Source organism: Ruania rhizosphaerae (assembly GCF_009805705.1).
Lineage (GTDB): Bacteria > Actinomycetota > Actinomycetes > Actinomycetales > Beutenbergiaceae > Ruania > Ruania rhizosphaerae.
Map to the genome: position 1 here is coordinate 170,648 of NZ_VSMB01000007.1, position 43,310 is coordinate 213,957.

36 protein-coding genes and 1 pseudogene (1 of these 37 cut by a window edge) are annotated in these 43,310 nt (G+C 68.7%); 22 read left to right on the forward strand and 15 right to left on the reverse strand.

All coding sequences use genetic code 11. The features are described 5' to 3' along the window. Positions 1 to 480, forward strand: the 3' portion of a protein-coding gene (locus FV560_RS11730) for a family 1 glycosylhydrolase (protein WP_159621712.1). 789 nt of this gene lie to the left of the window's left edge; 480 of the gene's 1,269 nt are visible here — the last part of the coding sequence; its start codon lies off the left edge, out of view; its stop codon occupies positions 478 to 480. Here FV560_RS11730 and FV560_RS11735 read toward each other — a convergent pair. Next, positions 467 to 1,105: a uridine kinase family protein gene (locus FV560_RS11735; RefSeq protein WP_159621713.1), complete on the reverse strand. Its 639-nt coding sequence runs from the start codon at positions 1,103 to 1,105 to the stop codon at positions 467 to 469. The two genes, FV560_RS11730 and FV560_RS11735, sit on opposite strands and share 14 nt — an antisense overlap. Before the next feature lie 188 nt (positions 1,106 to 1,293). Here FV560_RS11735 and FV560_RS11740 point away from each other — a divergent pair, with 188 nt between their 5' ends. Next, a complete protein-coding gene (locus tag FV560_RS11740; protein ID WP_159621714.1) occupies positions 1,294 to 2,550 on the forward strand; it encodes an alpha-hydroxy acid oxidase in 1,257 nt (418 codons plus the stop codon). Between the two features lie 11 nt (positions 2,551 to 2,561). Here the strand turns inward: FV560_RS11740 and FV560_RS11745 are convergent, their stop codons facing one another. Then, positions 2,562 to 4,211: a fucose isomerase gene (locus tag FV560_RS11745; protein ID WP_159621715.1), complete on the reverse strand. Its 1,650-nt coding sequence runs from the start codon at positions 4,209 to 4,211 to the stop codon at positions 2,562 to 2,564. Positions 4,212 to 4,380: 169 nt separating this feature from the next. Next, on the reverse strand, positions 4,381 to 5,400 hold the full coding sequence (locus tag FV560_RS11750) for a LacI family DNA-binding transcriptional regulator (RefSeq protein WP_159621716.1): 1,020 nt from the start codon (positions 5,398 to 5,400) through the stop codon (positions 4,381 to 4,383). A 99-nt stretch (positions 5,401 to 5,499) separates the two neighbouring features. Between FV560_RS11750 and FV560_RS11755 the strand changes: the two genes are divergently transcribed. Continuing rightward, on the forward strand, positions 5,500 to 6,465 hold the full coding sequence (locus FV560_RS11755) for a nucleoside hydrolase (protein WP_159621717.1): 966 nt from the start codon (positions 5,500 to 5,502) through the stop codon (positions 6,463 to 6,465). A 6-nt stretch (positions 6,466 to 6,471) separates the two neighbouring features. Here FV560_RS11755 and FV560_RS11760 read toward each other — a convergent pair whose 3' ends face one another. Further along, positions 6,472 to 7,503 (reverse strand): LacI family DNA-binding transcriptional regulator, encoded by a 1,032-nt coding sequence (locus FV560_RS11760; protein ID WP_159621718.1) that lies wholly within the window; start codon positions 7,501 to 7,503, stop codon positions 6,472 to 6,474. Between the two features lie 89 nt (positions 7,504 to 7,592). On the opposite strand from FV560_RS11760, the gene FV560_RS11765 reads away from it, so the two are divergent. Next, on the forward strand, positions 7,593 to 8,099 hold the full coding sequence (locus tag FV560_RS11765) for a 4'-phosphopantetheinyl transferase superfamily protein (RefSeq protein WP_159621719.1): 507 nt from the start codon (positions 7,593 to 7,595) through the stop codon (positions 8,097 to 8,099). On the opposite strand, the gene FV560_RS11770 is transcribed toward FV560_RS11765, so the two are convergent. Both FV560_RS11770 and FV560_RS11775 read right to left on the reverse strand, forming a co-directional pair. Then, positions 8,091 to 9,428, reverse strand: a complete 1,338-nt coding sequence (locus FV560_RS11770; RefSeq protein ID WP_235020082.1) for a M1 family metallopeptidase — start codon at positions 9,426 to 9,428, stop codon at positions 8,091 to 8,093. The two genes, FV560_RS11765 and FV560_RS11770, sit on opposite strands and share 9 nt — an antisense overlap. Beyond that, entirely contained in the window at positions 9,425 to 13,303 is a 3,879-nt protein-coding gene (locus FV560_RS11775; RefSeq protein ID WP_159621767.1) for a Pls/PosA family non-ribosomal peptide synthetase, read from the reverse strand. The genes FV560_RS11770 and FV560_RS11775 overlap by 4 nt, the downstream gene beginning before the upstream one ends. 244 nt (positions 13,304 to 13,547) lie before the next feature. Here FV560_RS11775 and rhaI point away from each other — a divergent pair, with 244 nt between their 5' ends. From rhaI to FV560_RS11850, 15 genes and pseudogenes are all read left to right on the forward strand, one after another. Further along, on the forward strand, positions 13,548 to 14,726 hold the full coding sequence (gene rhaI, locus FV560_RS11780; protein WP_159621720.1) for an L-rhamnose isomerase: 1,179 nt from the start codon (positions 13,548 to 13,550) through the stop codon (positions 14,724 to 14,726). Positions 14,727 to 14,776: 50 nt separating this feature from the next. Then, positions 14,777 to 16,813 (forward strand): bifunctional aldolase/short-chain dehydrogenase, encoded by a 2,037-nt coding sequence (locus FV560_RS11785; RefSeq protein WP_159621721.1) that lies wholly within the window; start codon positions 14,777 to 14,779, stop codon positions 16,811 to 16,813. After that, positions 16,813 to 18,273: a rhamnulokinase gene (locus tag FV560_RS11790; protein WP_159621722.1), complete on the forward strand. Its 1,461-nt coding sequence runs from the start codon at positions 16,813 to 16,815 to the stop codon at positions 18,271 to 18,273. Before FV560_RS11785 ends, FV560_RS11790 begins: the two co-directional genes overlap by 1 nt. Before the next feature lie 92 nt (positions 18,274 to 18,365). After that, positions 18,366 to 20,042, forward strand: a complete 1,677-nt coding sequence (locus tag FV560_RS11795) for a molybdopterin-dependent oxidoreductase (protein ID WP_159621723.1) — start codon at positions 18,366 to 18,368, stop codon at positions 20,040 to 20,042. A 97-nt stretch (positions 20,043 to 20,139) separates the two neighbouring features. Next, positions 20,140 to 20,778 (forward strand): fasciclin domain-containing protein, encoded by a 639-nt coding sequence (locus tag FV560_RS11800; RefSeq protein WP_159621724.1) that lies wholly within the window; start codon positions 20,140 to 20,142, stop codon positions 20,776 to 20,778. A gap of 32 nt (positions 20,779 to 20,810) precedes the next feature. Next, on the forward strand, positions 20,811 to 21,416 hold the full coding sequence (gene sigK / locus FV560_RS11805) for an ECF RNA polymerase sigma factor SigK (protein ID WP_159621725.1): 606 nt from the start codon (positions 20,811 to 20,813) through the stop codon (positions 21,414 to 21,416). Then, positions 21,413 to 22,261 carry an anti-sigma factor gene (locus FV560_RS11810; protein WP_159621768.1) on the forward strand — a complete coding sequence of 283 codons (849 nt, stop codon included), beginning with the start codon at positions 21,413 to 21,415 and terminating at the stop codon, positions 22,259 to 22,261. Before sigK ends, FV560_RS11810 begins: the two co-directional genes overlap by 4 nt. A gap of 30 nt (positions 22,262 to 22,291) precedes the next feature. Further along, positions 22,292 to 22,523 (forward strand): annotated as a pseudogene (locus FV560_RS20675) (carbohydrate ABC transporter permease); the annotation flags it as partial. Continuing rightward, on the forward strand, positions 22,520 to 23,143 hold the full coding sequence (locus FV560_RS11820; RefSeq protein ID WP_159621727.1) for a hypothetical protein: 624 nt from the start codon (positions 22,520 to 22,522) through the stop codon (positions 23,141 to 23,143). The pseudogene FV560_RS20675 and the gene FV560_RS11820, both read left to right, overlap by 4 nt. A 204-nt stretch (positions 23,144 to 23,347) precedes the next feature. Beyond that, entirely contained in the window at positions 23,348 to 24,673 is a 1,326-nt protein-coding gene (locus FV560_RS11825) for a Gfo/Idh/MocA family protein (protein WP_235020083.1), read from the forward strand. A 7-nt stretch (positions 24,674 to 24,680) separates the two neighbouring features. Beyond that, positions 24,681 to 25,040 (forward strand): L-rhamnose mutarotase, encoded by a 360-nt coding sequence (locus FV560_RS11830; RefSeq protein WP_159621729.1) that lies wholly within the window; start codon positions 24,681 to 24,683, stop codon positions 25,038 to 25,040. A gap of 128 nt (positions 25,041 to 25,168) precedes the next feature. Beyond that, a complete protein-coding gene (locus tag FV560_RS11835) occupies positions 25,169 to 25,939 on the forward strand; it encodes a 3-ketoacyl-ACP reductase (protein WP_159621730.1) in 771 nt (256 codons plus the stop codon). 110 nt (positions 25,940 to 26,049) lie between these two features. Beyond that, a complete protein-coding gene (locus tag FV560_RS11840) occupies positions 26,050 to 28,188 on the forward strand; it encodes an FAD-dependent oxidoreductase (RefSeq protein WP_159621731.1) in 2,139 nt (712 codons plus the stop codon). A 31-nt stretch (positions 28,189 to 28,219) separates the two neighbouring features. Then, complete coding sequence (locus FV560_RS11845) at positions 28,220 to 28,459, forward strand: ribbon-helix-helix protein (RefSeq protein WP_159621732.1); 240 nt, start codon at positions 28,220 to 28,222, stop codon at positions 28,457 to 28,459. Then, complete coding sequence (locus FV560_RS11850; protein WP_159621733.1) at positions 28,423 to 28,803, forward strand: type II toxin-antitoxin system PemK/MazF family toxin; 381 nt, start codon at positions 28,423 to 28,425, stop codon at positions 28,801 to 28,803. Before FV560_RS11845 ends, FV560_RS11850 begins: the two co-directional genes overlap by 37 nt. Before the next feature lie 30 nt (positions 28,804 to 28,833). Here the strand turns inward: FV560_RS11850 and FV560_RS11855 are convergent, their stop codons facing one another. The 5 genes from FV560_RS11855 to FV560_RS11875 all read right to left on the reverse strand — a co-directional run bounded on the left by FV560_RS11855 (position 28,834) and on the right by FV560_RS11875 (position 36,614). Further along, positions 28,834 to 31,005, reverse strand: coding sequence for an ABC transporter ATP-binding protein (locus FV560_RS11855; RefSeq protein ID WP_159621734.1), 2,172 nt, complete (start codon positions 31,003 to 31,005; stop codon positions 28,834 to 28,836). 45 nt (positions 31,006 to 31,050) lie between these two features. Continuing rightward, positions 31,051 to 32,223, reverse strand: coding sequence for an ABC transporter permease (locus FV560_RS11860; protein ID WP_159621735.1), 1,173 nt, complete (start codon positions 32,221 to 32,223; stop codon positions 31,051 to 31,053). Between the two features lie 15 nt (positions 32,224 to 32,238). Then, the gene (locus FV560_RS11865) at positions 32,239 to 33,231 is read right to left on the reverse strand and encodes an ABC transporter permease (RefSeq protein WP_159621736.1); all 993 of its coding nucleotides are present in this window, start codon (positions 33,229 to 33,231) and stop codon (positions 32,239 to 32,241) included. 41 nt (positions 33,232 to 33,272) lie between these two features. Then, entirely contained in the window at positions 33,273 to 35,279 is a 2,007-nt protein-coding gene (locus tag FV560_RS11870; protein WP_159621737.1) for an ABC transporter substrate-binding protein, read from the reverse strand. A 267-nt stretch (positions 35,280 to 35,546) separates the two neighbouring features. Next, on the reverse strand, positions 35,547 to 36,614 hold the full coding sequence (locus FV560_RS11875) for a substrate-binding domain-containing protein (RefSeq protein ID WP_159621738.1): 1,068 nt from the start codon (positions 36,612 to 36,614) through the stop codon (positions 35,547 to 35,549). A 93-nt stretch (positions 36,615 to 36,707) separates the two neighbouring features. Between FV560_RS11875 and FV560_RS11880 the strand changes: the two genes are divergently transcribed. After that, entirely contained in the window at positions 36,708 to 37,742 is a 1,035-nt protein-coding gene (locus tag FV560_RS11880) for a hydroxyacid dehydrogenase (protein ID WP_235020084.1), read from the forward strand. On the opposite strand, the gene FV560_RS11885 is transcribed toward FV560_RS11880, so the two are convergent. Genes FV560_RS11885 through FV560_RS11900 form a run of 4 tightly spaced genes read right to left on the reverse strand, consistent with a single transcriptional unit; the run spans position 37,691 to position 42,715 of the window. Continuing rightward, a complete protein-coding gene (locus FV560_RS11885; RefSeq protein WP_159621739.1) occupies positions 37,691 to 39,070 on the reverse strand; it encodes a hypothetical protein in 1,380 nt (459 codons plus the stop codon). The genes FV560_RS11880 and FV560_RS11885 overlap by 52 nt on opposite strands. Before the next feature lie 8 nt (positions 39,071 to 39,078). Then, positions 39,079 to 40,329 carry a hypothetical protein gene (locus tag FV560_RS11890; protein ID WP_235020085.1) on the reverse strand — a complete coding sequence of 417 codons (1,251 nt, stop codon included), beginning with the start codon at positions 40,327 to 40,329 and terminating at the stop codon, positions 39,079 to 39,081. Continuing rightward, positions 40,314 to 41,492 carry an outer membrane protein assembly factor BamB family protein gene (locus FV560_RS11895; RefSeq protein WP_159621741.1) on the reverse strand — a complete coding sequence of 393 codons (1,179 nt, stop codon included), beginning with the start codon at positions 41,490 to 41,492 and terminating at the stop codon, positions 40,314 to 40,316. The genes FV560_RS11890 and FV560_RS11895 overlap by 16 nt, the downstream gene beginning before the upstream one ends. After that, entirely contained in the window at positions 41,492 to 42,715 is a 1,224-nt protein-coding gene (locus FV560_RS11900; protein WP_159621742.1) for an outer membrane protein assembly factor BamB family protein, read from the reverse strand. The genes FV560_RS11895 and FV560_RS11900 overlap by 1 nt, the downstream gene beginning before the upstream one ends. 173 nt (positions 42,716 to 42,888) lie before the next feature. On the opposite strand from FV560_RS11900, the gene FV560_RS11905 reads away from it, so the two are divergent. Beyond that, on the forward strand, positions 42,889 to 43,026 hold the full coding sequence (locus FV560_RS11905; protein WP_159621743.1) for a hypothetical protein: 138 nt from the start codon (positions 42,889 to 42,891) through the stop codon (positions 43,024 to 43,026). Continuing rightward, the coding region (locus FV560_RS11910) for a hypothetical protein (protein ID WP_159621744.1) at positions 43,023 to 43,310 on the forward strand (288 nt) is incomplete at its 3' end. The genes FV560_RS11905 and FV560_RS11910, both read left to right, overlap by 4 nt.

Consider the following 43,310-nt stretch of genomic DNA (forward strand, 5'->3'; position numbering starts at 1 on the left):
GTGATGGGTGTGAACTACTACCCGCGCCACTCGACCACCCTGGTGCAGGACGGGGTCTGGCACGCGGGTGGGTTCGTGGACCCGGCTCCGCAGATCGACGAGGGCGTGCTCGGCCTGGAAGACGTGCTGCGTAGCTACGCCGATCGCTACGCCGTGCCCGTGGCGCTGACCGAGACCTGCGTGACCGCCTCCGTCGAGGAGCGAGTGGCGTGGCTGGACGACTCGGTCGCGCTCGTGCACCGGCTGCGGGAGGAGGGGGTGCCCATCGTCGGCTACACCTGGTGGCCGCTGTTCGACATGTACGAGTGGACGTACCGCCACGCGGACACACCGCGGGAGGCCTCGCTGCTCACCATGGGCCTGTGGGACCTGGTCGAATCAGACCAGGGGTTGCTGCGCCGTCGGAACCCCGTGGCGGATGCGTTTGCCCGCCATGCTGCCGCTGATCGGGCCGTGGCTCCTTCCTTCACGAGGGGGTGAGGAGGGCGCGCAGATCAGCCTCGGCGGCGGCGACACTCGTGGCACGGCACCCCTGCGCCGTCCAGGCGCGCACCTTCGCCGGCTCGGCGCGATAGTGCGCCAGGCCGCGGCGGATCAGCGTCACCGGAGGCTTGCGTGCCTCGGCCAGATCGCGCAGGAGCCGGAACCAGAACGTCTGCAGCCGGGGCCGGACGAGGCAGATCGCATCGGCGAGCACACCTTCGGATCGCAGGCTCGCCACCAGCTCACCGGCGAAGATCCCCTCGGCCAGGACGATCGGGGACTCCTCGGCCACCACCGTCGTCGTCCCCGTCCGGCGGGAGGTGGGGATGTCGTAGATCGGCACCTGCGCCTCACCGTCGCGGCAGAGCGCTACCAGTGCTGCGGTCGCCGCCGAGGCATTCCAGCTCTGCGGTGCGTCCCAGTCCACGCTCCCGAACCGTTGCGGCAGGCCGGGAGTGCCGAGGTCGTGATAGAAGTCGTCGAGTGCCACCACCGGCAGGCCCAGGCGCCGGCTGAGCGAGCTCTTCCCTGACCCGGACGGTCCGGTCAGCAGGACCACCTGGCGCGGGTACCGGCGGGCGCCGTCGGGAACGGGGAAGAGGGCGGAGTCTGCGGGCGGCACCAGGCGATTATCGCCCGTACGCCACCGTGAGCTGGAGCGCGGGGGTGACAGACATCTCAACGCCACCGGCGCCGTCAGGAATCCGACCTGGCTTGACACGCGGAGGTGACCTCGGAAGACTCCACTGAATCGTTCCATTCTTGCCGGCGGTGGCACTCGCCACGTCCGGAGTGCGGGAGTATTGAGGCATGGTTCAGCGTCGAGTACCCAAGGTGCGCGATCTCGCGCCTCTTTTGCAGTTCAAGCGTCCGGAGCTCGATGGGCGCAAGCGCCGCCTCGATGCGGCCTTGACGGTGGCCGATCTGCGCCACATCGCCCAGCGGCGCACACCCAAGGCCGCCTTCGACTACACCGAGGGTGCCGCCGAGCAGGAGCTTTCACTGGCCCGTGCCCGTCAGGCGTTCGAGGACATCGAGTTCCATCCCGCGATCCTGCGGGACGTCTCCCGCGTGGACACCGGCGTGGACATCCTCGGTGGACGGTCCGAGCTGCCGTTCGGGATCGCGCCCACGGGCTTCACCCGCATGATGCAGACCGAGGGCGAGATCGCCGGTGCCGGTGCCGCCGCCGCAGCCGGCATCCCGTTCTCCCTCTCGACCATGGGCACCTCCTCCATTGAGGACGTCGCCGCCGCCAACCCCGCGGGGCGCAACTGGTTCCAGCTGTACATGTGGAAGGACCGGGACCGCTCGATGGCGCTGGTGAACCGCGCCGCCGCAGCGGGCTTCGACACTCTGCTGGTGACTGTCGACGTGCCGGTGGCGGGCGCGCGTCTGCGGGACAAGCGCAACGGGATGACGATCCCGCCTTCGCTCAGCCTCAAGACCGTGATCAACGCGATCCCGCGGCCCGCGTGGTGGATTGACTTCCTCACCACCGAACCGCTCGCCTTCGCCTCCCTGGACCGCTGGTCCGGCACCGTGGCGGAGTTGCTGGACACGATGTTCGACCCGACTGTGGACTTCGACGACCTCGCCTGGATCAGCAAGCAGTGGCCCGGCAAGGTCGTGGTCAAGGGCATCCAGACCCTCGAGGACGCCCGCCGTGTGGCCGAGCTCGGGGTGGACGGCATCGTGCTCTCCAACCACGGCGGCCGCCAGCTCGACCGCGCCCCCATCCCGTTCCACCTGCTGCCCGAGGTGGCCACCGAGCTCGGCGACCAGCTGGAGATCATCCTCGACACCGGCATCATGAGCGGCGCGGACATCGTCGCCTCGCTCGCGCTCGGTGCCGACTTCACGCTTGTGGGTCGCGCCTACCTCTACGGCTTGATGGCCGGGGGCCGCGAGGGCGTGGACCGGATGATCGAGATCCTTGGCTCCGAGGTTGAGCGCACGATGAAACTGCTCGGTGTCTCCTCCGTGGCCGAGCTCGAGTCCGAGCACGTGACGCAGCTGCGCCGGCTGCTGCCGGTCGAGCACGGGGTTCCCGCCCGCACCCGCTGAGGCGTTCGCCGTCAGCGGGTGAGCGAAGTGTCCCCGCACAGGTGCACCGGCACGCCCAGGGCGTCGAAGAGCGCGGCCTTCGCCGTGAGTGCGCGGTCGGCGGTCTCGGCGTCGGGTGCGTAGACGACGTTCAGGTGGTTGGCCTTGTGCCGCGCCATGAACTGGTCCCGGCTGACCCCGTGCAGCACCGCGTGCATGATCGGCCACTCCGGGTTGGTGGCCTCCTTGCGGCGCCGGGTCTCCTCCTCGGGGAGCGCGACCACCGAGGCCCGGCCCATGTCCACCTGGAGCTTGCCCTCGGCGATGTAGACCCGCGACCAGACGATCTCGCCGGGCTTGGAGATCCCGTTGATCGTGGAGCCGCCGGCGGGGAAGAACACGGGTCCCTGCCGCCAGCCCTCGGCGTCGGCGTAGCCGTTCTCGAAGTGCGACGGCGGCACCGAACCGGAGATCTCGAAGACCCAGACGAACTGGCCGTCGTACTCCTCCCCCCAGCGCACGTCGTGCAGCGTGGTGGCCGGGTCCAGGCCCATCGCGGTCCAGATCCGGTTCGTCACCAGCGCGTCAACGGCCACGCCCTCGTCCGCCTCGTTGAAGTGCGGCAGCGCCTTGCCCTCCCAGAGCACGCGTTCGCCGTCGCGGGAGCGCACCGGCGGGCGGGAGACGTTGTTCAGCAACCCCTCGGGCAGGTCGGAGGCGGGGGAGAGGTCCTTCAGCCCTTGCTGGTACTGGATACCGACCGCGTCCAGTCCGAAGTCATCGGCGATCCGCAGTGCCGCGATATACATCTTGTGCTGCCAGCGCAACTGCTCCATCGTCAGCTCGGTGGCGTCGTCGGTGCCGAGTCGGAAGGTCATCCCGGCCTCCTCGAGCCACGCCTGTACCTCGTCCGCCTCTCTATCGGGCACCCGCTGCATCTCCGCCCACAGCGCGGACTGGGAGAGCCGCTCCTTGTAGATGCCGAGCCCGTTCAGCAGCTCGTCGTCGAAGATCGCGTTGTACATGCCCATGCAGCCCTCGTCGAAGACACCGATGATCGCCTTCTCGCGCTGCAGCTGAGCGGCGAGCGCCCTGCCCAGCTCGGTCTCGGCGCTGTCCGGCAGCGCGGGGAGCGGGTGCACGTGCGAGGCGTCGTGGGCGATAGTCCCGGTGGTGACCCACGAGCGGATCGCGTTCTGGAACCACTCGTCCGTGCCGTCCACGGTCCACACGGTGGAGTACGCCTTGTCCATCTTGGTCATCCCGGCGTTGATCCCGAGCAGCCCCACCAGTCCCGGCCATTCACCGGCGAAGTTCGCGGCGGTGAGGATCGGGCCGCGGTGGGTGCGCAGGCCGGCGAGGATGTGGTGGCTGTACTGCCACACCGCCTCGGCCACGATCAGCGGAGCGTCCGGGGGAATGGTCCGGAACACCTCCAGTCCCATCCGCTGGCTGGAGATGAAGCCGTGCCCGGTGGCCGGGTCCACGTTGTTCGCGCGGATCACCTGCCAGCCGTTCGCGGCGAAGGCGTCGGTGATGATGCGCTCGAGCTCGACCTGGGTGGGCCAGCCGGCGCTGTTGGCGGACTCGCGCAGGTCACCGGAGGCCACCAGGTAGGCAGTCTTCTCCGGGGCGGCTGCGGGTTCGGTGAGGGTGGGGAGAGTGTAGGGCGATGTCGTCATGTCCCCATCGTGCCAGGTAATCGATTACTAGGCTAGGTGTAGACGTGTGCGTGACCCAAGTGACCGGCACGCGACGAACGCCGCACGATCATGCGCAGGCCGACGCATACGTGTCGAGCCGGTCAGGCCGGGTGCTGGATGAGCCACGGGCGGGCCCAGTGCCTAGGGCCTAGTGCCGGGCGCCCACGGGAGCGACGGTCTGCACGATCGAACGCACCGGCGAACCTGGATCGGTGAGGCGCTCCAGCAACAGTTGCGCCGCCGTCGTCCCCAGGGCACGTGGATTCAATGGCACCAGGTGCACATCTGTGGTGCGGGACGTGGCGAACGGCAGGTCGCCGATGATCCCCACACCGACCGCGCCGCCGGGAACGGGTGCGCCGGCAGAGTCCCCCCGACCGTGGCCGGTCAGTGCCACATGCGAGTCCGCCAGCGCGCGCAGCACCCCGACCCCCACCAGGTTGTTCGTTGCCAGCACGGCATCGGGAGGCTCGGGCAGGTCGAGCAGATGGGCCAATGCTTCATATCCGCCGTCCACACGGAAGTTGGCGTGGACGAGTAGGTCCTCCGGTGCGTCCACACCGACGGCCCCGAGTGCGCGCGACCACCCGGAGGCACGTTCGATCGCCGTCCGGGTGCCGACAGGCCCGGTGATGCATGCGATCCGGTGGAACCCGCTCGCCAGTAGTTCGCGGGCGCAGCGTTCACCCAGGGCCTGGTTGTCGAACGCCACCTGATCGACCGGCCGTTCCACCTGCCGGTCCAGCACCACCACCGCCCGGCCACGGTCCAGGAGGGCGTCCAGCTGGGGTTGTCCGCTCGCCGGAGCGATGAGTACCCCTGCCATGTTCTCGTGCTCGGCCACGCCGAGGTACCGGCCCTCCTTGCCGGGATCATCGTCGGTGTTGCACAGCACCACCGAGTAGCCCGCGCCATGCAGCACGTCCTCCACTCCGCGCGCCACGGCCGTGAAGAACGGGTTCTCGATGTCCGGGAGCACCAGGGCCACCACGTCACTCGCTCCCCGTCGCAGCGACCGAGCCGTGCGATCCGGGATGTACCCGAGGTTCTCGACGGCGGATCGCACCTTCGCCGCCAGCTCCCGGTTGACGTCCTTGCCGTTGAGCACCCGCGAGACGGTGGCCGTGGACACACCGGCCTCACGGGCCACATCCACGATCCGCGCCATGTCTCCTCCTTGTCGTCCGCCACATCGTACGGAGGATGTCGATTCCTGCCGGCAGGACGGGCGGAACGTCGTCCTGCACACGACTGGCAGACTGGGCACATGACTGGTGCTACCCCGCTCTACCTCGACTGTGACACCGGAATCGACGACGCGCTCGCCCTCGCCTACCTCCTCGCCTCTCCGGAAGTGCACGTGGCCGGGATCGGCACGGTCAGCGGGAATGTCTCGGCTGGCGTGGCCGCCGAGAACACGCTGGCCCTGCTGGCCCTGGCGGGCCGGGAGGAGATCCCGGTGTCCGTCGGATCCACCGACCCGCTGCGCGGGACCTTCGCCGGTGGATCGCCGGACGTCCACGGCCAGAACGGTCTCGGTGGGGTGAGCCTCGAACCGGCGACGGCCCGGCCGGACCCGCGGGACGCCGTCGACCTCCTCATCGACTTGGCTCGCCACTACCCCGGCGAGCTGCGGATCCTGGCCATCGGCCCGCTGACCAATCTCGCTCAGGCGCTTGAACGTGAGCCGGAGCTGCCGGCACTGGTGCGGGACGTCGTCGTGATGGGGGGCGCAGTCCTGGCCCCGGGGAACGTGAGCGCAGTGGCGGAGGCGAACATCGCCAACGACCCCGAGGCGGCTGCGGCGGTGATGAGTGCCGACTGGGACGTCATGCTCGTGCCGCTCGACGTCACGATGGAGCACACGCTCGACGAGCTCGGCCGTCGTCGGCTGCTGGAGGCGCCGGAGGCGATCTCACGCGCGGTCGGTGAGTCGCTGGAGGCCTACCTCGACCGCTATCTGCAGGTCTACGGCTACCGCGCCTGCGCCCTGCACGATCCGCTCGCCGCCGCGCTGGTGGTGGGGACAGTACAGGCCACGCGCGCGCCCCGGGTTCCGGTGGTGGTCGACCACAGCGACGGACCGGGCCGGGGCCAGACGATCGCCGATATGCGTGAGCAGCGGCGAGGTCCCGTGGACGTACCGGGTGCACGGTGCCAGGTCGTCCTCGAGACCGACCTGCAGGTCGGACCGGTACTGCTCGATCGGTTGGCCGGGCCGCCGGTCGCGTGAGCCGGATCAGATAGCCGAGCCGCTGGAGGCGCGCACGACCAGCTCCGGTTCGAACTCCACCTGCCGTGAGCGCCCGGGCTCGCTCTCGCGCAGCAGCATGTCGGCCGCGGTCCAGCCGAGGGTATGCATCGGCTGGCGGACCGAGGTCAACGGCGTGGTGAGCATCGAGGCGAAGATGACGTCGTCATAGCCGACGACGGCCATGTCCCCCGGAATGGAGACGCCGCAGTCGCGTAGGGCTCGCAAGGCGCCCAGGGCGGTGAAGTCGTTCGCGCAGAACATGGCCGTCGGGCGTTCGGTCGTCTCGGCCAGCAACCGGTGGACGGCGGCGTCGGCGGCGTCGGCATTGAGCGCATCGAGGTTCACCTCGACCAGGGCCTCGGCCGGGTCGAAGCCGCGGGAGGTCAGGGTGGCGATGACGCCGTCACGCCGGTCCACGCACTGGCGGAGTGTGAGCGGGCCGTTGAGGAACACGAACCTCGTGTGCCCCAGATCGAGCAGGTGGTTCATCGCCAGCGATGCTCCGCCGACGTCATCAACGGCCACCGACCCGATCTCCGGAACCGGGGAGGTGTGGTCGAGCAGCACCACGTCGGTGCCGCGTTCACGCAGCGCCAGCAGCCCGTCCAAGCTGCCGTGAGAGGGGGTGGCGATGACACCCCGCACCCCGCGCTCCTCGAACAGGCGCAGGAATCTGGCCTCACGCTCGGGATCCTCATCGGAGCTGCACAGCATGAGCGTGTGGTCGTCCTGAGCGAGCCGGTCCTCGATCCCGCGCGCCATCTCGGTGAAGAACGGGTTCGCGATGTCGAGCACCACGGCACCGACGGTGGTGATCTCGCCACTACGGAGCTGGCGGGCGGAGGCGTTCCGGACGAAGCGGAGCTCCCCGATGGCCTCCTCCACCTTGGCCCGGGTGGCGGGAGAGACGGAGTCGGGCCGGTTGAGGACGTTGGAGACCGTGCCGACAGAGACGCCTGCCTGCTTCGCCACATCGGTGACGCTCGGGCGTCTCGGGCCGCCGTTCCGCCTGGGCATGGTGCTCCTCGTCTGTACCGGGTCTGCGCCGATCGGGTGAGTGTATCGTTTCACCATTGGATGAGGGCGCATCTGCGACAATGACGGCGATGGCCGCCCCCGTGCCGACCGGCATACCCATCAGTGTTCAGTGGCATCGTGCCGACCTCGGCACTGATGAGGCCCTGCGCCGCCACCTCGCCGACGACCTGATGCCCATGCCGGGAGCGGATCTGCGGATCGGTCACCTGTGCCCGCGATGCGGCGGCGCCGACCACGGCCGCCCGTGGGCGCGTGCCCGCGAGCGCACCATCGCCGTCTCGGCCGCGCGTGCCGGGGGGCACCTGGTGACCGCCGCTGGCCTCCCGCCCGTTCACCGGATCGGGGTCGATATCGAATGCGCTGACGCGGTACCCATCGACCCCACGCTCGTCCTGCACCGGGACGAGTCCGGTCAGGACGTCCTGCAGGTCTGGGTTGCGAAGGAGGCGATCCTGAAGATGCTCGGGGTGGGGCTCAGCGTGTCGATGCCCTCGATCCGGGTGGCCGACTTCTCGGTGCACGATCTGCCCGCACCCGCGGGCCTTCTTGCGCGGGTGTGCGTGAACTCACCGTGACGCGGGCAGTGTGACCTCGTGGAGCCAGGCGTCGAAGAAGGCGCGCAGCGACCGTCCGCTGACCTCCTCGGCCAACGCGAGGAAGTCCTCGGTGCAGACGACCCCACCGCGGTGCTGCGCGACCCAGCGGCGCAGCAGCTGCCCGAAGTCCTCGGCACCGATCAGGTCCCGCAGGGCCGCCAGCGTCAGCGCCCCGCGCTTGTAGACGCGATCGTCGAACATGTCCGCCGCACCCGGATCGCTGAGCCGCAGATCCTGGGGCAGCGCGCTGAGCCGAGCGTGCTCGCGGGCCGCATGCTCGGCGATCCCCGGACCACCGGAGTGCTCGGACCACACCCATTCGCTGAAGCAGGCGAACCCTTCGTGCAGCCAGATGTCCTGCCAGGAGCTCGCCGTGACGGCGTTGCCGAACCACTGGTGGGACAGCTCGTGCGCGATGAGCCGGACGGCGTCCCAGTCCGCCGAGCAGTGGTTGCGTCCGAAGGTCGAGAGGGCCTGTGACTCGAGCGGGATCTCCAACGGGTCGTCGGTGATCACACACGAGTAGGAGTCGAAGGGGTAGGGCCCGAACGCGTCCTCGAAGCACGTCAGCATCTCGCGCTGCCGGCCGAAGGACGCCGCGAAAGCGTCCGTGGGCAGTCCCTCCGGCCGGAGGATCCGGATCGGTACGCCGGGTCCGTCCAGCGACTGCTCGCGGTACTTCCCTATCTGCACCGAGGCCAGGTACGGAGCCATCGGGTGGCGCTGCTGGAACGTCCATGTCCGCCGTGAGCCACGGCGTCTCACCTCCCGCGTCTCACCGCTGAAGGCCACGGTGTAGTCGGCGGGCAGGGTGAGGTGCACGTCGTAGCTGGCCTTGTCCCGCGCCTGGTCGTTGCACGGGAACCACGACGGCGACCCGTGCGGCTGCGAGGCCACGATCACCCCGTCGGTCAGCTCCTCCCAGCCTGCCTCGCCCAGGGTGGCCGAGCGCACCGGCCTGGGGTTGCCCCCGTACTCGATGCGGACGACGAGCTCCGACCCGGCGGGTGCGGGCTTCTTCAGGGTGACGGTGAGCCGCTTCGGCTTGCGGGTGTACTTGCCGAGCGTGGCGCCCGTCACGGACACCTTCGTCACGCGCAGCTCGTGCAGGTCGAAGCGCAGTGCGGAGGTGTCGGTGAGGGTGTGCAGCCGCACCTCGGCCACGCCGTCGAGCAGGTTGCTGCGGGGTTGATAGGTCAGGTCCAACTGGTAATGGTCGACGGCGTAGCGCGGGTCGCCATGGTCGGGCATGTACGTATCGGTCGTGCCGGGTGTAACGGGCGTCTCGGGGGTGTGCGTTCGCGTCACGCCTCCTCCTCCCAGGGGCCGATCGGGTTGCCGAGCCACCGGGTGCGGCTCGGTACGGATTCACCGCGCATCACCAGGGAGGCGGGCCCTACTGTGGCATCACGGTCGAGATGCGCAGCAGGCAGGATCACACTGTTCGGCCCGAGAGTGGCTCCGGCGCCGATGACCACGCGGTCCATGGCGAGCACACGGTCGTGGAACAGATGGGTCTGGACCACGCATCCGGCGTTGATGCATGATCCTGCGCCCAGCTCGACCAGATCCGGTTCGGGAAGCCAGTACGTATCGCACCAGACGCCGTCACCGATCTTTGCCCCCATGGCGCGGAACCACACGTTCAGGGCGACGGTGCCCTGCGCCAGGGAGCAGAACCAACGCGCGGCGAGAACTTCGGTGAACGTGTCCGCCAACTCACCGCGCCACACAGCCCCGCTCCAGAGCGGGTGCTCACTGACCCGGTGCGTACCCACCAGGAGCCACTTCGCGGCCACGGTGATCCCCGCGGCGATCAGACCGGCGAGCAGGAGGACCAGCGGGCCCAGCAGCACTGCGGCGATGAGGCCCGTCCAGGACCAGGGTTCACCGGCCGACCCTCCGAGGAGCACCAGCAGTGCGGTGCCCACGACGAGCATGAGGCACACGGAGCCGAACAGGGGGATCACCCGGCCCGTCTCGACCAGTCCGCGCAGCACTCGCAGGCGGGTGCTCGGTTCATAGGTGCGCGTCTCGTCGGCCGGCCCGCCCTCGCGGCGCAGCTGGGTGGGCGGGCTACCGATCCACGACGTCCCCGCCCGCGCGGTGCCGCGCTTGGGTGCCGCGGAGAGGACGGCCACGAGGGAGGCCTTCGGGATCTTCCGCCCGGGTGCGGCCATCCCGGAGTTGCCGAGGAAGGCGCGCTTGCCGATCTTCACGCGTTCGGCTCGCAGCCAACCACCGGTGAGCTCGTAGCCGCCCACGAGGGTGTCGTCCGCGAGGAAGGACTGGTCGCCGATCTGCGTCAGCTTCGGGATCAACACCACCGTGGAGGCCTCGACGCCGCGGCCCACACGGGCGCCGAGTGCTCGCAGCCACCACGGCGTGAGTGCTCCGGCATACAACGGAAAGAGCCAGTCGCGGGCTTCGTCCATGAGCCGTACCGTGGCCCACACCGCCAGACCCCGCCCGGAGCGGACGGGCACCGGGCCGCTCCGGACGGCCGGGGCGAGGATCCGCACGACGGCGATGACGAGGATCATCAACGTCGCGTAGCCGGCCAGTGCGGCCAGTGGCAGCCACGGCCACACTTTCGCCCACGCGTGGCTCAGGTCCGTCGTGGTACGAAGCACCGGCCACAGCACCAGCGCACCGACCGCGGCGGCGCACCAGGGCAGGGCGGCCAGGAGCATGCCGATGACGGCGTAGCCCGCCACCCAGGCGCGACCACCGGCCGGGGCTCGCTTCGACCAGGGCCCCCGGGCGGAGCCGGTGACCTCAGCGGGAGATCCGGAGACCAGCCGCTCGGCCCGCACCCTGCCGGCGACGAACGATCCCGCAGCCACTTCGGCGCCCCGGCCCACTGTGGCGCCTGGGCCGAGCGTGCTCCGGGCACCGATCCGCGCCCGGGCGGCGATCGAGATCCGGCCCAGATGCACCCGGTCACCGTCGATCCATGCACCGGTCAGGTCCACCTCGGGTTCGACGCAGGCGCGTTTGCCGATCCGGAGGAACCCGGTGACTGGCGGCAGGGAGTGCAGATCCACGTTCGAGGCGATCTTGGCGCCGAGCAGGCGGGCGTACCACGTGATCGAGGCGGCACCGGCGAGACCCGTCGCAGCCAGTTCATCCTGGATCCGGCCGGCCAGCCAGTACCGCAGATGGACCTTCCCGCCGCGGGGGTAGGTGCCCGGCTGGATGCCACGCAGCACCACCCGGATCAGCCCGGCCGCGACGAGCATCCGGCCCTGCGGGAGGACGAACAGTGCGGTGGTCACGACCACCAGCCAGATCGGGGGCGCCGGCCACCAGCCGAGTACCGGGTGCAGCAGCGCGCCGGCGAGCAGCAGCCAGGCGATCCATCGCAGCGTCGCCAGTGCGCGCAGCGGGTAGAAGGCGAGGATCTGCCCCACCTTCGTCCTCGTGCGGATGGGGGAGACCGCGCGGTTCGTGCGTGTGGTGGTCGTGCTTGACTGGACGAGGCTGTCCAGATATGCCGATAGTGCGCCCAGGGTCGGGTAGGCGTAGATGTCGCCGACGGCGACCTCCGGATGGCGTGCCCGGATCCGCCCGACGGTCTGTGCCGCGGTGAGCGAACCGCCGCCGAGGTCGAAGAAGTCCGCTCCGGCGTCGGCCGGATCCGCGGCGAGTACATCGCGCCAGATGCCCACCAGCCACTCCTGGGTGGGTGACCATCGTGCGGTCGTGCTCGGTGTGCTGGGCAGCGGCCACGGCAGCGCGTCCCGGTCCACCTTGCCGGAGGTGCGGGTGGGAAGGGTGTCGACCACGGCGAGGCGCGGCACCAGTGCCGCTGGCATGCGCTCGCGCAGCAGAGCGAGTGCGGCGCTCTGATCGAAGGTCTCCTCGACGGTGAGGTAGCCGACCAGCACCTGGTTGCCGGCGGAGGTCTCGCGCACGGCAGCGGCGGCGCCGGCCACCCCGGCCAGTCGCAGCAGTTGGCCATCGATCTCGCCGAGCTCGATCCGTCGGCCGCCGAGCTTGATCTGATCGTCGGCCCGCCCGGCGAAGACCAGGCCGGCCGGGTCGTTCCTGACCAGATCGCCTGAGCGGTACCCGCGCGCCCAGCCCAGGGTGGGCACCGGCGCGTACTTCTCAGCGTCCTTGTCCGGATCGAGGTAGCGGGCCAGTCCCACGCCGCCGATGATCAACTCACCGGTCTCACCTTCGGCCACCGGGACGCCGTCGTGATCGACGACGGCGAGGTCCCACCCGTCCAGCGGCAGTCCGATCCGGACCGGCTCGGACCCGTCCAGGGGTGCTGCGCATGCCACCACAGTGGCCTCGGTCGGGCCGTAGGTGTTCCACACCTCGCGGCCGGGCCCTTGCAGCCGGGCGGCGAGCTCGGCCGGTGCCGCCTCGCCGCCGAGGATCACCAGCCGGACACGATCCAGCGACGCTGGTGGCCACAGCGCCACCAGGGTGGGCACCGTGGAGACGATGGTGATGTCGTTGGCCGTCAGCCACGGCCCGACGTCCACACCGGAGCGCACCAGCGAGCGTGGCGCGGGGACGAGGCAGGCGGCGTGCGCCCAGGCGAGCCACATCTCCTCACAACTGGCATCGAAACCGACCGAGAGCCCGGCCATCACCCGGTCTCTCGGACCGATCGGGTCGGCGGTGAGGAAGAGACGGGATTCGGCATCGACGAAGGCGGCGGCACTGCGGTGGGAGACGGCGACGCCCTTCGGCGTTCCGGTGGAACCCGAAGTGAAGATGATCCACGCGTCATCGGCAGGGCGTGGGGTCCGCTCGGGTGCTTCTGCGGGCGAAGGTGCGCCGTGGACGCCAGGGGGAGGGCCGCCGTCGGGGGTGGTGAACTGCACCGTGGGAGCGGTGGCCGTGATCTCGAGACTGTTGCCGATGATGGCGATCACGGCAGCCTCGGTGAAGACGGTGCGCGCCCGCTCCGGCGGGTCATCCGCATCGACCGGCACGTAGGCGGCGCCGGCCATCAGAGTGCCCAAGATCGCGACGTACAGCTCCGTGGTTCCGGAGCTGACCCGCACCCCCACCCGATCGCCGCGGCGCACACCGAGGGTGGTGAGCCGGTCGGCCAGGTCCGCAGCAGCTTCGGCGAGTTCGCGGTACGAGAGCTGGGTGAGGCCGCTGTCGAGGGCGGGGGCCTCGGGATGGGCGTTCACGGAGTCCGTGAAGATGTCCATCAGGGTGCGGGGCGGGGTGGCGCGGTCGGAGGCGAGCAGCGAGGGCAGCAAGCTGGCGGCGGGCACGGTGAACAGTCTGGCGTATGCCGGACCGTACGCGCCGCCATGGGGCCCGGTCGCGACGCGCGTTCCTCGACGGCCCAGCCCTTGACGGCAGCGGCAGGCATCTTCTAATCTGATGCTGAATCGTTTCAGATCGGATGTCGACTGCTGTCGTCACCATCGGACTTGGAGTGCACTCCCCATGACCACCTCGGCCACCGCCGCCCCGCAGGTACGTGAAGCCCTCGCCGCCCAGACCATCGAGCTCCCCTCGTGGGCGTTCGGCAACTCCGGCACCCGGTTCAAGGTGTTCTCGACCCCCGGGGTGCCGCGCGATCCCTTCGAGAAGATCGCCGACGTCGCCCAGGTGCACGCCTATACCGGCGCTGCGCCGCGGGTCTCCCTGCACATCCCGTGGGATCTGGTGGACGATTACGAGGCGCTCGCTGCACATGCGAGCGATCTCGGTGTGCAGATCGGGGCGATCAACTCCAACCTGTTCCAGGAGGACATCTACAAGCTCGGCTCGCTCACCCATGTCGACCCCGCCGTGCGCCGGAAGGCGATTGACCACCACAAGCAGTGCATCGACGTGATGCGCGCGACCGGGTCCACCGACCTCAAGCTCTGGCTCCCCGACGGCACCAACTACGCCGGCCAGGACGACATCCGGGGCCGGCAGGATCGCCTCGCCGAGTCCCTGCAGGAGATCTACGCCGCACTCGACCCGAACCACCGGCTGCTGATCGAGTACAAGTTCTTCGAGCCGTACTTCTACACGATGGACATCCCCGACTGGGGCACCTCGCTGGTGCACTGCCTGGCCCTCGGCGACCAAGCCGCCGTCGTGCTCGATACCGGCCACCACGCGCCGGGGACGAACATCGAGTTCATCGTCGCCCAGCTGGTGCGGCTCGGGAAGCTCGGCGCGTTCGACTTCAACTCCCGCAACTATGCCGATGACGATCTCATCGTCGGCGCCGCGGACCCCTTCCAGCTGTTCCGGATCATGAACGAGATCGTCACCAATGACGCGCTGAAGGCGGAAGCGGGCGTGAACTTCATGCTCGACCAGTGCCACAACATCGAGCCGAAGATCCCTGGCCAGATTCGCTCGGTCATGAACGTTCAGGAAGCCACGGCCAAGGCACTGATCGTCGACCGCGAAGCCCTGCGCGAGGCGCAGATCTCCGGTGACGTGCTCGGTGCCAACGCCGTGCTGATGGACGCCTACAACACCGACGTGCGCCCGCTGCTCGCCGAGATCCGCGCCGAGAAGGGGCTGGCCGAAGACCCCTACGCCGCCTTCAACGCCTCCGGATACCTCGACCAGATCGCCGCCGAGCGGGTCGGCGGGCAGCAGGCCGGCTGGGGCGCCTGAGCGCCCCGACGCATCTCTCGACAGTTCAGTCTCCCATCCAGAAAGCGATCATGACGAACCAGGCAGTCACCGACCTGATCACCCGTTCCAACCGCCTCGGCGCCGACCCGCGCAACACCAACTACGCCGGCGGCAACACCTCCGCCAAGGGGTCCGAGACCGACCCTGTGACCGGCGAGCAGATCGAACTGTGCTGGGTGAAGGGGTCCGGCGGGGACCTCGGCACCCTGAAGGCGTCCGGCTTGGCCGTGCTTCGCCTGGACCGGCTGCGCTCGCTCGTCGACGTCTACCCCGGCCTGGACCGCGAGGACGAGATGGTCGCTGCCTTCGACTACTGCCTGCACGGCAAGGGCGGCGCGGCGCCGAGCATCGACACGGCCATGCACGGACTGGTGGACGCCCCGCACGTCGATCACCTGCACCCCGACTCCGGCATCGCGATCGCCACCGCCGCCGACGGCGAGGCCCTGACCTCGACCATCTTCGGCGACCGGGTGGTCTGGGTGCCGTGGCGCCGCCCCGGGTTCCAGTTGGGGCTTGATATCGCCGCGATCAAGGAGAAGAACCCGCAGGCGATCGGCTGCGTCCTCGGCGGCCACGGCATCACCGCCTGGGGTGAGACCTCCGAGGAGGCGGAGGCGAACTCCCTGGAGATCATTCACACCGCCGAGTCCTACATCGCCGCCCACGGCAAGGCTGACCCGTTCGGCGCCGTCCGGCCCGGCTACGAGGCGCTCCCCGAGGCCGAGCGCCGCGCGAAGGCGGCTGCGCTCGCCCCGACCATCCGGGGCATTGCCTCCACGGATGCTCCGCAGATCGGGCACTTCACCGATTCCGACGTCGTCCTGGACTTTCTCGCGAGCGAGAAGCTCGCCCCGCTGGCCGAACTCGGCACCTCCTGCCCGGACCACTTCCTGCGCACCAAGGTCAAGCCGCTCGTAGTTGACCTGCCCGCCGACGCCCCGGTCGAGGACGTGGTGGCACGGCTGGAGGAACTGCACGAGACCTACCGCGCCGACTACGCCGGCTACTACGACCGCCATGCCAGTGCGGACTCACCGGCGATGCGCGGTGCGGATCCGGCCATCGTGCTCGTGCCCGGCGTCGGGATGTTCTCCTTCGGCAAGAACAAGCAGACCGCCCGCGTGGCCGGTGAGTTCTACGTGAACGCCATCAACGTGATGCGCGGCGCCGAGTCACTCTCCACCTACGCCCCGATCGAGGAGTCCGAGAAGTTCCGGATCGAGTACTGGGCACTCGAGGAGGCCAAGCTCCAGCGGATGCCGAAGCCGAAGGCCCTGGCCACCCGCGTCGCCCTGGTGACCGGTGCGGCTTCCGGGATCGGAAAGGCCATCGCCACGCGACTGGCTGCTGAGGGGGCGTGCGTCGTCATCGCCGACCTCAACCTGGAAGCGGCCCAGGAGGTCGCCGACGAGCTCGGTGGCTCCGACGTCGCTGCGGCCGTGGCGTGCGACGTGACCGACGAGGCGCAGGTCAGCGCCCTCATCGACGCCGCCTCACTCGCCTTCGGTGGTGTGGACCTCGTGGTCAACAACGCCGGCCTGTCGATCTCCAAGCCGCTGCTGGAAACCTCCGTCAAGGACTGGGACCTGCAGCATGATGTGATGGCCCGGGGCTCCTTCCTGGTGGCCCGCGAAGCCGCCCGGGCGCTGATCGCTCAGAAGCTCGGCGGCGACATCGTCTACATCGCGTCCAAGAACTCCCTGTTCGCCGGCCCGAACAACATCGCCTACTCGGCCACCAAGGCCGACCAGGCCCATCAGGTGCGCCTGCTCGCGGCCGAGCTCGGTGAGCACGGTGTGCGCGTGAACGGCATCAACCCTGACGGTGTGGTCCGCGGCTCCGGCATCTTCGCCGGCGGCTGGGGCGCCAAGCGGGCTGCCGTCTACGGCGTCAAGGAGGAGGAGCTGGGCCAGTACTACGCCCAGCGCACGCTACTCAAGCGCGAGGTGCTTCCCGAGCACGTCGCCGCCGCGGTTTTCGCCCTCACCGGCGGGGACCTCAGCCAGACCACCGGTCTGCACATCCCGGTCGATTCCGGGGTGGCGGCCGCGTTCCTGCGCTGATGCCTGGGCCGGCAGCCTTCGCGGCGGTCGATCTGGGCGCCACCTCCGGGCGGGTCATCCGCGCGGAGGTGGCTGGGACCTCCGACGGCGTGGTGTTGCGTGAGGTGGCGAGGTTTCCCAACGCAGCCACGGCGGATGACGGCGGAACGTTGCGTTGGCACCTCACCGCCCTCTTTGAGGAGGTGCTCGAGGGGTTGCGGGCGGCCGGTGAGGCAGGGCCGCTCGACGGGATCGGGATCGACACGTGGGCAGTCGACTACGGGCTGCTGGATGCTGACGGCCAGCTGCTCGCCGAGCCGGTCGCCTACCGCGACCCGCGCACCGAGGCGGTGATCGACGACGTCCACACGAGAGTTCCGCCGTCGGACCTGTACGCCGTCTCGGGGATGCAGCACTTGCCGTTCAACACGGTCTACCAGCTGGCTGCCGAGCAGCGCGGTCCGCTGTGGGGCCGTGCCGAGCAGGCGCTGTTGCTGCCGGACCTTCTCGCTTACTGGCTCACCGGCGCGCGGGTGAGTGAGTACACGAACGCGTCCAGCACGGCGCTGCTGGACCAGCGCACCGGCCAGTGGTCGGGTGAGTTGATGGATCGGCTCGCGATCCCGGCGGGCCTGTTCCCTCCGGTCGTCCATCCGGGGGAGCAGATCGGGGTGCTGAGCGAGGAGATCCAGCGTCGTACCGGCCTCGGCCCCGTGCCCGTCTACGCCGTCGGATCGCACGACACCGCCTCAGCAGTGGCCTCGGTTCCGGCCGAGACGAGCGATTTCGCCTACATCTCCTCCGGTACGTGGTCGTTGGTGGGGGTGGAACTCGAGGAACCGGTGCTCACCGAGGCCAGCCGCGAAGCCAACTTCACCAACGAGCGCGGCGTCGACGGCACCGTCCGGTACCTGCGCAACGTGATGGGCTTGTGGGTCCTGTCCGAATCCCAGCGGGTCTGGGACGAGCGTGGGCAAGGTATCCCGATCGGGCCGCTGCTGCAGGCGGCAGCTGAGGAAGCGCCGCGCCGGACGATCATCGACGTCGACCACCCGGACTTCCTGCCGCCCGGTGACATGCCTGCGCGGCTGGCCGAGCACGCCGCTGCGACTGGGCAGCCAGTGCCCGAGACACCCGCACAGGTGGCGCGATGCGTCATCGATTCCCTCGCGGTGGCCTACCGGAAGGCCATCGAGGACGCTCAACGTCTCTCCGGGCAGCGTGTGCCGGTGATCCACGTGGTCGGTGGTGGGTCGAAGAACGAGCTGCTGTGCCAGGCCACGGCGGATGCGACCGGCCTGCCGGTGATCGCCGGGCCCGAGGAGGGCACGGCACTCGGGAACGTGCTGGTGCAGGCGCGTGCTGCCGGAGTGCTCGCCGGCGACCTCACCGCCCTGCGCGCCGTCGGAGCCCGCGGGCTCGAGCTGCGCCGCTACGAACCGGATGCCTCCGAGCGCGAGGCGTGGGCCGCCGTCGGCTGAATGACTCTTTCCACAGCGCTCGGCGTGAGACGAGGCATGGGTGGGCGCGGCGGTGCGGCAATCCGGATCGGGCCCGGCTCCGAATACCAGGCATGCCTGGTTCTCACCGCGCCGCAGCGCCGCCTCGGTGGCTTCATGCGCTGACGGGTGTCATCTCGGCTGCGGCGGGACTGGGCGTGGGCCACACGATCGCCGCGGTGACGGATCCCGCCACATCCCCGCTGCTGGCGGTGGGCAGTGCAGCCATCGATGCCGCTCCCACGCCGGTCAAGGAGTTCGCCGTCCAGACGTTCGGTAGCGCCGACAAGCCGGTGCTATTGGCCGGAATGGCAGTGGTGCTGGTGTTGATCACGGCCGGCCTGGGCCTGCTGGCCTACTGGCGCCGATGGATCGCCGTGGTAGGTCTGGTGGCGCTCGCCGCGATCGCCGGGGCCGCTGCGTTGACCAGGACACCCGACCCGATCGCCGTCGTGCCCGCCCTCGTCACCGGAGTGATCGCCGTAGCCGGCCTGCTGTGGGTACGGGCCGGCGTGCTCGGTAGTGCCGGCACTCAGAGCGGCACAGCGACAGGCACAGCGACAGGCACTGTGCCCGGGCCTGGCGCGGACGTAACCGGCGCGCGCGAGACGCCGGCAGCAGAGCGGCATGCGTCGCCGGCACGTGAGTCTCCGCTGGATGGTCCTCGCGTGCGCAGCGGCCAGTTCGTGCCCACGCGCCGCGGGGTCCTCATCGGCGGCCCCGCCGCGCTCGCGGTGGCGGGCGCCGCAGGTGGCACGCTGCTGGGACGACGTCGCGATGACGGTGCGATCGGGCGTGACCGGGCGCTGCCGGACCCGAGCGACCCTGCCCCGCTGCTCCCCGAGGATGTCCAGCTGGAGCTACCGGGAATCACCCCCTTCCGTACTCCCTCGCCCGACTTCTACCGCGTCGACATTGCCCTGAGCACACCCCGGATCGATGTCGACACCTGGTCGCTGCCGATCGGCGGTCTCGTGGACGAGCCGATCACCCTGCGATACGAGGACATCCTGGACATGGCGCTGGTGGAGCGCTGGATCACCCTGACCTGCGTCTCCAACCCGGTCGGCGGTCCATATGTGAGCACGGGCCGGTGGCTCGGGGTCCCGCTGGTCGATCTCTTCGAGCAGGTCGGCGTCCGGCCTGAAGCCGATCAGATCTTCACCGAGAGCGCTGACGGCCTCACCATGAGCATCCCCCTGGACGCTGCCACCGACGGTCGCGACGCGATGCTCGTGGTGGGGCTCAACGGTGAGCAGCTCCCGGTCGAACGAGGTTTCCCGGCCCGGCTCATCGTGCCCGGCCTGTTCGGCTTCGTCTCGGCTGCGAAGTGGATCACCCGAATGGACCTGTCCACCTATGACCGTGACATCGCCTACTGGACTGAGCGCGATTGGGCGACCGACGCGCCGGTGCTGACTCAGAGCCGCATCGACGTGCCGGGTCCGTTGCAGCGGGTGCCCGCCGGCACCGTCACGATGGCCGGCATCGCCTGGGCGCAGCACCGTGGAATCCGCTCGGTCGAGGTGCGGATCGATGACGGCGACTGGCAGCAGGCAGAACTCGCGGCCGACGGTGGTGCGGATTTGTGGCGCCAGTGGCGCTTCGACTGGACCAGCACCGGCTCCGGCCGTCACGACGTCCAGGTCCGCGCGACCGACGGCAGGGGAGAGGCACAACCGCAGGAACGCACCGCCCCCTTCCCCGACGGCGCCCGTGGGTGGCACTCGATCGCCTTCGTCGTGGAGTAGAGCGACCAATCCATCCCGCCGACCGCGCCGAATCCAAGTTGTCCGCACTGCACCGCACGACTGGTTCCGCCAGTCGCCTGATACAAGGAGTACGACCATGAAGATCCGCACCTACGCACCGGCGCTCACGCTGGCTGCCGCGCTCGCACTGGCCTCCTGCTCCGGCGGTGAGGCTGACGAGACCGCTGACGCACCCGAGACCTCGGACCCCACCACCTCGGAGGAGATGACCGAGGAGCCGATGGACGAGACAGGCGCTCAGTTCGGCCCGGTGTGTGCCGACATCCCCGACGACGGCCCTGGCAGCTTCGACGGCATGGCTCAGGATCCGGTGGCAACCGCCGCCAGCAACAACCCGGCCCTATCGACCCTGGTCGACCTCGTCGGTCTGGCCGAACTCGGTGACACCTTGAACGGTGCTGAGGACATCACGGTGTTCGCTCCGGCCAATGCGGCGTTCGAGGCATTGCCGGAGGAGACCGTCCAGGCAGTTCAGGACGACCCGAGCGGATTGCTTACCGAGGTGCTGACGTACCACGTGGTGCCGCAGACACTCACCCCGGAGGACCTGGCCGGCACCTTCGAGACCCTCAACGGGGCAGAGCTGACGGTCGAGGGCTCCGGTGAGGACTTCACGGTCGGCGCCGAGGGCGCCGCGGTGGTCTGCGGTAACGTGCAGACGGCCAACGCGACCGTCTACATCATCGACGGCGTGCTGCTCCCGCCGTCGGAGTGAGTCCGACCTGACGTTCGGATAGCGCGATCATGATGAGAGCCAACGACCGGGTGCCGGAGGGGAAGAGCCCCTCCGGCACTCCCGGAGCCGACGGCGCGGGGCTCGCGGACCTTCTCCAGCGCAGCTCCCGCGGCGATTCGGAAGCCTTTGCCCAGCTCTATGACGCCACCTCGGCGCGCGTGTACGGCGTGGTGGTGCGCGTGGTCCGCGACCCGTCCCAAGCGGCTGAGGTGACTCAGGACTGCTACCTGCAGTACTGGGAGCAAGCCGCTCGGTACGACCCGTCCAAGGGGTCGGTGCAGGCGTGGATGACGACGATCGCTCACCGACGTGCCGTGGACCGGGTGCGCTCGGCCCAGGCGGCACAAGACCGGCACGTCCTGTACGAGGCGCGGCAGGCACGTCACAGTGACGATGTCTCGGAGGTGGTGGTCAACAGATTCGAGGCAGACCGGGTGCGACGGGCGTTGCGCACACTGACCGAGACCCAGCGCGAGGCGATCGAGTTCGCCTACTTCGGCGGCTACACCCACGTCGAGGTGGCTGGAATCCTGAACATCCCGCTCGGGACGGCCAAGACGCGGCTGCGAGACGGGTTGATACGACTACGAGACTTCTTCGGAGGGGAGGAACGATGACGGACGACGCCTCCATCCACGCATTGACAGGCGCCTATGTGCTTGATGCGCTGGACGAGACCGAACGCACGGCCTTCGAGGAGCACTTGGCTGACTGTGCGGTGTGCCGTGACGAGGTCGCCTCGTTGCGCGGCGCGACTGAGCGGTTGGCGCACATCAGTGCCGTCGATCCGCCCCCCGAGCTGCGTGAGCAGGTCCTTGCCGGGATCGAACGGATCCGTCCCCTCCCTCCGATCGCGACTGAGGTCGCACAGCCCTCGGATGCAGGCCCCGACGTTCCACGCGTGAGCGAGTCCTCGCCTGAGGAGGCCGACGAGCTCGCGGAGACCGACGAGCTCGCGCTTCGTCGCCGTCGCAGGGATCGCAGCGGTGCCCTGCGTGCCTGGCGGCTCGTAGCGGCCGTTGCGTGCCTGGTGGCCGTGGTGGCCGTGGGTTGGGGAGTGGGTGCACGGCCGGACCAGGAGTTCCCGAGGCAGGTGGCTCCCATCGAGACGACTACCGATGCCCAGCTGCTGCAGATCCTTCACGCCAGTGACCTCGAGGTGGTGACAGCGGGCGGTGCCGAGGCGCCGGAGGTGGCGCTGTTCGTCTCGCGTGAGAACGGTGCGGCCGCCGTGACCTTCCGGGGGCTGCCCGTGATCGGCCAGGATCAGGACTTCCAGGCGTGGACGCTCGTGGACGGCGTGCCAACCAGCGTCGGCGTGATGGCTGCCGCTGACGGTGCGGCCACGATGATCATGGATGCGGCGGCGCTCAGCACTGACGCCATGGCGGTCTCCGTCGAGCCGGCCGGGGGTTCGGATCAGCCCACGGGTGAGATTGTCGCGCAGATGCCGATGCCATGATCGGCACCGAGGGCGCCGGTGGAGCCCACCTCCGTCATCGCCTCCTGGAACGACTTCCCGGGACCCTTGCCTTATCTCGAGCGGCCCGATCTGTACGCCCGGCCGGTGGCGTTGCGGTTGTTTCGTGGACCTGGCCACCACCTCCGACTACGGTGCACAGGTGGCGATGGCCGTGCTGGTGCTGATCCCGGTGATGATCTTCTTCTTCGTGTTCCAGCGAGATCTCATCGACGGTGTGGCCACACAAGGTCTGAAGGGATGAGCATTCTGGCAGCGGCACGTGCGGGGCGCGGCGGCGGAGACGATCCGGCGCCGCGCCCGCCTGCCCTGCCGCTGTTCGCCGAGGTCATGGCCACCGCCGTGGTGGTGGTGGTGCTGTGCCTTCCGGTACTGACGGCGCCTGCTGCCCTGGCGGCGGGCGTCACCCATCTGCGGCGTCACATCGAGGGGCGTTCGGACCGGGTGCGTGAGCTGCTGGCGGACTTCGTGGCGCAGGTGCGCGGTTCCTGGCTGTTCGCCGCGGGATCGTTGCTGCTGGCCGCGGTACTCGTGCTGAATCTGGACATTGCCCGCTTCACTGCCCTCCCCGGGGCTGAGGTGATCCGGGTGGTCTCGATCGCCGGGCTCGTCGCCGTGGTGCTGGTGCTGCTGCGCGCGATCGAGGTGCGTGGGCTCGAGCCGGCGCGTAGCTGGCGCACGGCGATCTCCGACGGCGCCAGGCTGGCGCTGGCCGACCCGATCGGATCGGTCCTGCTGCTGACCGCTGTCGGGCTGTGCATGACGATCGTGTGGATGTACACGCTGCTGGTGATCCTCGCCCCTGGCTTGCTCACCTTCGCGATCGTCGGTGTCGCCTCCCGGCGCGGTCGCACCGACTTCTGACACGGTTGACCGAGCTGACACAGATACGTGGAGTGCGGGGACGTGCTGCCCCACATGTGCCAGTACCGGTCGGTTCGGTCATCGCGACCTCCCCGCTCGTGCCGATCATTGCCTTCCCCTGCTCCGAGAAACCGGTCTCTCGGCTATCCTGTGATGCAGCGGTGCGCCGCTGCCCGCGACCTACGACCCCTGGAGAAGTCCACGATGACCACCCGCCGTCGCTACGCCGTCGCCGGCACCGGCTCCCGAGCCGGCATGTACCTCAACGCCCTCACCCAGGACTACGCGCACGTCGGCGAGGTGGTGGCGCTGTGCGAACCGAACCCTGCACGGGCCGACTACTACGGAACCGGTCTCGTCCTCGACGTGCCGCGGTATGCGCCGGCCGATCTCGAGCGGATGATCGCCGAGCAGCGGGTGGACCGCGTGGTGGTGACCAGCCCCGACCATTCTCACGCCGATGTGGTGGCCCGCGCCATGCGCGCCGGAGCCGACGTCGTGGTGGAGAAGCCGCTGACCACTACCGCCCACGGGGTGCGCACCATCTCCGAGGCGATGCGCGAGACCGGGCGTGACCTGGTGATGACCTTCAACTACCGCTACTCGCCACGCAACTCCGAGCTGCGCCGCGTGATCGCCGACGGTGAGATCGGCCAGGTACTCTCCGTGCACTTCGAGTGGGCGCTCGACACCGTGCACGGTGCCGACTACTTCCGCCGCTGGCACCGCGACAAGGCCAACTCCGGTGGCCTCCTGGTGCACAAGTCCTCGCACCACTTCGACCTCGTCAACTGGTGGGTCGGTGCAGCGCCCGCGCGGGTGTACGCCACCGGTGGGCTGAAGTTCTACGGTCCCGACGGCGCAGGTGCGGCAGGCGCAGGCGCGCGGCCTGCGAAGGGGAGGGACGCCGTCGCGGGGGATCCGTGGTCGATCGACCTCGCCGCCGACCCGAAGCTGAAGGCGATGTACCTCGACGCCGAGACGCACGACGGCTACGTCCGCGACCAGGACGTCTTCGCCCCGGGGATCACCATCGAGGACAACCTCGGCCTGACCGTGGACTACACCTCCGGCGCATTCCTGACCTACTCCCTGAACGCGCATGCCCCGTGGGAGGGGTACCGGGTCACGGTGAACGGGTCCGAGGGGCGGGCCGAACTCGAGGTCATCGAGCGGGGTTTCGTGGCCAAGGCCTCCGTGGTGGACCCCTCGGCCACGCCCGAGGGCGTGGAGGAGGACCGCGTGCGGCCGCAGGGGGAGAAGTTGGTGGTGCAGCGCCACTGGGAGGCCGCGCGGGAGGTTCCGATCCCCGAGGGCATCGGTGGTCACGGCGGCGGCGACGCGATCCTCCTGCGGGACATCTTCGAACCCGGCACCCAGGATGACCCGCTCGGTCGTGCGTCCGGGGTGCTCGACGGAGTGCGAGCGGTCAGTACCGGGATCGCCGGTAACGTGTCGCTGGCCGAGGGGCGTGCGGTCACGATCGACGAACTCGCCCTCGGTGTGGACCTGACCGCGACGACGCTCTAGGAACGCCATGCCCCGCTATTGCTTCATCAACCGGGTCCGGCCCGACCGACTGGACGAGTACACCGAGGCGCACGCCGCCGTCTGGCCCGAGATGTTGGAGGCGCTGCGCGACTCAGGATGGCGCAACTACCAACTGTACCTGGCCCCGGACGGGTTGCTGGTCGGGCACTTCGAGGCCGACGACTACGACGCTGCGCAGGCCGCGATGGGCCGCACGGCGGTGAACGAGCGATGGCAGGCGAACATGGAGAGGTTCTTCGTCAATCCGGGCAACCCGGACGAGGGCTTCGAGCTGCTCCCGGAGGTCTTCAGCCTGGAGGATCAGCTGGTGGCGGCGGGTCTGCCGACGGAGCCGGGACGGAACTGACGGGCACAGCCCGTCGACTCTTGCAGGTGCCTCGACTCTGGGCCCAGCGAGGCACGGAAAGCGCTTGCCGTCGGGGGTGATTCTCAGGCATGATGAGGGGAACCGCCCCCGATCCGTAGGAGTTCTTCGTGCCCCAGGTCGCTCTCGTCACCGGAGGAAACCGAGGTATCGGCCTCGGTATTACCCATGCCCTGCTCGACGAGGGGTACGCCGTCGCCATCCTGGCCACACGCCCGGAGCCCGAGGAGCTGTTGGCCGAGCTGCGCGAGCGTGGCGAGGTGCTCTACGTCCAGGGGTCGGTGGCCGAGCCCGAGTCGCACGAGCGGTACGTCAACGCAGCCCTCGAGCGCTGGGGCCGGATCGACCTCCTCGTCAACAACGCCGGCGTGGCGCCCTCGGTGCGCGCCGACATCCTCGAGGCCGAGCCCGAGAGCTTCGACCGGGTACTCGGGATCAACCTGCGCGGTCCGTACTTCCTCACCCAGCGGGTGGCGAACGCCATGCTTGCCGGTCGCGACGAGCGCGGGCAGACAGACGGCGTGGTCGGCACGATCATCAACGTCTCCTCCGTCTCCGCGACGTTCGTCTCCACCAACCGCGGCGAGTACTGCATCTCCAAGGCCGGCGTCGGGATGGCCACGCAGTTGTTCGCTGCGCGTCTCGCCCCGGAGGGCATCGTGGTCTACGAGGTCCGGCCCGGCGTGATCGCCACCGACATGACCGCCGGCGTCAAGGAGAAGTACGACGCCCAGTTCGCTGACGGACTGGCCCCGATGCCGCGGTGGGGCACACCGCCCGACGTGGCGGGCGCCGTCGTGCAGCTCTCCGCCGGGAAGATGCCCTACTCCACCGGCGAGATCATCAACGTCGACGGCGGGATGCACATCCCGCGCCTCTAACCGAAATCGCACGTCGATGTGGTCGTTCACCAACCGCCAAATCGACGTTGGATTTCGCGGGAGGGCCCCGACGAGCAACCAGATCGACGACGGATTTTGAGGACGAGCACATGAGTACCGCCACCGACGTACCCGGAGCCGAGTTCCACACGATCGCCGGCACCGACATCCCTGTCGTCACCGCGAACACGGTGGTGGTGGGCACCGGCTCAGCCGGATTCTGCGCGGCCGACCGTCTGTGGGAGTTCGGCCAGGGCGACATCGTCGTGGTCACCGACAAGGTGGGCGCCGGGGCCAGCCGCAACGCCGGCTCCGACAAGCAGACCTACTACAAGCTGAGCCTCTCCGGCGCCGAGGGCGATTCGGTCAACGAGATGGCGCAGACGCTCTTTGCCGGCGGGGCGATGGACGGCGACAACGCGCTCGCCGAGGCCGCCCTCTCGGCCCGCGGATTCCTGCGGCTGTGCGACCTCGGCGTGCCGTTCCCGCAGAGCCGGTACGGGGAGTTCGTCGGCTACAAGACCGACCACGACCCCCGCCGCCGCGGCACCAGCGTGGGCCCCTACACCTCCCGCTCGATGGTGGAGCAGTTGGAGAAGAAGGTCGCCCGCAACGGCACTCCCGTCTTCGACGAGTGCCGCGTGGTCGACCTCATCGTCCGCGAGGGAAAGATCGCGGGCATCCTGTTGCTGCGCACCGACGTCCCGCACGACGGCGAGCGCTCGCCCTACCTGCTGGTGCGCTGCACGAACGTCGTCTACGCCACCGGCGGTCCGGCCGGCATCTACGCCACCCGGGTGTTCCCGAACGGGCAGTGGGGGGCTTCCGGAGCTGCCTACCGTGCCGGGGTGCACGGCAAGAACCTCACCGAGTGGCAGTTCGGCCTGGCCTCGATCAAGCCGCGCTGGAACGTCTCGGGCACCTACATGCAGGTGATCCCGCGGTTCGTCTCCACCGATGCCGACGGCAACGACGAGCGCGAGTTCCTCACCGAGGCGATTCCCGACTACGGCCGGATGCTCACCCTGGTCTTCCTCAAGGGCTACCAGTGGCCCTTCGACATCCGTAAGGCCCGGGACGGCTCCAGCCTCATCGACCTGCTCGTCTACCGCGAGACGGTGCTGCGCGGGCGCCGGGTGTTCCTGGACTTCCGTTCCAACCCGGTGCGGGAGACCTTCGACCACGCCGAGCTGGAGCCGGAGGCGCTGGAGTACCTCGAGAAGGCCGGTGTGCTCTTCGGGACCCCGATTGAGCGGCTGCGGCACATGAACGAGCCTGCCTACCAGTTCTACCTGGACAAGAACCCGTACGTGGATCTCGAGCAGGAGATGCTCGAGATCGACGTGTGCGCCCAGCACAACAACGGTGGCCTGTTGGTGGACGCGTGGTGGCAGTCGAACGTGGCGGGCTTCTTCCCGGTGGGGGAGGCCGGCGGTGCGCACGGGGTCTACCGCCCCGGTGGCGCCGCGCTGAACAGTGGCCAGGTCGGGGCCACCCGGGCGGCGCAGTTCATCGCCGCCCGCCGTACTGATGCCCCGCTCGCCGCCGAGGGCTTCACCGCGGCCGCCGAGCCCGTGGTCACCGGGGCGATCGCGCTGGCAGAAGCCGCGGCCGCCCGCCGCGCGAGCGGCACCCCGGACAACACCGGCGACCTGCTGACCCAGGTGCAGGAGCTGATGAGCGCCAAGGCCGGGCCGGTGCGCTCGCCGGAGTCGATCCAGGAGGCCCTCGTGCAGGTGCACGAGTGGCTGAGCAACTACGACGAGCTCATCAGCGCCGACCAGACCTCTCGCCGTTCGATGAACCGCACCTTCCTCGTGCGCGACATCCTCACCACCGCCTACATCTACCTGTCGGCGATGGCGGACTACGTCGGCCACGGCGGCAAGTCCCGTGGTTCGGTGCTCTACACCGACCCGGAAGGCCAGCTTCCGCTGGTCGGCTATGGGGAGAACGCCGAGGCCGAGCTGGACCTGCCGGAGCTGTTCCGCTTCACCCTCGACGGCGGAGCCCTGGCTCACGAGGTACAGGAGACCGCATGGGTCGCCCCTTCGGGAGCCCACGGCGCCTGCGCCCCGTCCGAGGTCCCGACGGCGGAGCCTGAGTTCTCCGAGATCGTCACCCGGGAGGAGGGTGACCGGGCCGGGCGTCCCCTGTTCCGGTGGCGGCCCGTGCGTCCCCTACCCACCGACGATGACTTCTTCGAGAACGTGTGGAAAGCCTACCGCGAGGACGGCAACATCCACTGACAGCTCGTACTGAGCGCGGTATACTCTCGGTATGACTGCGACGACGATCAAGGTCGATACCGACCTGAGAGACCGACTCAAGGCGCAGGCGGCGGACCATGGAACAACGCTCGGCCAGCACCTGGCTGCGCTCGCAGATCTCGACGATCGATCGCGTCGGTTCGAGCGCTTGCGTGACCAGATTCGGCGGACGCCTCCGGATGAGTGGGCGAGTTACCTGGACGAGACAGCCGCATGGGATGGTGCCGTTTCCGACGGCCTCACCTCGTGACGGAGGCGCCTGGGCTTCTCCCCGGTGCGCTCGTGTGGGTTGCGTTTGACCCTGTCACCGGGCGGGAGCAGGGAGGGTTGCGACCTGCTGTTGTCGTCTCCGGTGCAATCCACCTGCAGGTGGTGACCACGTTGGTGACGGTGGTTCCCGTCACCAGCGTGGATCGAGGCTGGGAGAACCATCTACGGATCCGTGGTCAGACTGGCCTCCCCCGGGAATCCTTCGCGATGACCGAGCAGGTCAGGACCATCGCACGGGCGCGAGTTCATCGTGTGGCCGGTACGGTAGATCACCGGTGCCTCACCGACATTCGACGCTGGGTGGTCGACTTCCTGAGCGACTGAGCCGTCCTCGGGCCCCGAGATGCGGGCGCCTCAGGACGCCTCCGGTATCTCACGAGTGCGTGTGATCCCCTGCAGCGTGAGGTCGCTGGACCGGTGGCATGCGGCGTCGTGATCCTCGTCGACGCGGGTCAGAGCCGGCAGCGTCGTTGAGCACCCGTGATCGGAATCGGCGAAGGTGCACCGTGTGTGGAAGGAGCACCCAGCCGGTGGGTTCATGGGGTCCGGGAGTTCGTCGGGCACGGTGCTGGAGCGTTCGGGCCGGGCGAACGGATCGGGGATCGGCACCGCGTCCAGGAGCGCCTGGGTGTACGGGTGTTGTGGCGCCCCGAACAGGGCGTCGGCTGGCCCCTCCTCGATAATCCGGCCCATGTACATGACGGCGACACGGTCACTCACATGTTCGACGACCGACAGGTCGTGCGAGATGAAGAGGTAGGTCAGGCCCAACTCGTCCTGCAGGTCGCTGAGCAGATTCAGGATCTGCGCACGCACGGAGACGTCCAACGCCGAGACCGGTTCGTCGGCGATCACCAACTCGGGTTCGGTGATCAACGCCCGGGCGATGTTGAGCCGCTGCCGCTGCCCGCCCGAGAAAGCATGCGGGTACCGCGACATGTACTCCGGTTGGATCCCGACCTTGCGCAGCATCTCGGCTACCTGATCAGTGAGCGTGCTTCCTCTGGCCATGCCGTTCGCCCGCAGCGGTTCACCGACGATCTGCTCGACAGTCATCCGTGGGTTCAGCGACGAGAACGGGTCCTGGAAGATCACCCGCACCCGGGTGCGGTAGCGGCGTAGAGCCGCCCCGCGCAACGCTGCAAGGTCGACCTGAGTGCCGTCGCGATCCCGGAACAGCACCTCCCCGGAGGAGGCGTCGACGAGCCGGGCGATACTGCGACCGAGGGTGGTCTTTCCGCATCCGGACTCGCCCACGAGCCCCAGGGTTTCCCCCGGTCTGATCGTCAGACTCACATCGCTGACGGCGTGCACGGTGCCCTTGTTGCGGCGGAACATTCCGCCGGAGACGGTGTACTGCTTGGTCAGGTTCCGCACTTCCAGGACCGGGGCGCCCTCGGCCTGGCCGCGTCCGCTGCGGTCGGTGGCGTGCCCGCGCACGGCCGGCGCCGGGAGCGGCACGCTGCCTCCGCCGTCGGGGTGGCTGTACCGATGACAGGCGGCACGGTGGCCGTTGTCGAAGGGCGACTCGGGCGGTTCCTCGACGTCGCACACACCACCGATCGCAGCATCGCACCTGGTCCAGAACGGGCAGCCGGTGGGCCGGTTCTGGGGGTGCGGGACCATGCCGCGGATCGCGGTCAGTGGCCGTCGATGCGTGGTGTCCTCGAGGGTGGGCAGTGAGCCCAGCAGGGCCTGGGTGTACGGGTGTTTCGGTGTGGTGAAGATCTGTTCGACGGTGCCATGCTCGACGGCCTGGCCCAGGTACATCACGGTGACGTCGTCGGCGATCTCGGCCACGACTCCGAGGTCGTGGGTGATGAACATCATCGCCATGCCGTTGTGACGCTGCAGGTCCTTGAGCAGGTCGAGGATGCGGGCTTGCGTGGTGACGTCCAGGGCTGTCGTGGGTTCGTCGGCGATGAGCAGGGCCGGATCGCAGCTGAGGGCGATCGCGATCATCACGCGCTGGCACATCCCGCCGGAGAGCTGGAACGGGTAGGCGTCGAAGCGCCCTTCCGGCTGGGGGATCCCGACCTGGGTGAGGAGATCGATCCCGATCTGACGGGCCTCGTCGGGGGTGACGTCACGGTGCAGGAGAATCGCCTCGGTCAGCTGCGCCCCGATGGTGTACATGGGGGAGAGTGAGGCCATCGGTTCCTGGAAGACCATCCCGATCTCGTTGCCACGGATCCGGCGTATCTGCTCACCGTCCGGCTCCAGGGCGGTGGTGTCGACCGGACCGGACTCGCCGTGGTTCCAGCGGATCGAACCGCTCACGATCTTGCCGGGTGGCTCGACGAGCTGGAGAACGGATCGGGCCATGATCGACTTCCCGCACCCGGACTCGCCGACCACGCACAATGTGCGACCGGCGCGGACGGTCAAGCTCACGCCGTCCACGGCGCGTACTTCACCGTCGGCGGTGTCGAAGCGGGTGTGGAGCGAGTCGATCTCAAGCAGCGGCGCGGCGGCAGCGGGCGGTTCTGCGGTCCGCTCGTCTGTGGCGGTGAGTGGGTGCTGCATGGGGGCTCCCGGGAATCTGAGGGACTGGTCGGGGTGGTGGCGGCGTTAGTTCTTGTACGGATCGGCCGCGTCCCGCAGGCCGTCGCCGAAGAAGTTCATCGCGAGCACGGTGATGACGACGGCGACACCGGGCAGCAGGATCCACGGTGCGGTGGAGACGGCGCGGATGTTCTGTGCCTCCTGCAGCAGCACACCCCAACTCACGGTCGGGGACTGCAGGCCCAGCCCGATGAAGGAGAGCGCCGTCTCGGCGAGGATGATCGTGGGGATCGACAGCGAGAGGTTGGCGATGATGTGGCTGGTGAACGAGGGCAGCATGTGACGGAACATCACCCTGCCCTGGCTCGCACCGTCGGCGATGGCTGCCGAGACGTACTCTTCGTTGCGGACGGCGAAGAACTTCCCGCGCACCTCGCGGGCCATCCCGACCCAGCCGACGAGAGAGATCACCACGGTCAGCGCGAGGTAGCGCTGCACCGGGCTCCAGCTGGCGGGTACGGCGGCGAACAGGGCCATCCACAGCGGGATTGTCGGGATCGCGATGATGAACTCGATGAGCCGCTGGATCGCGGTGTCGACCTTCCCGCCGAGGTAGCCGGAGAGGCCGCCGAGGACCACGCCGAGGAAGAGGGAGAGCAGCACCCCGACCAGGCCGACGGACATCGAGATCGTCGTCCCGTGCATGATCCGTGAGAGCAGGTCTCGGCCATTGGCGTCGGCGCCGAGCAGGTACATGGGCCCGGCGTCGTAGTCGGTGGGACCGATCAGGTGCCGGTCCCAGGGGATGAACCCCAGGATCTCGTACTCGGGTCCCTCGACGAACAGCCCGATCGGGATCACGATCTCGGGATCGACCTCGAACGTCAGCGCGAGCGTGTCCGGGTCCTGCTCGAAGGAGTAGCCGTTGACGTGCGGACGGAAGGTTCCCTCGTGGAGGAGGTGGACCGACTGCGGAGGTGCGTACGTGTATTCGTTGTTGTGATGGCCCGAGGGGTAGGGGGCGAGGAAGGGGGCCAGGATCGCGATCGCGTAGATCGCGATGGTGATCACGCCGCAGACCAGAGCCAGGCGGTGCTTCTTGAAGCTCCACCAGACGAGCTGGGACTGCGAGGCGAGAGCGAGCCGGTCCTGACCTGTCGACTCCGTCGGCTCCGGGCCTGGGCCGAGGTCGGGTTTGGCCAGAGCGCCACCGGCGTCAGGGTTTGGTGCGTTCGTCATGGGCGGCGCTCCTTCTCAGTACCGGAGCCGGACCCGGGGGTCCAGCCAGGCGAGGGCGAGGTCGGAGATCAGGGTGCCGATGACCACCAGCAGCGCGCTGATCAGAAGTACTGATCCGGCCAGGTACATGTCCTGGGCGAGCAGCGCATCGAGCAGGAGGGGGCCGGTGGTGTTGAGGTTCAGTACCTGAGAGGTGATCGCGTCCGCGGCGATCAGCCCGGGCAGGATCCACCCGATGGTGGAGAAGAACGGGTTCATCGCCACCCGCACGGGGTACTTGATCGTCAGGAGCCCCCGCTTCATCCCACGGGCTCGGGCTGCGGTGACGTACGGCTTGCGCAGTTCGTCGAGCAGGTTCGCCCGGAGCACCCGGATGTTCGCCGCGGTTCCGGCAGTTCCCCAGATCACCACAGGGATCCACAGGTGCGCGAGCAGGTCGCCGAACTTGGGCATGCTCCATGGAGCATCCCGGTACTCCGGGGAGAACAACCCGCCGACGCTCGTGCCGAAGTACTGCAGGCTCACCCACATCAGCACCAGAGCGATCAGGAAGTTCGGCACCGCCAGCCCGAGGTACCCGAAGAAGGTGAACGTGTAGTCACCCACCGAGTACTGACGCATCGCCGAGTACACTCCGATCGGGAACGAGACGGCCCAGATGAACAGCAACGTCAGCACCGACAGCAGGATCGTCAGCGGTAGCCGTTCGGCGAGCAGTGCACCGACCGGACGTCCGTAGACGAAGGAGTCGCCGAAGTCGCCGTGGAACAGGATGTTCGAGATCCAGGTCCAGTACTGCACGTATACCGGCTGGTCCAAGCCGTAGCGCTGCGTGAGTCGTTCCAGCTCCTGGGCGCTGAGCGAGCCGTCGCCCTGTGCGGACAGCTGGGCGATCCGGGTGGTGAGGTAGTCCCCGGGGGGCAGTTGGATCACGATGAACGTGACCACCGAGATCGCGGCGAGCGTCGGGATGAGTATGAGTAGCCGGCGAGTGATGTAGCGGAGCAATGGTCACCTCCTCCTGGGGCGCGGGCTAGGGCCCGAGCTGGTCACGGCGTGAAGAACCAGGTCGGTGGGTTGATGTGGCCCGGGGTCATGTGCAGCCAGGAGTCGGGGAAGGACTCGACGACATTCTCGAGGTTGTCCTTGGCGATGGCGTAGCCCGCGGTCGGCAGCGCGATACCGATCACGTAGAACTGCTCCTTCGCGATCTGCAGGATCTCTCGGAAGATCTCCTTCTGCGTCTCGACATCGGGCTCGAGCGGGATCTGCCGTGCCAGCTCCATCTGCCGCAGCGTCGGCTCCGGCGGCTCGACGGCGTTCTCCCCCTCGCCACGGTTCACGTAGTACTCTGCCCACTGCGTGGCGTAGTTCGACTCGCCGCCGTTGGGGAACCACCATCGCTGTTCGAGCATCTCGATCTTCAGGCCACCGTCGCCCGCCCAGATGTTGGCGTCGTGCTCGTTAGCAGCGGCCTCCTTTCGTTCGTAGAACAGGCTGCGCTCGATCGGGTTGACCTGGGCGTCCACGCCGACCTCGGCCCAGGTCTGGGTGATCAGATCGGCTGCTGGAGCCCATTCGGGGAAGAGGTTGGCGATGTCGATGCTGAAACGAAGCCGCTCTCCGTTGGGGCGCAGCCGGAACCCCTCGGAGTCCTTCTCGGTCAGTCCAGCAGCGTCGAGGTGGCTGTTGGCGAGGTCGAGATCGAACTCCGTGTACTGCTTGGCGAACTCCTCGTCGAAGAACTCCGAGTCCGGGTGCGGTGCCGCCTGCCAGGGTTCGCCCTGGCGCTGGTATGCGGTGTCGATGATGTCCTGCCGGTCGATGGCGTGCGAGAGGCCGACGCGGAAGTCCTTGTTCTGGAAGATGCCGCGCAGCTCCTCGTCCTGGTGGTTCAGGTTCAGCGCGATCACGAGCCGGTTCATCGACGTCGGCTGCACAGGAACGAAGTGGTATCCCCCGCTCTCGCGGCCTTCTGCGAGGACCGGCTTATTCGCGTCGGAGTTGAAGTGCCGTGAATGGAAGTCGAGCTCACCGTTGACGGCCTTGAGGAGCATGACCTCCTCCTCTTGGATGATCTCGAACTCGAGGCGGTCGATGTAGGGCAGCTGCGCACCTTCGGAGTCGACCTTCCAGTAGTACGGGTTGCGTTCGGCGTGGACGACGTTTCCCTCGTTCAGCGGGTCGGTGATGACCCATGGATAGAGAACGGGACGGTCGGGGTTGTTCCACCACTCGATCCGGTCCTCCCAGTACGCGGTCCAATCGCCGAAACCCGCTTCTTCGGCGACGGATTCGGCGTCGGGGTTCAGATCGGGGAGGAACTGCTCCAGGTAGTGCTTGGGGTAGAAGAGCAGATTGGGCGAGACGGCGTTCGCTGCGCGGGAGGCCTCTTCGATGAAGTCTCCCTTGGACTGGGAGAACGTGAGTGTGACGGTGTGGTCGTCCACCTTCTCGGCCTCGCACGGGTCACCAGCTGTCGTGAGCAGGCCGGGAGGTGTGGCGTGGATGTTGGTGTTGTAGAAGACATCGTTGACCGCGAACATGATGTCGTCGGCGGTGACTGGCTCGCCGTCGGACCACTTCATCCCGTCCCGTAGGTGGAGGGTGAACACTGTGGCGTCGTCGTTGACAGTGATCTCGCGCAGGGTGCCCGGCTGGGCGAACTCGTCCAGGTTGGGGTCGTATCGCAGAAGGGGCTCGTAGGCGAGCATGCGCTCCAGCCAGGGAGAGTCACCCTGGTCGGCGACGGCACCGTGATAGACGCCGCCGTACACCCCGAGTGCGGCCGTCGCGACGACGAGGCGATCGGATTCGACCGGGAGGCGCTCCTCGAGCGGCGGAAGGTCACCGGCATCGACCCGTTCGGTGAGCTCAGGGGCTTCGAGTGGGCGGTTCGGGTCCGGCGCCCCCTGCCCCCCGTCGGTCTCTCCGGTGCCCTCGGCGGGGTCGCAGGCCGTGAGCGACAAGGTCGCCAGGGCAGCGGCACCTCCGCCCGCCTGCAACAGGTGGCGCCGGCTGATCTCTGTCGCCGTGTTCCTGCTCGAGCGCTTCATGTGTGGTCCTCCTCGACTCTGGGTCCCGGCCGAACGGTCGATGTTCAGCACGAGGGTCTGGCTTCAGGCGCCCGGCCTCGCCGTGGCGATGCCACGTGGCCTGGTGCCTTCGTCACTGATAGCACTGGGCCAGCTGCGGCGGGTTGTGCCCGGTTGTGGTCGTCAGGTTAATCAGCGCGAGGTTCGGAACGACGAAAAGCGACAAAACAGATCATCCGGGTCGTGCAGGCACCCGAGCGGGGGTTCCGCACCGCCTGCCACTGCCTCTCAGGCCGAGGCCGGGGATGGTGCAGTGGACTGACGCACCGTCAGCCGCGGCAGCAACTGGAGGTGGTGCGGTGCAGCGGCCTCATCCGGCCGCTCGACTCGTGTCATCACCATCCGCAGTGCTTCCCGGCCGAGCTCGACCCGCGGCGGTGTCACTGCGGTCAGCGGTACGGCCGCGTGCGCCGCCAGGACGTCGTCGTAGGAGACGATCGCCATGTCCTCCGGGACTCTGAGCCCTCGAAGCTGGCACACCTCGGCGATCTGGATCGCATGATGGTCGGAGTGCACCAGCAGCCCCGTCACTCCGGTCCGCAGATACTCATCGATCAACTGGTTGGCCGAGTTGGTGATCGCCTCGATGTCATTCGGGTCCGAGGGCAGTTCGACGACCGGCGGGGGTTCCATCGCGAGCCGCGTGGTCACTTGCAGATAGCCCTGCTGGATCCACGGGGCCGTCGGGGTCCACATGTCCACCGCCAGGCCTATCCGTTCGTGGCCCAGGTCGCGGAGGTGCTCGACGGCGAGTTCGGCTCCGTAGGCGTGGTCGGTGCGTACGCTGTCGATCCGTCGGACCTGGCTTGTCGCATTGACGTGTCGCTCCAGCAGTACCACAGGCACGGGGATCGCCGTGAGCCAGGACGCTACGTCGTCAGCGTTCTGGAGATGGCTCGGTGTCAGGATCAGCCCCTGCACACCGAGCGAGAGCAGCCGCTCCACCCGACTGCGCTCGGTTTCGGGCTCATATCCAGCCACGCCGAGAATCAGCCGGGCGCGCATGCGCGAGGCCACGAGCTCCATACCGTGCACGACCTCGGGGTAGTAGAAGTTGCGCAACGGGACCACAGCGCCGATGAGCGTGCGAGCCGGATCCGGCCGGGAGGTCTGCCGTGCCAGGGAGAGGGCGCCACCGTGCACTCGTTCCATCAATCCCTTGTCGGCGAGCTGATCGATGTCGCGCCGGATCGTGACGGGCGAGACATCGAGCGCTTCCGCGATCTCACTGGCACGGATGCTGCCGTGCAGCTCGAGCTGGCGGATCAGATACTCGTGGCGTGCGTGCGGCAGCATCAGTTCTCCAGCAGGTGACCAGGTGTTGTCGGCATCGTGACGGACAAAGATCACTTTTGTCTATATCTGACGAGATTCGTAGAGTTCTCCGCCATGATGTGCCCGGATCCGATGACCGAGGATGGGGTGGAACCGGTGCACAAGCCGCGCACGACGATGGCGATGGAGTCGATCGAGTTACGGGACGGGCTGTTCGGCCCGGAGACGATGGATCGACTCCGGGGCCTGGTGGATCTGGATGACCGGCTGCTGTCGCCGCTGGACTCCGAGGATGCTGCCCGGGCGCTGGCCCGGACCGAGATCCTCATCACCAGCTGGGGAACGCCGCGAATCGGCGCCGAACTGCTCGACCGTGCTCCGCGGTTGCGCGCCGTGGTGCACAGCGCGGGGTCGGTGAAATGGTGGGTCGATCCGGTCGTGTGGCAACGAGGAGTCCTGGTCTCCAGTGCTGCGACGGCCAACGCGCAGCCGGTGGCCGAGTACACCCTCGCGATGATCATCCTGGCTGGGAAGCGGGTGCTGTGGCCGGCGAGTCATGACCCTCGGGGCGGGTGGAATCCGCTGCAGCAGGTCGGAAACTACGGGACGACGATCGGGATCGTGGGCGCCTCGCGGACCGGTCGACGCGTGATCGAGATGCTCGCAGCGCTGGATGTGGATGTGCTGGTCTACGACCCATGGGTCGGCGAGCGTGAGCTCGCCGGGCGCGCCGAGCGCGTCGGTTCCCTGATCGAGCTGGCCGAGCGCTCGGACGTGCTGTCCGTCCATGCGCCTGCCCTGCCCGCGACGCGGCACATGATCGACGCGTCGGTGCTGGCGGCGATGCGTGAGGGCGCGGTTCTCATCAACACCGCTCGCGGCTCCCTGCTGGATCATGAGGCCCTGCGGCACGAGATCCAGAGGCGACCGCTCTATGCCGTCCTGGACGTGACGGATCCGGAACCGCTTCCCCCCTCCGATCCGCTCCTCTCGCACCCGGCAGTTCTCCTGACACCGCACGTCGCCGGCTCAGCCGGCAACGAACTGCGCCGGCTCGGGAGCAGCGCCGTCGACGAGGTCGAACGGCTGGTGGGTGGTCAGCCGCTGCTGCACGCGGTCGCCGAGACTGAACTTGCGGTCTCGGCTTGACGCTCGGTCACCGGATCGGGGCCTAGCGATCGGGGGAGTCCTTCCAGAGCAAGCAACTGTCCACCCCGACGTATGTAGACCGTCGTGTCATCGGTGGCGATGTCCCACTCCCGCACGCGCGGGTTCTCTGCCGTCACCTGTTCCACCTCGAACCGTTCGACCACCTCGGTGCCGTGGATCATCACGATGTCGATCCGGTACCGGCCCTGCCGGAGTGCGTCGATGTCCTCGACCCAGTAGCCGTGGGCGACCAGAGTGTCGTCCACCCACGCGCAGGGGCATGTGAACGCCCGGTAGTCACTCACCGTCCCCGCGGCATCGCCCTCGATCAGGGCACGGGTCCGGAGCGTGGCGAAGCCGAGGGCTCCCTCACCCTCGAGCGCACCGACGATGTCGGGCAGCACGGCGGTCGTCACCTCTGTTGATGAGACGGCGATCGGCTCCTCGCTGGCGTCCCACCGCCAGAGCCAGGCGCCCTCGACGCTCTCGGCCACACCGCCGGTCATCACCGCCACCTCGCTGTCAGGGGCGCGCGAGTCGGCCTCCAGGTAGGTCAGCGTCCGTTCGAACTCCAGCGGGAGACTTGAGGTGTACGGTGCGGCGGTCAGGGTCGGCAGGCGCTCGCCGGTGACCGGGTCGAGCATGCCAGGCTCGGACCAGCGCACGTCGTCCTCGGCGAACCACCAAGCGATGGAGCGCCCGCTCACCGTGAGCTCATCGAAGGACAGTTGCTCCGAGCGGCTCGGCGATTCCGGGGTCACCACGGTGCGCCATTGCTGCGCGTCGCCGGGGCTGATCCTGGTGAGCCAGCGCTCATCGTCGCCGGTTCCGCCGGCCACCACCAGGTCCTCACCGAGAGGGCTCGCCAGCCGCGCGCCCTCGACCTCGGCCATCGTGGCTCCACCATCGGCATCGATCACCGTGATCACACCGTCGGTGGCTCGCGACGGAGGACCGGATGGGACGCAGGCGAGCCGCACACCATCGGAGGCGCAGCGCGGCTCTCGCACGCCCACCCGCCAGCGTTCGTCGCCGTCGGCAACGGCGCGTCCGACGATCTCGTCTCCTTCGCTCACGGCCACGATGTCATCGATCACCCACACTCCGGGATGCGCTGCGCCGCTGAGCGGAACCGACCAGGCCACATCCGCCGGCAGCACGGGGCGTTCGCCCTGCGGAGAAGTCACCACGCCCGCCCCGAGGAGCACGACGGCGACCATCGCCCAGGGCCACGGGCCCGACCAGGTCTGGGGTCGCCGTCGTGGAGGTGGGGGTGCGTGGGCGGCCGCCGGATCTTCACCGGCGATCGTGAACTCGTCGTGAGTCATCTGTCCCATCATGCCCTCGGGTCAGGGAATGCCGACAGGACGCCGTCGGTGAACAGATAGGTCGCGTGCGCATCCGAGGCGAGCGACCACGGGCCGGGCCCGATCGGGAGGCGAGCGCGGACCCGGCCGTCGCGCTGATCGAGGAAGAACAACTCGACGTCGTCCGGCTCGCTGCCGGCTAGGGGTCCGGCGACGCCGGCGACCGTGAACGTGCCCTCGGTCGCCGCACACGGGCAGATCGCGTGGACGGACCCGGGCAGGGTCACGGACCATCGATGCCTCCCGTCGGGCACTTCGACGGCGCTCAGCGCAGCGTCATGGAGATCGTTCGAGGAGGTGTAGACGGTCGTGCCGAGCGCCGCGAGCGGAACTTCTGAGGCCCAGCTGATGACGGCGCCGCCAGGGTCTTCGAACCGGGCGATGCCGGTGGAGTTCTGCAGGTCGACGGTGATCGCCGCATCCGGGTGCTCGGTCAGGTCGCGTGAGGCCAGCCACAACGGCCGGTGGGTGTCCGAATCGAACCGGGGATCGTCCACTGCGGTGGTCGTGGCGCTGCCGATCTGCGCGAATGACATGCTCGCGGGGGAGCCGTCGGCCACGTACGCCGTCCAGATCAGCCCGGACAGGTCGGGCCACGGACCAGCCATGGCGGTCACTACATTCTGCTGGATGGTCAGATCCGCCCACGAGACGCCACCGTCCTGCTCCTTTACCCACTGTTCCTCGCCGTCGGGGGAGTAACGCCCGAGCCATGAGGTCGCTGCATTGCTGCCGGCCACGACCAGGTCGCCTGTGGGGGTCCTGGCTGCGACGTCGGCGCCGGGCATGGACAGGTCGCTCCATGCGCCATCAGCTGCTATCGAGCTCACTGTCGCCTCGCCTGCCTCACCGTGGACACAGATCAGCTCCTCGTGGGCGCTCGTGCAGGTGGGGTCGTCGAGGTCGAGGCGCCAGAGCCGCTGACCGTCGGCGTCGAAGGCGACGAGCCCGGTTGCCGTGGTCGCGAGCACGAACCGCGGGAGTACCCACACCCTGGGCGCCGACCCCGGGTTCAACTCAACCTGCCAGGCGGCCTCAGGCTCGGGCGACAGCACGCGGGGGGAGATCATCACCGCGGTCACGAGGAGCACGACGGCGACCATCGCCCAGGGCCACGGGCCGGACAAGGTCTGGGGTCGCCGTCGGGGACTGTCGGTCTGAGGTGTGTCGAGGCTGTCTCCGAGCTCGAACTCCTCGCGTTCCTTCACGACAGGTCCCACCCGCTGACGCCAGTCTCGTCCAGGATGTACAGGCGTTCGCCGTCACTGGAGAAGTCGAGGATGACGTCCTGTGGTGCGATCGTCCAGCGTGTGCTTCCGGTGGAAACGTCGAGTGCGATCAGCTCGGTGGAGTCGGAGTAGAGGAACGTCTCGGGCCCGAGCAGGGGCGGGTCCCACATCGACACCTCCGGCCCGGTGCGCCACAGTTCCTCGCCTGTGTCGGGAGCCTCGGCGATGAGTACGCCGGGACCGTGCTCACGGATGGTGAGGAACCCCAGAGTGACCTCCGGGAGGAACGCGACTGGGCGCCAGCGGTCCAGTTCTTTCTCGTCGATGGCTCGGATCAGGGTGGGGTCCGGCGTCGCAATCCGCTCGGAGATCCAGCCGTTGAATGCCAGCGACGGGTCGTCTCGTACATACAGCCAGGTGGCACTCAGGTCAGTCGACCGCCACAGCCCGTCACGGACAGAGTGTGGAGAACGGCCGGCGTCGGGTACGGAGACCTCATTCCCCGTCTCGGCATCGAGGAGGGTGCTTCCTGACCTGATGGAACTGACCGCTACCGTGCTATGGATCAGTTCCGGCGGCGCGTTCATCGCACGGCCGAAGACGATTTCGCTCCGCCAGATGAGCCGGCCGCTTCCGTTCACACGGCGGATGTCGTGGGTGGTGACCGCGACGATATCGCGGTCCACGCTCGCGGCAGCAGCGACTCCGGGAACCTCATACGGCCGTGCCCGGCCCGATCGTGGGTCGATGACCTCCACCGTGTCGGGGCCGGTGGTGCAGGTGAGGTCGACGCCGTCGGAGGTGCAGGTGGGTTCCTCAGCCTGGATGCTCCAGATCTCCTCGCCGCTCGCCGAGTCGAGGCCGGTGACGCCGTCGGGGCCCCGCGCGACCACCGCCCTAGAGAACAGCCAGAACGCATCTGCCGTGAGGTCTGTCTCCCAGGCCAGCTCCGGCTCGTCATGGAGGTTGGGCAGGTACCCCCACGGGTCGACCACCGGACCAGGTCGCGGGACGGTCAGGACCGCAGCCACTACGAGCAGGACGGCGAGCACCGCCCAGGGCCACGGGCGTGACCAGACTTGGGGTCGCCGTCGGGCTGCCTCTGGGCTGGTGGGCGAGGTCGGTGCTGGCTCGAACTCGTCGGTGGGGCGCATCAGCCGGTCAACTCCCACGCGGAGATGACTGAGGGGCCGGAGAGATAGAGGTTCCCGCCCCCGGCCTGCACGCCGTGGATCTCGTGGTCGCGCTCGATCCGCCAACGCTCCTCGCCGGTGTGAGTATCGAGCGCGAGCACAGCCGAGAGGGCTCGAGACTCAGTCGATTCGGTGAGGGCGGCGATCGTGTCCTCGTCGACGATCGGTCGGGAGAACCATTGCATCGTGGGCTCGGACCAGAGCTCCTCGCCGGTCCGGGTGTCGATCGCGATGAGCGTCATCATGCCGCGCTCGTCGTGGGTGTAGCGGATCGATACGCCTGGCACGATGGCGGACGCGAACCACTCCGCATCCGTGTCGGACGGTGCGAAGTCGAGCAGGGCTGGGTCGGTCGTCGCCGCCGCAGGCATCAGTGTGGCTCGTTGTCCCTCGCCGCGGGCGAACACCCAGGTCGACTCGCCGTCGTCCGTCACCCACGCGCCATCCCGGATCGGGAACGCTGTCTGGCCGACCTCGGCCGGCTCGCCCGGCTCGCCGGTCTCGACATCGAGTGGCGGCAGTCCTCCCCGGGCAGGGTCGGTACTGACCAGGACGTGACCGTCCATCACCGCCGGCCCGTAGAAGACGGGACTCCCCTCCGGCAGCGGCGTCCTCCAGACGGCGGAGCCGTCGACGCGCACCCGCCGGATGTCGCTGGAGGTCGCCACGACGATGTCGTCCTCGTAGGCCGTGGCTGCCTGGGCGCCTGGAACGGATACCGGCTCGTCCATGTTGCCGGTGACAGGGTCGATCACGATGATCTCGTCGTCGATCGAGGTGCAGGTCAGACTGGACCCGTCTGAGCCGCATTGGGCGGCCTTGCTCTCGACGCGCCACCGCTCGGCCCCAGTCGCGGCGTCGATCCCGCGCACTCGCTCCAGCTCTGCGATCGCCAGCACCCCACGAAATGCCCACATGCCCGTGATCTCGGTGGTCTCCAGCTCCCACGCGAGCTCGGGTTCCCCGCCCAGGCCGGGCACGTACCCCCAGGGGCTCACGACCGCACCCGGCGCAGGGGCAGTCATGACGCCGGCGAGGATCAGCGCCAGCGCCGCTGCGACCCACGGCAGTCCCGGCCACAGCCGATGCGGTGCTGAGCGGTCGCCCCGGCTGCCGGGGCGCGGGGGAGGAGAGTGATCGCTGCCCGAGTCGAGCGCGAACTCCTCGACGTCCCTGGTCCCCATCCGTCCATCATGACGCAGCCCTTGGTCCCCAGCGATGTGCGTGGGGGCGGGTGCGTCGCCACGCCCCCAACCACAGGAAGGGTCGACGTCGGTGGTCGGTGGGAGGCTCGGGTCATGACTTCGACAACCACAGGTCCAGCCACGGCCCCGGATTCTCCGTTTCGGCTGGACACGTGACCGTGGACGCCATCGAAGGCTTGGTGCCCGGTGTCATGGGTGGGGTGTCGGGTGGGGCTGATGGCCGGCGCGGATCCGCCCTGACCTGGGCAGACGTCCGGATGTCGGTGGTGGGTGAGAAGCTGAAGGCATGACCTCGACAGCTACTGGTTCCGCGTTCTCGGCTTCGGCTGAGCGTGACGTGCTGGCGGCTGTGCGGGAGAACCGGGCTGCAGCCCGGGCGGTGGAGATCGAGTGTGCTGAGTTGGTGGTCTCCTGGGTCGCGGAGCGAGCGATCGACCCTGACCAGCACGGTGCGGGTGCTGTGGGCGTGTTCGACCCTGAGGTGGACATCGAGGTTCCGGGGTCGGTGGTGCCTGGCATGGAAGAACCGATGCGTCTTGCGGGTGCGGGTGCTCCGTGGGTGTCTGATCTGGGG

What these genes read in the sequence shown, in the direction of transcription:
- FV560_RS11765 (WP_159621719.1), top strand. Translation starts at nt 7,593, where the DNA reads ATGGCCGCCCCCGTGCCGACCGGCATACCCATCAGTGTTCAGTGGCAT.
- FV560_RS11775 (WP_159621767.1), bottom strand. Translation starts at nt 13,303, where the DNA reads ATGGACATCTTCACGGACTCCGTGAACGCCCATCCCGAGGCCCCCGCC.
- FV560_RS11800 (WP_159621724.1), top strand. Translation starts at nt 20,140, where the DNA reads ATGAAGATCCGCACCTACGCACCGGCGCTCACGCTGGCTGCCGCGCTC.
- FV560_RS11880 (WP_235020084.1), top strand. Translation starts at nt 36,708, where the DNA reads ATGATGTGCCCGGATCCGATGACCGAGGATGGGGTGGAACCGGTGCAC.
- FV560_RS11885 (WP_159621739.1), bottom strand. Translation starts at nt 39,070, where the DNA reads ATGACTCACGACGAGTTCACGATCGCCGGTGAAGATCCGGCGGCCGCC.
- FV560_RS11795 (WP_159621723.1), top strand. Translation starts at nt 18,366, where the DNA reads ATGCCTGGTTCTCACCGCGCCGCAGCGCCGCCTCGGTGGCTTCATGCG.
- FV560_RS11900 (WP_159621742.1), bottom strand. Translation starts at nt 42,715, where the DNA reads ATGGGGACCAGGGACGTCGAGGAGTTCGCGCTCGACTCGGGCAGCGAT.
- FV560_RS11870 (WP_159621737.1), bottom strand. Translation starts at nt 35,279, where the DNA reads ATGAAGCGCTCGAGCAGGAACACGGCGACAGAGATCAGCCGGCGCCAC.
- FV560_RS11760 (WP_159621718.1), bottom strand. Translation starts at nt 7,503, where the DNA reads ATGCCCAGGCGGAACGGCGGCCCGAGACGCCCGAGCGTCACCGATGTG.
- FV560_RS11820 (WP_159621727.1), top strand. Translation starts at nt 22,520, where the DNA reads ATGAGCATTCTGGCAGCGGCACGTGCGGGGCGCGGCGGCGGAGACGAT.
- FV560_RS11840 (WP_159621731.1), top strand. Translation starts at nt 26,050, where the DNA reads ATGAGTACCGCCACCGACGTACCCGGAGCCGAGTTCCACACGATCGCC.
- FV560_RS11895 (WP_159621741.1), bottom strand. Translation starts at nt 41,492, where the DNA reads ATGCGCCCCACCGACGAGTTCGAGCCAGCACCGACCTCGCCCACCAGC.
- FV560_RS11755 (WP_159621717.1), top strand. Translation starts at nt 5,500, where the DNA reads ATGACTGGTGCTACCCCGCTCTACCTCGACTGTGACACCGGAATCGAC.
- FV560_RS11785 (WP_159621721.1), top strand. Translation starts at nt 14,777, where the DNA reads ATGACGAACCAGGCAGTCACCGACCTGATCACCCGTTCCAACCGCCTC.
- FV560_RS11860 (WP_159621735.1), bottom strand. Translation starts at nt 32,223, where the DNA reads ATGACGAACGCACCAAACCCTGACGCCGGTGGCGCTCTGGCCAAACCC.
- FV560_RS11830 (WP_159621729.1), top strand. Translation starts at nt 24,681, where the DNA reads ATGCCCCGCTATTGCTTCATCAACCGGGTCCGGCCCGACCGACTGGAC.
- FV560_RS11790 (WP_159621722.1), top strand. Translation starts at nt 16,813, where the DNA reads ATGCCTGGGCCGGCAGCCTTCGCGGCGGTCGATCTGGGCGCCACCTCC.
- FV560_RS11750 (WP_159621716.1), bottom strand. Translation starts at nt 5,400, where the DNA reads ATGGCGCGGATCGTGGATGTGGCCCGTGAGGCCGGTGTGTCCACGGCC.
- FV560_RS11745 (WP_159621715.1), bottom strand. Translation starts at nt 4,211, where the DNA reads ATGACGACATCGCCCTACACTCTCCCCACCCTCACCGAACCCGCAGCC.
- rhaI (WP_159621720.1), top strand. Translation starts at nt 13,548, where the DNA reads ATGACCACCTCGGCCACCGCCGCCCCGCAGGTACGTGAAGCCCTCGCC.
- FV560_RS11825 (WP_235020083.1), top strand. Translation starts at nt 23,348, where the DNA reads ATGACCACCCGCCGTCGCTACGCCGTCGCCGGCACCGGCTCCCGAGCC.
- FV560_RS11855 (WP_159621734.1), bottom strand. Translation starts at nt 31,005, where the DNA reads ATGCAGCACCCACTCACCGCCACAGACGAGCGGACCGCAGAACCGCCC.
- FV560_RS11810 (WP_159621768.1), top strand. Translation starts at nt 21,413, where the DNA reads ATGACGGACGACGCCTCCATCCACGCATTGACAGGCGCCTATGTGCTT.
- FV560_RS11850 (WP_159621733.1), top strand. Translation starts at nt 28,423, where the DNA reads ATGGGATGGTGCCGTTTCCGACGGCCTCACCTCGTGACGGAGGCGCCT.
- FV560_RS11875 (WP_159621738.1), bottom strand. Translation starts at nt 36,614, where the DNA reads ATGCTGCCGCACGCACGCCACGAGTATCTGATCCGCCAGCTCGAGCTG.
- FV560_RS11845 (WP_159621732.1), top strand. Translation starts at nt 28,220, where the DNA reads ATGACTGCGACGACGATCAAGGTCGATACCGACCTGAGAGACCGACTC.
- FV560_RS11740 (WP_159621714.1), top strand. Translation starts at nt 1,294, where the DNA reads ATGGTTCAGCGTCGAGTACCCAAGGTGCGCGATCTCGCGCCTCTTTTG.
- sigK (WP_159621725.1), top strand. Translation starts at nt 20,811, where the DNA reads ATGAGAGCCAACGACCGGGTGCCGGAGGGGAAGAGCCCCTCCGGCACT.